The 57,671-nt window shown below is 39.5% G+C and carries 59 protein-coding genes, 5 pseudogenes and 1 riboswitch; of the genes and pseudogenes, 44 read left to right on the top strand and 20 right to left on the bottom strand.

What is annotated here, in order from left to right:
* Positions 1-352: 352 nt before the first annotated feature.
* From CU635_RS18650 to CU635_RS18640, 3 genes are read left to right on the top strand one after another with little or no spacing between them, the layout of a single operon-like run.
* The gene (locus CU635_RS18650; protein ID WP_101578885.1) at positions 353-1,138 is read left to right on the top strand and encodes an ABC transporter ATP-binding protein; all 786 of its coding nucleotides are present in this window, start codon (positions 353-355) and stop codon (positions 1,136-1,138) included.
* Positions 1,139-1,170: 32 nt separating this feature from the next.
* The gene (locus CU635_RS18645) at positions 1,171-2,145 is read left to right on the top strand and encodes an ABC transporter substrate-binding protein (RefSeq protein ID WP_101578884.1); all 975 of its coding nucleotides are present in this window, start codon (positions 1,171-1,173) and stop codon (positions 2,143-2,145) included.
* A 4-nt stretch (positions 2,146-2,149) separates the two neighbouring features.
* The gene (locus tag CU635_RS18640; protein ID WP_101578912.1) at positions 2,150-2,914 is read left to right on the top strand and encodes an ABC transporter permease; all 765 of its coding nucleotides are present in this window, start codon (positions 2,150-2,152) and stop codon (positions 2,912-2,914) included.
* A 41-nt stretch (positions 2,915-2,955) separates the two neighbouring features.
* Here CU635_RS18640 and CU635_RS18635 read toward each other — a convergent pair whose 3' ends face one another.
* Positions 2,956-3,408, bottom strand: coding sequence for a winged helix-turn-helix transcriptional regulator (locus CU635_RS18635; RefSeq protein WP_101578883.1), 453 nt, complete (start codon positions 3,406-3,408; stop codon positions 2,956-2,958).
* 151 nt (positions 3,409-3,559) lie between these two features.
* On the opposite strand from CU635_RS18635, the gene CU635_RS18630 reads away from it, so the two are divergent.
* Positions 3,560-4,093, top strand: coding sequence for a DUF4242 domain-containing protein (locus CU635_RS18630; protein WP_101578882.1), 534 nt, complete (start codon positions 3,560-3,562; stop codon positions 4,091-4,093).
* A 73-nt stretch (positions 4,094-4,166) separates the two neighbouring features.
* Positions 4,167-5,222, top strand: coding sequence for an acyl-CoA dehydrogenase family protein (locus CU635_RS18625; RefSeq protein ID WP_101578881.1), 1,056 nt, complete (start codon positions 4,167-4,169; stop codon positions 5,220-5,222).
* 184 nt (positions 5,223-5,406) lie between these two features.
* Here the strand turns inward: CU635_RS18625 and CU635_RS18620 are convergent, their stop codons facing one another.
* Complete coding sequence (locus CU635_RS18620; RefSeq protein ID WP_101578880.1) at positions 5,407-6,348, bottom strand: DUF6454 family protein; 942 nt, start codon at positions 6,346-6,348, stop codon at positions 5,407-5,409.
* Positions 6,349-6,842: 494 nt separating this feature from the next.
* Here CU635_RS18620 and CU635_RS18615 point away from each other — a divergent pair, with 494 nt between their 5' ends.
* The 9 genes and pseudogenes from CU635_RS18615 (at position 6,843) to CU635_RS18585 (ending at position 15,488) form a co-directional block, all read left to right on the top strand.
* Positions 6,843-7,382, top strand: a complete 540-nt coding sequence (locus CU635_RS18615; protein ID WP_101578879.1) for a sigma-70 family RNA polymerase sigma factor — start codon at positions 6,843-6,845, stop codon at positions 7,380-7,382.
* An 11-nt stretch (positions 7,383-7,393) separates the two neighbouring features.
* On the top strand, positions 7,394-8,383 hold the full coding sequence (locus CU635_RS18610; RefSeq protein ID WP_180956556.1) for a DUF4179 domain-containing protein: 990 nt from the start codon (positions 7,394-7,396) through the stop codon (positions 8,381-8,383).
* Positions 8,384-8,638: 255 nt separating this feature from the next.
* A riboswitch (SAM riboswitch) is annotated at positions 8,639-8,751 on the top strand.
* Between the two features lie 146 nt (positions 8,752-8,897).
* Positions 8,898-9,420: pseudogene (locus CU635_RS24430) on the top strand (methionine ABC transporter ATP-binding protein); the annotation flags it as partial.
* A 77-nt stretch (positions 9,421-9,497) separates the two neighbouring features.
* Positions 9,498-9,920, top strand: a complete 423-nt coding sequence (locus tag CU635_RS24425; protein WP_376739730.1) for an NIL domain-containing protein — start codon at positions 9,498-9,500, stop codon at positions 9,918-9,920.
* A 13-nt stretch (positions 9,921-9,933) separates the two neighbouring features.
* Entirely contained in the window at positions 9,934-10,584 is a 651-nt protein-coding gene (locus CU635_RS18600) for a methionine ABC transporter permease (RefSeq protein WP_101578911.1), read from the top strand.
* A 20-nt stretch (positions 10,585-10,604) separates the two neighbouring features.
* The gene (locus CU635_RS18595; protein ID WP_101578876.1) at positions 10,605-11,489 is read left to right on the top strand and encodes a MetQ/NlpA family ABC transporter substrate-binding protein; all 885 of its coding nucleotides are present in this window, start codon (positions 10,605-10,607) and stop codon (positions 11,487-11,489) included.
* Between the two features lie 194 nt (positions 11,490-11,683).
* Positions 11,684-12,703, top strand: a pseudogene (locus CU635_RS24420) (HAMP domain-containing protein); the annotation flags it as partial.
* Positions 12,698-13,645 (top strand): methyl-accepting chemotaxis protein, encoded by a 948-nt coding sequence (locus CU635_RS24415; RefSeq protein WP_373270888.1) that lies wholly within the window; start codon positions 12,698-12,700, stop codon positions 13,643-13,645. The pseudogene CU635_RS24420 and the gene CU635_RS24415, both read left to right, overlap by 6 nt.
* Before the next feature lie 418 nt (positions 13,646-14,063).
* Positions 14,064-15,488 carry a S8 family peptidase gene (locus CU635_RS18585; protein WP_101578874.1) on the top strand — a complete coding sequence of 475 codons (1,425 nt, stop codon included), beginning with the start codon at positions 14,064-14,066 and terminating at the stop codon, positions 15,486-15,488.
* A 212-nt stretch (positions 15,489-15,700) separates the two neighbouring features.
* Here CU635_RS18585 and CU635_RS18580 read toward each other — a convergent pair whose 3' ends face one another.
* Positions 15,701-16,171 carry a hypothetical protein gene (locus tag CU635_RS18580; RefSeq protein WP_101578873.1) on the bottom strand — a complete coding sequence of 157 codons (471 nt, stop codon included), beginning with the start codon at positions 16,169-16,171 and terminating at the stop codon, positions 15,701-15,703.
* A 103-nt stretch (positions 16,172-16,274) separates the two neighbouring features.
* On the opposite strand from CU635_RS18580, the gene CU635_RS18575 reads away from it, so the two are divergent.
* Positions 16,275-16,478, top strand: coding sequence for a YwbE family protein (locus tag CU635_RS18575; protein WP_101578872.1), 204 nt, complete (start codon positions 16,275-16,277; stop codon positions 16,476-16,478).
* A gap of 209 nt (positions 16,479-16,687) precedes the next feature.
* Here CU635_RS18575 and CU635_RS18570 read toward each other — a convergent pair whose 3' ends face one another.
* Positions 16,688-17,650, bottom strand: coding sequence for a glycosyltransferase family 4 protein (locus tag CU635_RS18570; RefSeq protein WP_101578871.1), 963 nt, complete (start codon positions 17,648-17,650; stop codon positions 16,688-16,690).
* 207 nt (positions 17,651-17,857) lie between these two features.
* On the opposite strand from CU635_RS18570, the gene CU635_RS18565 reads away from it, so the two are divergent.
* From CU635_RS18565 to CU635_RS18540, 6 genes and pseudogenes are all read left to right on the top strand, one after another.
* Positions 17,858-18,559, top strand: a complete 702-nt coding sequence (locus tag CU635_RS18565) for a glycosyltransferase (RefSeq protein WP_101578870.1) — start codon at positions 17,858-17,860, stop codon at positions 18,557-18,559.
* Between the two features lie 124 nt (positions 18,560-18,683).
* Positions 18,684-19,139: a hypothetical protein gene (locus tag CU635_RS18560; protein WP_142382826.1), complete on the top strand. Its 456-nt coding sequence runs from the start codon at positions 18,684-18,686 to the stop codon at positions 19,137-19,139.
* A gap of 359 nt (positions 19,140-19,498) precedes the next feature.
* Positions 19,499-19,927 (top strand): DUF1801 domain-containing protein, encoded by a 429-nt coding sequence (locus CU635_RS18555; protein WP_101578868.1) that lies wholly within the window; start codon positions 19,499-19,501, stop codon positions 19,925-19,927.
* Between the two features lie 472 nt (positions 19,928-20,399).
* Positions 20,400-20,615, top strand: coding sequence for a metallophosphoesterase family protein (locus CU635_RS18550; RefSeq protein WP_180956557.1), 216 nt, complete (start codon positions 20,400-20,402; stop codon positions 20,613-20,615).
* Positions 20,616-21,269: 654 nt separating this feature from the next.
* Positions 21,270-21,815 (top strand): annotated as a pseudogene (locus tag CU635_RS18545) (uroporphyrinogen decarboxylase/cobalamine-independent methonine synthase family protein); the annotation flags it as partial.
* 330 nt (positions 21,816-22,145) lie between these two features.
* Entirely contained in the window at positions 22,146-22,658 is a 513-nt protein-coding gene (locus CU635_RS18540; protein WP_101578866.1) for a DUF1572 family protein, read from the top strand.
* Positions 22,659-23,303: 645 nt separating this feature from the next.
* Here CU635_RS18540 and CU635_RS18535 read toward each other — a convergent pair.
* The gene (locus CU635_RS18535) at positions 23,304-25,625 is read right to left on the bottom strand and encodes a transporter substrate-binding protein (RefSeq protein WP_101578865.1); all 2,322 of its coding nucleotides are present in this window, start codon (positions 25,623-25,625) and stop codon (positions 23,304-23,306) included.
* Positions 25,626-25,882: 257 nt separating this feature from the next.
* On the opposite strand from CU635_RS18535, the gene CU635_RS18530 reads away from it, so the two are divergent.
* The 4 genes from CU635_RS18530 to CU635_RS18515 all read left to right on the top strand — a co-directional run bounded on the left by CU635_RS18530 (position 25,883) and on the right by CU635_RS18515 (position 30,411).
* Entirely contained in the window at positions 25,883-26,932 is a 1,050-nt protein-coding gene (locus tag CU635_RS18530; RefSeq protein ID WP_101578864.1) for an aliphatic amidase, read from the top strand.
* A gap of 80 nt (positions 26,933-27,012) precedes the next feature.
* Positions 27,013-28,101 (top strand): AAA family ATPase, encoded by a 1,089-nt coding sequence (locus CU635_RS18525; RefSeq protein WP_101578863.1) that lies wholly within the window; start codon positions 27,013-27,015, stop codon positions 28,099-28,101.
* 175 nt (positions 28,102-28,276) lie between these two features.
* On the top strand, positions 28,277-28,900 hold the full coding sequence (locus CU635_RS18520) for an AmiS/UreI family transporter (RefSeq protein WP_101578862.1): 624 nt from the start codon (positions 28,277-28,279) through the stop codon (positions 28,898-28,900).
* Positions 28,901-29,292: 392 nt separating this feature from the next.
* Entirely contained in the window at positions 29,293-30,411 is a 1,119-nt protein-coding gene (locus tag CU635_RS18515; RefSeq protein WP_101578861.1) for a mandelate racemase/muconate lactonizing enzyme family protein, read from the top strand.
* Positions 30,412-30,552: 141 nt separating this feature from the next.
* On the opposite strand, the gene CU635_RS18510 is transcribed toward CU635_RS18515, so the two are convergent.
* Positions 30,553-30,762, bottom strand: a complete 210-nt coding sequence (locus tag CU635_RS18510; protein ID WP_101578860.1) for a hypothetical protein — start codon at positions 30,760-30,762, stop codon at positions 30,553-30,555.
* 428 nt (positions 30,763-31,190) lie between these two features.
* Here CU635_RS18510 and nikA point away from each other — a divergent pair, with 428 nt between their 5' ends.
* From nikA to CU635_RS18465, 9 genes are all read left to right on the top strand, one after another.
* Positions 31,191-32,729 carry a nickel ABC transporter substrate-binding protein gene (nikA, locus tag CU635_RS18505; RefSeq protein WP_101578859.1) on the top strand — a complete coding sequence of 513 codons (1,539 nt, stop codon included), beginning with the start codon at positions 31,191-31,193 and terminating at the stop codon, positions 32,727-32,729.
* The gene (gene nikB / locus CU635_RS18500; protein ID WP_101578858.1) at positions 32,726-33,667 is read left to right on the top strand and encodes a nickel ABC transporter permease; all 942 of its coding nucleotides are present in this window, start codon (positions 32,726-32,728) and stop codon (positions 33,665-33,667) included. The genes nikA and nikB overlap by 4 nt, the downstream gene beginning before the upstream one ends.
* Complete coding sequence (nikC, locus tag CU635_RS18495; protein WP_373270886.1) at positions 33,664-34,500, top strand: nickel transporter permease; 837 nt, start codon at positions 33,664-33,666, stop codon at positions 34,498-34,500. Before nikB ends, nikC begins: the two co-directional genes overlap by 4 nt.
* Positions 34,497-35,318 carry an ABC transporter ATP-binding protein gene (locus CU635_RS18490; RefSeq protein ID WP_101578857.1) on the top strand — a complete coding sequence of 274 codons (822 nt, stop codon included), beginning with the start codon at positions 34,497-34,499 and terminating at the stop codon, positions 35,316-35,318. The genes nikC and CU635_RS18490 overlap by 4 nt, the downstream gene beginning before the upstream one ends.
* Positions 35,318-36,118 (top strand): ABC transporter ATP-binding protein, encoded by an 801-nt coding sequence (locus CU635_RS18485; RefSeq protein ID WP_101578856.1) that lies wholly within the window; start codon positions 35,318-35,320, stop codon positions 36,116-36,118. The genes CU635_RS18490 and CU635_RS18485 overlap by 1 nt, the downstream gene beginning before the upstream one ends.
* Positions 36,119-36,130: 12 nt before the next feature.
* A complete protein-coding gene (locus CU635_RS18480) occupies positions 36,131-37,444 on the top strand; it encodes an MATE family efflux transporter (RefSeq protein ID WP_101578855.1) in 1,314 nt (437 codons plus the stop codon).
* A gap of 1 nt (position 37,445) precedes the next feature.
* Positions 37,446-38,267 (top strand): nicotianamine synthase family protein, encoded by an 822-nt coding sequence (locus tag CU635_RS18475; RefSeq protein ID WP_101578854.1) that lies wholly within the window; start codon positions 37,446-37,448, stop codon positions 38,265-38,267.
* A 607-nt stretch (positions 38,268-38,874) separates the two neighbouring features.
* On the top strand, positions 38,875-39,594 hold the full coding sequence (locus CU635_RS18470) for a YebC/PmpR family DNA-binding transcriptional regulator (protein WP_101578853.1): 720 nt from the start codon (positions 38,875-38,877) through the stop codon (positions 39,592-39,594).
* A 321-nt stretch (positions 39,595-39,915) separates the two neighbouring features.
* Complete coding sequence (locus tag CU635_RS18465) at positions 39,916-40,488, top strand: DUF6944 family repetitive protein (protein WP_101578852.1); 573 nt, start codon at positions 39,916-39,918, stop codon at positions 40,486-40,488.
* Positions 40,489-40,538: 50 nt separating this feature from the next.
* On the opposite strand, the gene CU635_RS18460 is transcribed toward CU635_RS18465, so the two are convergent.
* Positions 40,539-41,762, bottom strand: coding sequence for a right-handed parallel beta-helix repeat-containing protein (locus tag CU635_RS18460; protein ID WP_101578851.1), 1,224 nt, complete (start codon positions 41,760-41,762; stop codon positions 40,539-40,541).
* A gap of 283 nt (positions 41,763-42,045) precedes the next feature.
* Here CU635_RS18460 and CU635_RS23945 point away from each other — a divergent pair.
* The 5 genes and pseudogenes from CU635_RS23945 to CU635_RS23500 form a co-directional block, all read left to right on the top strand.
* Positions 42,046-42,202, top strand: a pseudogene (locus CU635_RS23945) (hypothetical protein); the annotation flags it as partial.
* Between the two features lie 134 nt (positions 42,203-42,336).
* Complete coding sequence (locus tag CU635_RS18455) at positions 42,337-42,714, top strand: VOC family protein (protein ID WP_101578850.1); 378 nt, start codon at positions 42,337-42,339, stop codon at positions 42,712-42,714.
* Between the two features lie 319 nt (positions 42,715-43,033).
* Positions 43,034-43,189, top strand: coding sequence for a hypothetical protein (locus CU635_RS23505; protein WP_180955592.1), 156 nt, complete (start codon positions 43,034-43,036; stop codon positions 43,187-43,189).
* A gap of 110 nt (positions 43,190-43,299) precedes the next feature.
* Positions 43,300-44,226 carry a manganese-dependent inorganic pyrophosphatase gene (locus CU635_RS18450; protein ID WP_101578849.1) on the top strand — a complete coding sequence of 309 codons (927 nt, stop codon included), beginning with the start codon at positions 43,300-43,302 and terminating at the stop codon, positions 44,224-44,226.
* A 1,086-nt stretch (positions 44,227-45,312) separates the two neighbouring features.
* Positions 45,313-45,480: a hypothetical protein gene (locus CU635_RS23500; RefSeq protein ID WP_180956558.1), complete on the top strand. Its 168-nt coding sequence runs from the start codon at positions 45,313-45,315 to the stop codon at positions 45,478-45,480.
* Positions 45,481-45,568: 88 nt separating this feature from the next.
* Here the strand turns inward: CU635_RS23500 and CU635_RS18445 are convergent, their stop codons facing one another.
* Together CU635_RS18445 and CU635_RS18440 are read right to left on the bottom strand one after the other, a co-directional pair.
* A complete protein-coding gene (locus CU635_RS18445) occupies positions 45,569-45,859 on the bottom strand; it encodes a hypothetical protein (protein ID WP_101578848.1) in 291 nt (96 codons plus the stop codon).
* A gap of 144 nt (positions 45,860-46,003) precedes the next feature.
* A complete protein-coding gene (locus CU635_RS18440) occupies positions 46,004-47,341 on the bottom strand; it encodes a S8 family serine peptidase (protein WP_101578847.1) in 1,338 nt (445 codons plus the stop codon).
* A 201-nt stretch (positions 47,342-47,542) separates the two neighbouring features.
* Here CU635_RS18440 and CU635_RS18435 point away from each other — a divergent pair, with 201 nt between their 5' ends.
* On the top strand, positions 47,543-48,004 hold the full coding sequence (locus CU635_RS18435; protein ID WP_101578846.1) for a hypothetical protein: 462 nt from the start codon (positions 47,543-47,545) through the stop codon (positions 48,002-48,004).
* 353 nt (positions 48,005-48,357) lie between these two features.
* Here CU635_RS18435 and CU635_RS18430 read toward each other — a convergent pair whose 3' ends face one another.
* The 4 genes from CU635_RS18430 to CU635_RS18415 form a co-directional block, all read right to left on the bottom strand.
* The gene (locus tag CU635_RS18430) at positions 48,358-48,930 is read right to left on the bottom strand and encodes a permease (protein WP_101578845.1); all 573 of its coding nucleotides are present in this window, start codon (positions 48,928-48,930) and stop codon (positions 48,358-48,360) included.
* A 117-nt stretch (positions 48,931-49,047) separates the two neighbouring features.
* Entirely contained in the window at positions 49,048-49,632 is a 585-nt protein-coding gene (locus CU635_RS18425; RefSeq protein WP_101578844.1) for a TetR/AcrR family transcriptional regulator, read from the bottom strand.
* 1 nt (position 49,633) lies between these two features.
* The gene (locus tag CU635_RS18420) at positions 49,634-50,365 is read right to left on the bottom strand and encodes an MBL fold metallo-hydrolase (protein WP_101578909.1); all 732 of its coding nucleotides are present in this window, start codon (positions 50,363-50,365) and stop codon (positions 49,634-49,636) included.
* 220 nt (positions 50,366-50,585) lie between these two features.
* Positions 50,586-51,506: a phosphatidylinositol-specific phospholipase C/glycerophosphodiester phosphodiesterase family protein gene (locus CU635_RS18415; protein WP_219620138.1), complete on the bottom strand. Its 921-nt coding sequence runs from the start codon at positions 51,504-51,506 to the stop codon at positions 50,586-50,588.
* Positions 51,507-51,971: 465 nt separating this feature from the next.
* Here CU635_RS18415 and CU635_RS18410 point away from each other — a divergent pair, with 465 nt between their 5' ends.
* Positions 51,972-53,174 (top strand): MFS transporter, encoded by a 1,203-nt coding sequence (locus CU635_RS18410; protein WP_101578907.1) that lies wholly within the window; start codon positions 51,972-51,974, stop codon positions 53,172-53,174.
* 59 nt (positions 53,175-53,233) lie between these two features.
* Here the strand turns inward: CU635_RS18410 and CU635_RS18405 are convergent, their stop codons facing one another.
* The 4 genes from CU635_RS18405 to CU635_RS18390 form a co-directional block, all read right to left on the bottom strand.
* Positions 53,234-53,539 carry a spore coat protein gene (locus tag CU635_RS18405; protein ID WP_101578843.1) on the bottom strand — a complete coding sequence of 102 codons (306 nt, stop codon included), beginning with the start codon at positions 53,537-53,539 and terminating at the stop codon, positions 53,234-53,236.
* Complete coding sequence (locus CU635_RS23940; RefSeq protein ID WP_101578906.1) at positions 53,536-53,730, bottom strand: hypothetical protein; 195 nt, start codon at positions 53,728-53,730, stop codon at positions 53,536-53,538. The genes CU635_RS18405 and CU635_RS23940 overlap by 4 nt, the downstream gene beginning before the upstream one ends.
* An 81-nt stretch (positions 53,731-53,811) precedes the next feature.
* The gene (locus tag CU635_RS18395) at positions 53,812-54,093 is read right to left on the bottom strand and encodes a spore coat protein (protein ID WP_101578842.1); all 282 of its coding nucleotides are present in this window, start codon (positions 54,091-54,093) and stop codon (positions 53,812-53,814) included.
* A gap of 17 nt (positions 54,094-54,110) precedes the next feature.
* On the bottom strand, positions 54,111-54,299 hold the full coding sequence (locus CU635_RS18390; protein ID WP_101578841.1) for a hypothetical protein: 189 nt from the start codon (positions 54,297-54,299) through the stop codon (positions 54,111-54,113).
* Positions 54,300-54,551: 252 nt separating this feature from the next.
* On the opposite strand from CU635_RS18390, the gene CU635_RS18385 reads away from it, so the two are divergent.
* A complete protein-coding gene (locus CU635_RS18385) occupies positions 54,552-54,731 on the top strand; it encodes a hypothetical protein (RefSeq protein ID WP_101578840.1) in 180 nt (59 codons plus the stop codon).
* Between the two features lie 105 nt (positions 54,732-54,836).
* On the opposite strand, the gene CU635_RS24140 is transcribed toward CU635_RS18385, so the two are convergent.
* From CU635_RS24140 to CU635_RS18375, 3 genes and pseudogenes are all read right to left on the bottom strand, one after another.
* A complete protein-coding gene (locus CU635_RS24140) occupies positions 54,837-54,971 on the bottom strand; it encodes a hypothetical protein (protein WP_257985658.1) in 135 nt (44 codons plus the stop codon).
* Positions 54,972-55,108: 137 nt separating this feature from the next.
* Positions 55,109-55,791, bottom strand: a pseudogene (locus CU635_RS18380) (DUF421 domain-containing protein).
* A gap of 88 nt (positions 55,792-55,879) precedes the next feature.
* A complete protein-coding gene (locus CU635_RS18375; protein ID WP_101578839.1) occupies positions 55,880-56,458 on the bottom strand; it encodes a DUF2238 domain-containing protein in 579 nt (192 codons plus the stop codon).
* Between the two features lie 487 nt (positions 56,459-56,945).
* Here CU635_RS18375 and CU635_RS18370 point away from each other — a divergent pair, with 487 nt between their 5' ends.
* Both CU635_RS18370 and CU635_RS18365 read left to right on the top strand, forming a co-directional pair.
* Positions 56,946-57,272 carry a rhodanese-like domain-containing protein gene (locus CU635_RS18370; RefSeq protein ID WP_245917527.1) on the top strand — a complete coding sequence of 109 codons (327 nt, stop codon included), beginning with the start codon at positions 56,946-56,948 and terminating at the stop codon, positions 57,270-57,272.
* Between the two features lie 44 nt (positions 57,273-57,316).
* Positions 57,317-57,577: a metal-sensitive transcriptional regulator gene (locus CU635_RS18365; RefSeq protein ID WP_101578837.1), complete on the top strand. Its 261-nt coding sequence runs from the start codon at positions 57,317-57,319 to the stop codon at positions 57,575-57,577.
* The last annotated feature ends 94 nt before the right edge of the window (positions 57,578-57,671 follow it).

The raw sequence follows: 57,671 nt of genomic DNA, 5'->3' as shown, positions 1-57,671 counted from the left end.
ACGGCCGTTTGCCCTTGAACTGACCGAAAACACTCTCTATGTCTGTTTTCCGTTTCGCACAGAGTTGTTTCCATCGTCTGTCCAAAGGCGTCATGGGCTTCTTTTTTCAGTTATGGTAAGTCGCGTGCCATTGCGTCGTCCGGCCATATTTAAATTTCGTACACTCCGTTCGGAATGGACATCCCTCAAAAATATCTGAAATAAGTCTTTTGTTAGGTTGATTTATTGTACATAGTATAATAAAATAACTTACATATTAATCGTAGTATTTTTATAGGAATTAAGAGGATTATAATCCATACATATAAAATACAGTAGGAAACCGAGCGAAAGAAAGGCAGGTTATAAAAATTTGGATAATTCTGCGTTTATAAAAGTTGATCGCGTATGTAAAAGTTTTATGAACAGAGAACAAGTTGTAAAAGTGCTGGAGGAAATATCCTTTGATGTGAAAAAGGGAGAGATTATTTCCATTCTCGGTGAAAGCGGCTGCGGAAAAAGCACGCTCTTAAATGTGATCGGTGGCTTTGAGAAAGCAGGCAACGGAAAGGTTGTACTTGATGGAAGTGTCGTGGAACGGCCCAGCCGGCGAGGTGTCATGTTATTTCAAAATTACGGGTTGCTGCCTTGGCGGTCAGTACTGAAAAATGTAGAGTTAGGACTTGAAGAAGCGTCCATTTCAACAACAGAGAGAAGAGAACGCGCGCTGGAATACTTAAAGCTCGTCGGCCTGGATGACAAGATGAACCTGTTCCCCCATGAGCTTTCGGGAGGGATGCAGCAAAGAGTGGCAATTGCCAGAGCTCTTGTTATTCAGCCCGAACTCATTTTAATGGATGAACCATTTGCTGCGCTCGATACATTTAATCGCTATTATCTGCAAGATGAACTGTTGAGGTTGCATAAAAAAGAAAAAACGACGATTATTCTTGTCACACATGATATCGATGAAGCTATATACTTATCGGACCGAATTTTGATGATGAGTTCAAAGCCGGGCCAAATAAAAAAAGAACTGAGAATTGAGTCATCCAGACCACGCGACAGAAGCCATAGCGAATTTCAACATTTCCGAAAAATTATTTTCGACGAGTTTCATTTCAATCGGGAAAATCAGTCGATTGAGTATAACATTTAATCTATTAAACTAGTTTAAGGAGGAACTATTTTATGAAGAAAAAGTCCGGAAAACTGGTAATGCTAATCTGGCTTCTATCCATTATGTTAATTTTGTCAGCGTGCGGAAATACAGGGCAGGAAGCCAGCGGTGGCTCGAACGGTGAGAAAAGAACGATCAAAATCGGTTATTTGCCGATTACCCATGCAATTCCTTTATACATTGAAAATGAGCAAAAAGAGAATTTTAAGAATTTCGACCTTGAGTTAGTCAAGTTTGGCTCTTGGCCGGAGCTGATGGACGCTCTAAATACCGGCAGAATCGACGGAGCATCAGTCCTGATTACACTGGCGATGAGAGCAAAAGAGCAAGGGATAGATCTTAAGGCAGTTGCATTGGGGCATCGCGACGGCAATGTATTAGTGTCGGCAAATGATGTCAATAGTGTTGAAGATTTGAAGGGGAAGAATTTTGCCATCCCCCACAAGTTCTCAACTCATAATGTCCTGCTTTACCAAATGCTGAAACAAAATGGGATGGAATATAAAGATGTGAATGCGATTGAACTTCCTCCTGCGGAAATGCCAGCTGCCCTCTCTGAAGGAAGAATTGACGGATATGTTGTTGCAGAGCCTTTCGGTGCTCTGTCCGTAGCGATCGGAAAAGGAAAGGTGCTTTTTCAGTCGGAAGAGTTATGGAAGGATTCCGTGGACTGTGCACTTGTGCTCAGAAATGATTTTATTGAGCAAGAGAAACAGGCGGCCCAAGAGTTTATGAAAGAATATGTGAAAGCCGGTGAAATGGCTGAACTAAAAGATGAACAAACTCATGAAATTTCCTCTAAATATATGAATGTAGAAAAAGAAGTGATGGATCTATCATTGGAGTGGATTACATATGAAGATCTGCGCCTTAATGAAAGAGCCTATGAAGAATTGCAGCAGAACCTGATAGAGATGGGGTTATTTGAAAATCCGCCGAGCTATGAGGCTTTTGTAGATAACTCATTAATTGATAAAGCGAAGTGATCTTGTGAGCAGCCTGAAAAAATTATCGAATGTGTTAATAGGATTTGTCCTGCTGGTTGCCGTATGGCAGGCGTTAATAGTCATTGGTGGGCATAACGAAGCCTTGTTCCCTTCGCCATTAACCGTGTGGGAAGCAGTCCAGTCACTTATTCTGGACGGAACGCTCTTTGTACATCTTCGAGTGAGCTTAACACGCTTCTTGATCGGATACCTGCTGGCTGTGGTATCCGCCGTGATTTTGGGACTAATCCTTGGCAGGATGAGGCGGCTTTGGGCGATCCTTGATCCTATAGTCCAGGTGTTAAGACCAGTGTCACCGATTGCCTGGTCACCGTTTATCGTATTGTGGTTTGGGATTGGTGATATTCCCGCAATTGTGATTATCTTTATCGCTGCATTCTTCCCAGTTTTGCTGCCGACCGTTTCCGCAGTCATAAAGGTTGATAAAACGTATTTGAAAGTAGCCCAGAACTTTGAAATCAAACAACCTCAATTAATGAGGAAAATTATCCTTCCGGCCGCATTTCCGTTCATTGCGAATGGACTTCATATTGCGGTTGGAACAGCCTGGGTTTTCCTTGTTGCCGGTGAAATGGTAGGTGCACAATCAGGGCTGGGGTATTTAATTGTTGATGCCAGGAATTCAATGAATCTTGACTTTGTCATGGCAGGCATCATTTTTATTGGCGTGTCGGGATTGTTGCTTGATAAAGTTGTAGGTCTATTTGAGAATTGGGTAAACCGGCAGTGGGGACGGGTGAATCCGTAAAAGTAAAAAGGCAAAGATTTTCTTCTCTGCCTTCACTTTATCTACGACGATAATGGCTTTACATCATCGGCATCCACTTCCACAACAATCACATCATCGACATTTTTTTCACAGTGCGAGCAATAATAAGCGATTTCAACCTCATGGCGGCAAGCTTCATGGATCAATTTTTTATAGCACTTTTTTAAATGATTCCGGCCCCAAAGAATCATGGAATTAAATACATGCTCAAGGTCTTTCCCGCTCTCGGTCAGCGTGTAGCTGTAGCGGGGAGGATGGTCGGAATACAGGCTCGATTCAATCAAACCAGTCTGTTCCAGGTGCTTAAGCCTGTCCGATAAAAGATTGGAAGAAATACCTGTTAATGATTTTTTTATTTCATTGAATGTCGTATTGCCTATTAAGATCTCATGGACAATCAACAAGGTCCAGCGATCACCGATAATGTTAAGGGTCTGGGCAATATTACAGGGTAAGTTATATCTGTCTTTCATACATAAACCTCCAATGTCTGTTGCTTTTATGATAACATGAAAATATTTCTTTTGTAGGTTGTTTTTTTGAACTTAGTATAATAAAATTATTAACAAGTAATAAATATGATTAAACCTATCGGAATTAAATATTATTACAGGAGGAATTATAATGGGACTGTACTTGGTAGAATCAATTTTAAATGGAGCAATCGAGGATAAAGACGCTTTTGAAAAGAAGGTTGCGGAAATTCAAGCAGATTTAAGCGGAAAGAGTGCCAGTCTAATTGAGATCCAGGTTTCAAGCGATCTTTCCCGGGCTTTTTTCATATTTGAAAGTGAAGAGCGCAACACCGTCAATAATAGCTTAAGAGAATTAGGGGTTCCGATCACTCTTATCAAGCCTGTGCGACTTGTCGGCAAGGATCTTGAAGACGTCAAAAAACAAGCAGATGTTGTGAATTACCTTGTTGAGTGGAATCTTCCGGAGAACCTCACAATGGATGCATATCTGGACAGAAAATCGAAAAACTCTGTTCATTATGCAGAAGTGCCAGAGGTTGCTTTCTCAAGGACGTATGTATGTGAAGACATGACAAAATGTTTGTGTTTCTATGATGCTCCGGACGAATCAACGGTCAAGAAAGCCCGTGAAGCGGTTTCCGCTCCAATTGATACAATCACACAAATTTTACCTAGATCATAGTTGCTTTAGGAGAAGCCTCCATTTATTTGGAGGCTTTTTCTCACATTGGACATACAGAAAGGAGGACTTGGAGATGACGGAAGTTCTGGATGATCTACTGCAGAATGAGTTAAAACCGCTTGTCAGAAAAATTGATGCAGATGCTTTCTATCCCCGTGATTTTTTATTAAAATTGGGCACAAAAGGTTTCTTGTCCTCAAACGGTTTATCTGAGCAAGAAGTCCTGGCCCGCGAAGTCAATCTGGTCGAACAGATTGCCAAAGTATGCATGACAACCGCTTTCAATTTATGGTGCCATCTTGCCGCCTTAACTTACATCAGAAAAAGTGATAATTCTTATTTGAAACAGGAACTGCTTCCATTACTGGAAAACGGTAAGCTTCTTGGTGGAACGGGTCTTTCCAATCCGATGAAATACTATGCCGGGCTTGAACCCCTGCACTTAAGTGCGGAACGGGCTGAAGGGGGGTATATTATTTCCGGGCAATTGCCTTCTGTGTCGAATTTGGGTGAGTCCCACTGGTTCGGTGTGATTGCCTCGGTTGGGAAGAAGCAGCGGATTATGGCTTTTGTTCCGTGCAATACCGAAGGGTTAAAGCTAAAGGAAAAGCAGGAATATTTGGGCTTGAACGGCAGCGCCACTTTTGCCTGCGGCTTTAATGATGTGTTCATTCCGGATCATTTCGTTATTACGGACAATGCAGACGAATACGTGGAAAAGATCCGTCCTGCGTTTGTCTTCTATCAAATTCCATTGGGAATCGGTGTTACGGCTGCATCGATTGTGTCGATTGAAAAAGTTTGCAACAAACAGGGTGGCTGCAATCAATTTCTTGGCATTCAAAATGAAGAGCTGATTGAGGAACTCGCACCTCTCAGGGAGCAATTGTACCAGTTGGTGCATGCCGAGGACTTGACCAGGCATTGGAAGGAATTATTGCAGTTGCGCCTTAATGCCGTCCATCTAACTTCGAAAGCAGTCCATGCCTGTATGCTTCACCAAGGCAGTGCCGGTTATTTACATAAAAGCGATCCATCCCGAAGACTTCGCGAATCGTATTTCTTTGTAAATCTGACCCCTACTGTTAAGCATTTAGCAAAAATGCTGCAAGGCGGAAACCAGATTTAGTCGATGGAGTGATAATCTGCGTCACGCCAAGTATAAAGCTTTTGATGAATCCCTTGTTCTTCATATTTTTAAACCTAAACTACCCTGGTTCAACAAGAAAAGGCTGCCTGGTTTGGCAGCCGAATCTTAAAATTTTCATAAGTGAAGACACGGTGATGCATTATAGCGAAATGTCCCATAAAATTTATTTTTTACTAACGCTTGTTTCATACACGAGCATAGAGGATTTATCATCATCCGGTACTGCATACATTTTTATTCCTTGTACTGTATTTTCAAGAAATACTGGATTGCGTGTAACAACATGTCCCTGAGGGGAAAACAAAGTTATTGGGAGTTCGTGAACAATATTCATTGTTTTCATATTAAGTAAGGCAACCCCGCCCAATTCATACTTTGCAGTGGCAGAACCTGGCTGTGGCAATTCAGCAATACCACTACATATCATATTATCTTTTCCTGCATTCTCACAGTCCTGATAATCGATAAAGTGGCTAGGATTATTTGATTTGCGTAGCACTTCTCCTTTTTCATTGAACTCATAGAACGTTCTTGACCCCCAGCTTACAGCCTTTAAAGTTCCTTGTTTTCTATCCCTCACTATTCCTCCAATGTGGTCATTTGGACGAAATACTTCCTGGACCTTCATCGTTTCTGGATTTACTTTATATATGATTGACTTGCTGTTTGGGCGATACTCAGCAACCGGTACCCAAATTGATTTACCATCATAATCAATTCCTCCAGGATGGTATATAGTACCTTCACCGAGCTTTAAATCCTTCAGCAGTTTTCCATCTTTGTTAAATACAAACAGGTGCCCCACTCCCTTACCGGCCGTGCGATCGTAACCATTCTGGGGCTGAGCGTATTTTACCGTTTTCTCAATAATTTCAACAGAAGACATATAATACAGATCTCCAACTTTTGTCATTCCTTGTGGATGAAATGTATTAAATTGCAGATCAACTTTTTCTTTCTGTTCCCAAATATTATTGCGGGTAAGATTTTGGAATTTCTCCACTAATTGTTTTCCTTCATTGACGGATTCATGTGGTGCAGGGTTGGCAAAAGCTGTAGTTCCAATAGTTAGAGTGGCAGCCAGTGTAAAAATCACCTTTTTCATTATCCATCCTCCTCGTCTTATTTGATTAAGGATAAAAGCGTTATGCAACTCAGACAATAACAAAAAGTTTTGGGATGACCCAATATTTCCACTAAGTCAAAGGTTTTGTATCCTGCAGCGGTGTGCCCATACACAAAAAACCAGATAAAATAAACCAATTGTGAAAGTTGTTTTAGTTGTCCCACTTGTTAATTCGTCTTATTCACTTTACTAAAGAAATATTAATTGATAGTTATTGAAGCATTGATATTTTGTGAAATTTCAATGACAGAAAGATAGTAAAAAATGACTTAGCCGTTACGGAGGACCAAAAGAAGAAAACAGTGCCTTGCGGCTAGACATTTAAACTTAGTACATGTTTTCAAACTATATAAAGGCATTTTCTAAAAAGATTAACATTCTCGTTAATCTTTTTTTCTTTGGTGATAGATTTTTCGTTTTCATTTCGTATTACATAGTAGGTACCAATATTAATTGTTAGGAGGGGTGGACAATTGAAAATCACAGAGAACAATGTTGTACAACAGATACAGAATAAAAATGAAAAAGCAATTCCTTTCATTATTAATCAGTATGGCGGTTTACTTACGGCGATCATTAAACATCATTTAAACTACCATCAGCAAGATTATGAAGAATGTCTTGATGATGTTTTGTTATCCATATGGAATAATATTCATTCATTCGATCCTGAGAAAAATTCATTTAAACAATGGATTGCAGCGATCGCTAAATATAAAGCGATTGATTATCAAAGAAGACAAATCATCATACAAAACCAGCAATTCTCAGTGGCAGACATAAATGAATCCATGTTAAAAACAAAGCAATCAATAGAAACAAAAAGTGTGGAGGAACTACTTGAGCAGTTGTCAGCCAGTGAACGGAAAATCTTCGAAAAATACTATTTAGACGGAACTCCGTCAAGTGAAATAGCGAAAGGATTTAATGCGAAAGAGTCTTGGGTTTATAACAAGCTTTCCAGAGGACGTAAAAAGCTTAAAAAATTTTTAATCCAAAAAAATGAAGTATGAGGAGTGAGAAAATGTTGATGTATAAAGATTTAAACGAAATAAACATCGATTTGGAACAGTATGAAGAACAATACCTTACGAACTACGAGAAAAAGAAATGGGAAAAGCGTATATTAAAAAAAATGAGAAAGCAAAAGCCAACCCATAAGAAGAAGTATTTAGGTGTTACAGCAGCCGTTATATTAGCAACAGTGATTTCAATTAGTACCGGTATGGTGTCTGTTGCAAATATGCCATTTGTTGGTGGTATGATTGAAGAATATATTGGAAGTAATGAGCAAGTGGATTATGCCACATATAAAACTGCAATTGGTACTACTGCTGAAAATGAATACGGTAAATTGACATTGAATGAAGTGTTGATTGATGGTGGCCGATTATTAATCAGCTCCACTTTTGAACCAGCAGAGGGGATTGATTTTGATTATAAAATGAATCCAATGCCAAAAGTACTGATAAATGGAGAGAATCTCACTTCACTTACAGGCGGGCAATCTGTGGAAATAAATGATTCGATGTATACGATTTACAATGATGTTGAAATCACAGACATTCCTATTGGTGAAACTATTCGCTTCCATATTGAGTACGATCGCTTAGACTTAGAGATGCCGATCGATAATCCTTGGATTTTTGATATCGATGTTCCAACTGAACAGTTAGCCGCATCAAGTGAAACGATTGCATTCAATCAAGAAATACAACTTGGAAATGGACAATCCATTCGTCTAGAGAAAATGATTGTGACACCAATTTCAACGATACTTTATTATGACTGGCCAGAACAAGCAAACCACATCGCATTTAAAATTGTAAGTGAATCTGGGGCTGAAATACTACCAAACAGTATGGCTATTGATCCTGAAGAATCTTATAACCGATATACATCAATCGACTTACAAGCAGAGAAATACTATTTAGTGCCGTTTGAGACGTCAGCTAACCCTCATGCTACTAAACCAGGTAAGGTGATGGAACAATCTATACTGATCAATCCATAATATTTTTTAGTCAATTAGAATTAATTAAGTATGTCACTATGCACAGATTCGTAAATATTTAAAATTACGTTTGTAGGAGACAGACAAACAACAGCTAAACCATGAAATGATACATTTAAGATGAAGATGAACAGGACAACGTCTATTATACGGTAAAGCCCTTGCAAATAAGTGATTATTTCGACTTTTAGCACTTGAGTTGACATTGGTAAAATTAAAATATATAGTGAAGAACATAATTAAATAATACGTTATTTCTTATCTAGAGATGTGGAGGGACTTGGCCCTATGATACCTCGGCAGCGGGTTTTTACATTTGTAAAAATACTGTGCTAATTCCAACAAACGTAAGTTTTGAAAGATAAGAAGAAGCTTCTGCGATTAACTAAACTTAAGAGTTTACACTTTTATTTTTAATAATGCATGCCTCTTCTGTCTAATGACGGAAGAGGCATTTTTGATTTACAGGGCTGTTGGTTCGCAGGCTTTTACATAAAGCGGGGAGGAGATAGTTATGATTGAATTTCAGACAGTGAAAAAGGTTTATGAATCGAAGAAGCAAACTGTTGAAGCTTTGAAGGGAATTAGCTTAACCGTTGACAAAGGCGACATTTTCGGAGTTGTTGGATACAGCGGAGCGGGAAAAAGTACATTGATCCGTCTGGTCAATCTGCTTGAGCGCCCGACCGGGGGACAGGTTTTGGTTGGGGGGAAGGCGTTAACCGATTTAAAACCAAAGGAATTGCGGGCCGAAAAGAAAAAGATTGGCATGATCTTTCAGCATTTTAATCTGCTCAATTCAAAAAACGTGTTCGATAATGTTGCGATGCCTCTGGTTTTGTCGGGATTTCCTAAAAAGGAAATTAAACAGAGAGTAGAAGAGCTGTTGGAGTTCGTTGGTTTAGCGGGCAAAGCGAAAAATTATCCTGACCAATTATCTGGCGGGCAAAAACAGCGTATTGGGATTGCGAGAGCGCTGGCTACAAACCCATCCATTCTCTTGTGTGACGAAGCAACATCTGCATTGGATCCGCAGACCACTAGTGATGTGCTGCAGCTTTTAAAAAAGATTAATAAAGAATATAACATTACGATTCTATTGATTACCCATGAAATGGCTGTCATTAGGGAGATATGCAACAAGGTCGCGGTAATGGAAAACGGGTTGGTCGTAGAGCAAGGATCTGTCCTGGATGTCTTTTCTAATCCGCAAACAGAAACCGCACGGAAATTTGTGCGCACAGTTATCCATGATGAGGTTCCGCAAAGTTTTCTGAACACTCTCAAGGATGAACAGCCAATTATTTGGAAGATCAATTTTGTTGGCGCTACCTCGGGCAAACCATTGTTATCAACAATTGCAAAAAAATTTGATGTTGATTTAAACGTCCTTTCGGCGAATATTTCTGAAGTTCAGGAAACTCCTTTCGGAAACTTGATCATAGAAGTAACCGGCGACAAACAAGAGATTGAGAAAGCGTTCCAATATATTGAGGCACAAGAGATTATGATTCAGGAGGTGAAAGTAAATGGTTAATACATTTTGGGGCATGGAGATCACCGCTGAACAGTTGATAACGGGTTTCAGTGATACCCTTTATATGGTGGCACTTTCGCTGTTATTTTCCGGATTAATTGGGCTTCCACTCGGAATCCTGCTTGTTATTACTAGGAAGGGCCATATTTTGGAAAATAAATGGATTTTTAATATCCTCAATCCGATCATCAATATTTTAAGATCCGTGCCATTCATTATTTTGCTGGTCGCCATCATCCCGCTTACCAGATTGATCGTGGGAACAGCGATTGGAACAAATGCAGCAATTGTTCCGCTCGTCTTTTATGCGGGCCCATATATAGCCAGACTGGTTGAAAACTCGCTGCTCGAGGTTGACAAAGGAATTATTGAAGCAGCTCAGGCAATGGGGGCAACAACCTGGCAAATTATATATCGCTTTTTGATTCCTGAAGGGCTAAGCTCATTAGTTCTCACTTTTACAACTGCGACGATCGGACTCGTTGGAGCTACAGCTATGGCCGGTGCTGTCGGGGCAGGCGGAGTAGGGGATCTGGCCTTAACATACGGGTATCAGCGGTTTGATACGATGACAATGGTAGTCACAGTAGCGGCTCTCGTCGTCATTGTTCAACTATTGCAATCTAGCGGGAATGTTCTTTCACGAAAAATAAGAAGAAGATAATCAACCAGGAGGAAAACAGAATGAAGAAATTATTACTTACTATACTTGTTTTAGCGCTTGCGGTATTTGCAGCAGCGTGTGGAAATGGCAATGAAAGCAAGGAGTCAAAAGAAAGCGGATCAGAAGAAACAAAAACAGTTAAGGTCGGCGTCAGCAGCGGAGATACAAAAACATGGGATTTCATTGTTGAGATTGCCAAAGAAGAGGGTTTAAACATCGAGCTTGTGAAGTTCAACGACTATATTATGCCGAATATGTCCCTTGCTGAGGGAGAGATTGATGCTAACGCATTCCAAACGATCTCTTACTTTGACGAATTTATTGCCGATCGAAATTTAGATTTAGAAGCGATCGGATCGACTGTAATTGCGCCTATGGGCATTTACTCAAATAAGCATGACAAGCTTGAAGATTTGGGCGAAGGTGCTTCAATTGCAATGCCGAATGAAGGCACGAATTTTGGCCGGGCCCTATTGCTTCTGCAAGAAGCTGGCTTAATCACCTTAAAAGAAAACTTTGACGGAATCGGTTCTTTGGATAAAGTTGCAACGAATCCAAATAATTTGAAATTTGAGCTTGTTGCGGCCGGTAACACCCCGCGTTTCCTTGAAGACGTAGATGCATCGATCATTAACAACAACTTTGCTGTTGAAGCAGGACTTACATTGGAAGATGCATTGTTCCATGAGAGTGCAACTGCCAAACCATACATTAACATTATTGCCGTTAAAAAAGGGAATGCTGACCGTCCAGAGCTTCAAAAATTGGTTGAAATCTACCATTCAAAAGAAGTGGAAGACTTCATTATCAAAGAATATAAAGGAAGCTCAATTCCAACATTTGTTTCTCTTGAAGAACTTTTAAATTACAAGGACGCATGGACAAAACCTGCAGCGGAAAAGTAAGCATATATTAAGCCTGGCGGTCTTATGACTTCCAGGCTTTTCTAAAAAATAGCATAAGGCATTTTAGTTCGAAATACCTAGTAAACAGGGAATTTTACTATATACATAGGAAAAACGCAGTGCTATATTAAACACAAGGAAAAAAGGTAGTTTATGATTAATCTATAAAATAATACCAGAATAGGGTGGTCATCATGTTATCAAACATCACGATCAGGTCAAAATTAATTATCTCATTTATTGCTGTTTTACTCCTTCCAAGTGTAATAATCGGATGGACATCATTCAGTAACTCAAAAAACAAAGTTGAAGAGCAAATTTCGATTTCTGCAAAAGAATCTGTATCATTATTAACTGCTACAATTGACCAATTTATCGAGCCTGAAATGAAAAATATTGACTATTTGTCAGAAGGCATAACAGCTGATACATACCAAAACGCAGACAATTTCCGTACTAATACATTAACAGCTTTTATTGAGACTCATCCAGAGATATCAACTATCTATGTTGGTACTGCGGATGGAACCTTTATCAATGCACCAGCCCAGGAGATGCCTGCTGGGTATGACCCGCGTGAGCGGCCATGGTATAAAAGTGCTATGAGCGAAAAAGGAAAGGTTATCATTACAAGTCCATTTGTTTCTGCAACTACTGGAGATTTCGTAGTGGGGATAGCAAAGATAGTAAAAGACGGAACAGCAGTTTTAGCTTGTGAGCTTAAATTGGAGACAATTGAGAAAATTACCAACGAAGTAAGTATTGGAAACAAGGGTTATACATTTATTTTAGATCAAGATAAAAAAATAGTTGCTCACCCTAGCTTGAAGTCAAATGAGGAACAAACTGCGGATTGGGCAGGCAATATGTTCAAAAGTGATACCGGCAGTTTTAATTATACTTTTGATAAAGAAGATAAAAAAATGTTTTATGCGACAAATCAATTTACCGGTTGGAAAATTGGCGGTTCGCTTAATCAACAGGAAATAGATGATGAAGCACAACCTATTTTAATTGGCACAGTTGAAGTGCTTGCCGTTGCCATAGTATTGGGAGCAATTATCGTATTTCTAATTATCAGGTCTATAATAAAACCGCTTGGACGACTAGTGAATATATCCGAGAAGATTGGTGCAGGTGATCTAACGGAAAAGGTCGAACTGAAGACAAAAGATGAACTGGGCAAATTAGGAGAAAGCTTTGACAAAATGGTGGATTCCTTACGGTCGATACTTTCCAGCTTAAGTACATCCATTGAACAGGTTGCTTCTTCTTCTGAACAATTAAAGGCAAGTGCAGATCAAACCACTTCGGCAACAGAGCATGTGGCATCTGCTATTCAAGAAATCGCAGGCGGTTCTGAAACGTCCAGTGAATTACTCGAAAAAAATTCCACTTCCATTGATGAAGTTCTTCAAGGAGTGTTGCGAATTGCTGAGAGTTCGACAAACGTATCAGATTTATCCAGAGAAACATCTGCGGAAGCTGAAGATGGCGGCAAGTCAGTAGACAGTAACTTGGTCCAAATGGAATCAATCCATGCATCTGTAGGTGAATCAAATAAAGTGATTCAATCCTTGGCGGTGCGTTCACAGGAAATCGGTAAAATTGTTGAGGTTATTAATGGTATTGCCGAACAAACCAACCTTCTTGCTTTAAATGCTGCAATTGAAGCGGCAAGAGCCGGTGAACACGGTAAGGGATTTGCGGTTGTCGCAGATGAAGTGCGCAAATTGGCTGAGCAATCACAAAGCTCGACTAAATTGATTTCTGAACTAATTAGTACAATTCAGAGAGATACCGAGCAATCGGTTAAGATCATGGAAGAAGTTACAGTCAATGCCGAACAGGGTGTTAAAGTCTCTGTAGAAACCTCGCAAAAATTTGCGAAAATCATTCAGAGTACAAAAGCTATTACACCACAGATTGAAGAAATTTCAGCAACTGTTCAGCAAATTTCAGCAAGTGTGGAAGAACTGTCAATGTCAGCCACGAATATTACTCAGCTGGCAAAAGTAAATTCTTCTAACTCTGAAGAAGTAGCAGCCTCAACTCAAGAGCAGCTAGCTTCGATGGAGGAAATCAACTCTTCTGCACAATCACTTGCCTATATGGCGGAAGAATTAAAAGATCTGGTAAACAGGTTCAAAATATAAACAAAAAGGAACCTTGATTTCGTTCCTTCACAAACTGACGGTAAACCCCATCTCAATTTGTCGATTGAAATGGGGTTTTCTCGTTTCTATGTGTTACTCGGTTGGATATTTACTGGCTAACCAGCTAGATAGCCCAAATGACATTGATAATCCAACTACTGCTTATAAGTATATATCTTTCTATCTGTAGCAACATCAAATCATCAGCCTTGTCAATTATATAACAACGAAAAAGCTTAACTGTTCTTTTAAGCTTTCTACATGTTCCATCGCTGAAGAATTAACCACTCTGTCTCAAATCTTCTCCCCCCTCCACAAAAAAACTTTATATATAAGACATTCCAGTGATTTCCTCAGTTTATTTTTTGCCCTCTTTTTACAAGATAATAGAAAGAGGATACTAAACAGGGGTGTGAATATGAGAAGAACAAAATGGTTACTTGCAGCAGGTTCGGTTGTTTTCCTGCTCATTTTTACAGCTGTTCAGCTTTTGCAGGAGGATGAAACCGAGCAGCAGAGCCGGACAACGCCTCGAATCAACACAAGCGGCCAACTGAGGGTGCTGCAGAATAAACGCAGCAACCCGCTTAATGCCATAAATATCAACAACGTCCAAAATGGAGAAGATATTACAGCGAGGCTGAATCATGATCCGGAAATAAAGGTTATCTATCACAACAACCAGGACACAAGCCATTATTATGACCATCAGGCAGCTGTGGACTTCATCTCAGAGCCTTCAGAAGAAGAGATCAGCCGGATTGCCAGCGATATCGAAGGAAGCATGGTCAGACACTTTAATTCTACATATGTGTTCCGCTCAGATAGCCGAGATACAGCCCAGCTGCTTGACTACTTTAACACACGGGAAAACATCGAATTTGCGGAGCCGCATTATATCCTCTTGCAAAATGGGCTGAATATACCGAATGACCTGATTTACAGGGAGCGGTACCAATGGAACCTTCCTGTCATTGAGACAGAGCAAGGATGGAACATTTCCCGCGGTAATAAACGGATTAAAATCGCGATCGTTGACACAGGGGTGGATCTGGATCATCCCGACTTAAAAAACCGGCTCAGCGAAGGTTATAATGTACTCGCGAATAACAATAACCCGGATGATGACAATGGTCATGGGACACATGTGGCCGGGATCATCGCTTCTGAAACCAATAACCGGGAAGGGACCGCCGGTGTCACCTGGTTCAATAAAGTCATGCCAATCAAAGCACTGGGCGCTGAAGGTTATGGCACTACCCTTGATATTGCGAAGGGTATTTTTTGGGCAGTCGATCATGGAGCGGATGTCATTAACCTCAGTCTTGGTAATTACCAGCGATCCGGCGTGATGGAGGAAGCTGTAGAGTATGCCTATAACCATAATGTTGTAATTGTTGCGGCTGCGGGAAATGACAATTCCGAACAGCCTTCATTCCCTGCCGCCTATCCGCAAGTTCTGAGTGTTTCGGCTGTGGATTATAATGGGAATCGGGCAGAATTTTCAAATTATGGCGACTTTGTTGATATTGCCGCACCGGGTGTCTATATTCCAAGCACGTATGTTCATAACCAGTATGCAGCCCTCTCGGGTACCTCCATGGCCGCCCCGCATGTGACTGGACTGGCAGGTTTGATTCTGTCTGCCAATCCGGAGCTTTCCAATCTTGAGGTCATGCAAATTATCAAAACATCGGCGATCGATTTGGGGTATAAAGGAAAAGACGAAAACTTTGGCAACGGGCTAATCGATGTAAACAATGCCCTTCAATCAGCACAAAACAGGCAAACCCGCCCTGAAAAACCGTTAGAAAAACTCCGCAATATTTTTAATCTGCGCTAAAGGGCCGTTCCGCTTTCATAGATAAGTGTCCCTTTTTCATGCAGGTGGGCATCAGGGCATTTAATAAGCGTCAGCAAATATGCTTTCACCGGCTGTGTTACAAATGAACCACTTTATGAGATTTGGCAAATTGGTTTAATTGGCCGCGATCATACGATAGACGAAAAAAGAAGGCTGAGATCCACCAGGCGCTGGATCTAGCCTTCTTTTGTTTAGCGGCGCTTAAAGCCTTCTTCTTCTAAGTACTGTACAGCTTCATTATAGGACGGAAAAGTTCCATCTAAGTTAAGCCCTGCATATGTATTCCACAAATCGTCTTCTTCTATCAGGATAAGGGTTTGGTTTTCAGAATTAATCCAGAGTTCTTGCGGAGCATCACCAATAATAGCGGCTTCCTCGTTGGAACGCGGTGCGAGCGATTTAATGGCATCTGCAATAATGGTCCGGAGTTCACTCTCATCAAAATCGCGGATGTTGACAAGACCTTTATCATCGGTTTGATAGCCTTCTGCCAGCTCGGCATACACAAAACCGTTACCGTTAGGATGAAGGTGGTAAACGACATTTTTTTTGTCAAATGCACTTTCTTCATATTGAAAGTTCACGCGGCCAAGCGATACATTTTTTCGCTCGAGTTCAGGAAAAGACTCGATAATCGCCAATTTCTGTTCAAAAGTTAACATGCTGCCTCCAGTTAAGTGGATTTTCAATTCGGTTCATTATATCATTAGAAGTGCATATCACAAAGCCAGTACAGCTGCAGAAAAAGAAAGGACACGATGATATATGACAACTGAAGGAAATTACCGAAAAAATATTGAACCTGGCCTGGAGGTTGAGATCGTTTTGAAAAAGGATCAGCGGACCGGGATGTTGACACGGGGAATTGTCAAAGACCTGCTTACGAATTCGAGCGTCCATCCGCATGGAATCAAAGTCCGCCTGGCTGACGGACAGGTCGGAAGAGTGAAATCAATTATTAGAAAATAATGATCTCCAAAGTAAAAGACACACGCTAATAAGCTTGTGCCGACGTCTTCTGACTGCCAGTTCTCAGGCAGTAAACGTTAGAATCGTCTGAAAGGGAGCTCCATTTTTTCAGTAGAAACAACCTATTCTGCACCGGCAATGAAATTTTGATCTTACTTGAGCTAATGGGCTAAGTCTTGACCCATAACCCGCTGCCATAATGATTTCTTTCAACTTTTATCCCATTTCTCATATGTCTGGATCGTTCTTTTATATAATTTCAGATATTTTCTAGTAATCATATTAATAGAAAAATGTTTTTCGACATACTGTCTCATTTTTTGGGGATCCGGACTCTTGTTCTTTCTAATGATTTTGATCATTTCTTTCTTTGTATCACAGAGTAGTTCGGGAAAACCTTGCATCGTTTCCACTACGCCACCTTTTCGAAAACAAATGGCTGGTGTTCCGCATGCCATTGCCTCAATTGGGACTAATCCAAAAGGTTCAAACCATGTTATAGGAAAAAGCACGAATTTTGCCTTTTTTATTAGGTTAAGTTTCTGTTCTCCACCAACTGGGCCGACATATCTAATTAGTTTGTTATCAATAAATGGCTGAACTTTTTCCTTGAAGTATTCCACTCCGTCCTGTTGAACAGGACCTGCAATAATGAGGGGTATTCCGGTCTCTTTTGACACTTCAATCGCGAAGTGAGTACCCTTATTTTCATTAATCCTTCCTAAGAACAACAAGTAGTTATCCTTTTTTCTGCAAAAAGGGTAATCATCTAGATTAAGGCCGTTATGAACAAATTCCCCCTTGCCTTTAGCTTTCTCCAGTAAAACGGCTTTACTTACGTATACAGGTGAAGGGATTTTCCTCGCTTTTGTTGTATGGCTAGTACAGATAGTTGGTATATTTAACTGTGCTTCCGCGACAAACCCCTTATGATCATGGATGATATCTACCCCCTCAGGCAACGTTTCTAATACAAATGATAGTAACGATTCACAGTCTTCAGGGTACTCAATTACTTTCCCTTTGCATGCAGAGCCTTTCTTCCCATAGAGGATCACTTCATGACCCATTTCAACTAATTGATTTGTAAGATAATAAACCTCTCTCTGGATTCCACCATAGTCAATAGGCGGTGTTACGAATGTTGGACTAGATATTTGCACGATTTTCATTAAATCACCATTCCAATTCAATCAACCTCAGTAATGTATGATATGTAAATTATTTATAATTGTATTTGGTTTATATCCTATTTTGGACAATTTGGTTGTCTGTCCAACATGATTATGATGAAGGTATATTTAGTCCGTCACAATCACTTTTTGTTCGTGATCTTCATAAATATAATAAAGATTTTATATATTTAACGGGGTGAACAGATGGTTTCAATAATTGCTTGTACGATGCGAGATCAGATGATGGACAATGTATTTGCCAACTATGCCAGACAAAAATGGGAAACCAAAGAACTTATAATCATTTTGAATAATGATCGAATGGATCTAAATAATTGGAGCAACAGAGCCAAGAAATATTCTAACATCTCAATCTATCAGCTGCCAGAGGAAAAAACATTGGGCGATTGTTTAAACTTTGGTATTTCAAAAGCTCGATATGACATTATCGCAAAGTTTGATGATGATGATTATTATTCCCCTTATTACTTAACTGAAGCAATGACAGCTTTTAAAAAGACTGGAGCAGAAGTAATTGGAAAAGGGACAAGTTTTCTTTATTTTGAACAAAATGATCTGCTAACGTTATATAGACAAGGCCTTGAAAATAAAGACGGTTCGAAATTTCTAAAAGGGGGGACTTTGATGTTTAAAAAGAGTTTATTTCCAAAAATAAAGTTCCCGTCACAGAAAGCCGGTTCAGATAGTCATTTTAGAAACCAATGTAAAGAGAATAACGTTAAGATGTATTCTACAAGCCGGTATAACTATGTGTGTCTAAGAAGGGCAGATTTAACAAGCCATACTTATCAACTTCCTCCAGAGGAATATATGAAAAACTGCGAAGTAGTTGAAACGACTAAAAATTTTGAATCGGCCGTTACAAAACGATTTGGTAAGAAATGAAAATTTCTTACTCATGTAATGTGGACTAGTTATTTCGTAGTATCTGGGAAGGAGAGATATTTAGGTGGACAGTTCCTTCTTAACTGAGAGTGAAATAGAGTCTATCAATCTGTGGATATCCAAAATGGAACAAAAGAAAATTGTCGATAGTGATACAAAAATGAAAACCATCAGTGAAGCGGAAAATACTCTAGCACTTAATTATAAACGGATCGGATTTGGAAACAATCGCATTGTTTATGACCTTAACAATGGATTTGTGTTGAAAGTAGCAATCTCTGAGTCGGGGATACAATCCAATGAAACCGAATTTAATACCTACCAAAACTGTCCCTTAATCTTGCGAGTACATCTTTGCCCAGTAGAAGAGTTGGGCAATGGGTGGATTATTATGGAGAAGGCCCTTAACATCGTGCCAGATAACGAAGAGTATCAGCACAAGGTATCTGGATTGCAAAATAAATTTTTAAAATCAGGGATAAAGGCTAATGATATGAGGATTCGAAACTTAAGATTATCGAATGATGGTAAAATCATTGTCATCGATTATGGCGCATTTAAATATACGAAGAGAAAATAGGTTGAATGATATTTTTATGTATGATAAATTGCGACTTTTGACTATATAGATAATCATTACAAACCAACAATACACACCCTTCGTTTGGTTTTATTACTCTTGAATGAATTCCTGCATTTCTTTAAATTGCACTTTGTCAAAAAATAACAGGGCAACCGAAAGCGTCAAAATTTTGTGAGAGAATCTTATTACCGTCATAAAGTAGGGCATTCTTTAGGCTTAGATCATGAAAACGAAGTACCTGCATAACAGGAGAAAAGGATTTAAAGGCTTTACTTAAGCAGAAAAATAGGATCATAATTATTAAGCTTGGCTATTCAACTCCCATGACAAATAAAAAGGAGGAGCAATCCTAATTTATGTACCAATTAAAAACAAAAGAAACCGAAAACAGTGTCATTGAGTTTATTGAGAGTGTCGAAAACCCGAAAAAACGTGAAGATGCATACAAACTACTGGATATTTTTACTGAAACGACGGGTTACAAAGCGAAGATGTGGGGACCGAGTATTATTGGATTTGGTTCGTATCATTATAAATATGAATCCGGTCACGAAGGCGATGCGCCGCTAGTTGGCTTTTCGCCGCGAAAAGCCAAAATCAGTTTGTATTTTGCTACGGATGACACAACACGAGCGGACTTGCTGAAGGACTTTGGAAAACATACGACAGGCAAAGCGTGTGTGTATATCAACAAAATATCAGATATCGATGTGGATGTATTGAAGGCGTTAATCAACCAATCTGTAGCGTTTTTGAATGATATGTATCCGAACCCGCGCAATTAAGACGTTGTAGAGAAGAGTTGACTTAAGACTTTGATATTTCGTACTCAAACTGCTGATATGATTGCCATGCTAAAGAATCACCTCCAAGGATAACGCTTCCTGATGAGGTGATTTTTTCTAAGCGGTTGTTAGGTGATTCTTTGGGTTTGATCAATCATTTGTTCAAAAATGCTGGACTACCTTTACATTAAAATAACACGTTCAGAAAGTCATATTAATCCAATAGACGGGAGTAAGAAATACGTATAACTTGTTTAACTCGTTTCCAAAACCTGATTGGAAACCAGCAAACGAACGTCATGAATTGATTCTTAGAGCATTTAACTATGACATAAATAATCTTTCAAAAGAAGAGATTAACTGGTTGTCTAACTTGCCATTATTAAATTCCATATAAATTGATAACACAAATGCAGAAATTTTTCATGCCACGCCTGAATCGCTGGGAGAGGTGGTTTATCCGTGGGCTAGCTTGGAGGAGCTAGATAAACTACATACGAATGAAAAGACAAATTTAGTTTTGTTTGGCCATGTTCATCATGCTTTTACCAGACAAGCGAATGGAAGAACAATAGTAAATGCGGGGAGTGCAGGCTTTTCATTTGATGGTGATAATCGTGCCAGTTATGCAATTATTGATATCGATCAAACAAATTTAGCTGTTCAATTTAAGAAGGGTGTCTTATGACATTGAGAAGGTCATAAAGATAGCAAAAAAGAGAAGCATGCCAGATATCGACGCGTTGGAGTATGGATTAAGACATGCCATTTATCCATACAGTGGTATGCCTGTGAAGTAGGTCTTACATTTTTTGTTCATTCAATGGGGGGTGTTTGAGTTAACTCCAAAGTTATGCTTAAGGAATGGACACATTCGAACTTACGTACGAACTAAAAACAATAAGAAACCGAAAATGAGATTTATTCGTTAACCCCGTTGGTGTTAATCAAACGTTTGTTTAAAAATCGGATTATATTAACCTGGTCAGAAAAACTATGTAAACGCAATAGAGGATATATGAATTACGCCATAACAATATATTAAGAATTAGGGGACACTATGGAAGATATTCGAGTGCTTATAGTCGATGATGGGGAGGGTATTAGGGGTTTTTCGGAAAAATATCTGGAACGGAGGGTACTCAAATGTTGTTATTATTCCGATACAATTGGTAGGTAAGAGATGAATGGTTCGAATGGTGTGAGCAACTGTCTTAAAAGGAGTACAACGTCCAAGAGTCGGTGGAAAAGAGGTATTTTGCAAACGCTTTTTCATATAGTGGACGTGGAACAAGCGTGGATTAGAGGATTACAAGGAAAGCCTGAATTTCATTTTAGTTAGTTGGATGACACTTCGTGGGCGTATCTTTGTTCTGAAGAACAAAAAGAGCATATTCGGGCAAGAGGTTTGGATCCCGACTATCTTGCTGGTATGTATTTAAAAACGATTAATGATGCGGTATCAGCCAGGCCTGCAGATATGAAAATTACAATGCATATTTGCCGGGGCAATTTTCGTTCGACTTGGATTTCTTCTGGTGGATATGAGCCTGTAGCTGAACTACTATTTGACAGGCTTAATATTGACGGCTTCTTTTTGGAATATGACACTGACCGCGCAGGTGGCTTTGAACCATTACGTTTTGTGAAAAGACCTGATTTGAAGATCGTATTGGGATTGATAACATCTAAGTTCGGAGAATTGGAGAATGCGGAAGAAGTTAAACGCCGTATTGAAGAAGCCTCCCGTTTTGTCAATTTAAATCAGCTGTGCCTGAGTCCGCAATGCGGTTTTGCCTCTACAGAAGAGGGTAATTTACTGACAGAAGAACAGCAATGGGCGAAACTTCGCCATGTTGTGGAGATTGCTCAAGATGTTTGGAAGTAACCTACCTAAACACAAGGTGTCACAGAGATTAGCAAAACATTTAATCTCAAAAATTTCGACAGAGGCTTTAGGAAATGATGAAATGGAATACAGAAAACGCAACGGAACAGATTAATTATTGGACTTCCCCTGATAGAAAAATAACGGAATAAAGCAATTTTCCCTTGATTGGTTACAATCCTTTCAAGGGTTCTTGTTACTCGCCAGTAGATGCTCATTTTTGTGTGAATTGTGGTTTTGTCTTATTTCTTAGAGTAAGAAACCCGGAAAAATTTATTTAATCATGTTGAACTGCCAGGCCGGAATAGGCAGGAAAAAGGGGGAAGGTTTGTGAATAATTTCGAACAAGAATATCTCTCGATAACAATAAACCAATTTAGACATAATAAGGAGCGAGCGGAAAAGGCATTTAGTCAGCTATCAGAAGTACAATTACACTGGAAACCAAGTGAAGAATCAAATAACATCGCAATCATCATAAAACATCTGAGTGGCAATATGCGATCGAGATGGGTTGATTTTTTAACAACAGACGGAGAAAAGTCATATAGAGACAGAGATGACGAATTTTGTGATAATGGTGAGTCTAAGAAAGATCTTTTATACAAGTGGGAAGAGGGTTGGGATTTACTCTTCAATACAATGGAAAGTTTGGAGGTAGATGATTTATATAAGACTGTTGCGCTTAAACAACAAATAAATGTTCTTCAAGCAATTCAGACAGAGGTAGTTCATATTAGCTACCATTTGGGACAAATACTATTTATCGGAAAGCAGATAAAAAATAAAGAATGGATTATCTTGAGCATACCCAAAAATGTTCTAAAGAGTTTAATAGTTTGATTTCTCAACAAAACTCAAAATCATAATTGCAGCTAATGCGGTACGTATAGTTCAAGAACAACTGGAGTTGCTTCGGCAGCTCTATTTTTATTACACTAACGTCTTTGTCATGGTAGCAACAACTTAAAACAAGTAAAGAACCGGACTAGTATTTAAACTTTTTTACACATTTGATGCTGACGAAGCACGACATGAGCGTCTTCCATGAAAATTCACCTTGCTAAAAATCTTAAAAAGACAAAACACAAGTTCACCGAGCTAAATTGTTTTTTTAGCTAAGCCTCTGATTGAATCATAGCTATTGCTAGAATCTACTTATCTCTCAGTTAAGACAGAAATTACGCCGGTGAAATCATACACCTTATCTCCAATAGCGGTGAGATGGATTGAAATTAAAATTGTATAAACTGCAATAACCCCTAGAAAAAACAGAAGAGCAGCCTTACTTTTTAGTTGTTAAAATGATAAATGTTTTTTAGGTGCACTCTTACACTTAGAAAACTGAAGATCAATAATTTTACAACAGTTTCATTTGAATCCATTAATAGCAGGGGGAAAAAGTTGGAACGAACTTAGCGTTACTTTGGTTTTGAAATCAGCTTTAAGATATCGCTCTGCTTTTATCAATGCTGATTTGCAAGTTAATCATGAAGATTTAATTTTAATATCAAACTCTTTCAGTTTTCGGTAGAGTGTGCTTCTTGAAATTCCGAGAATTTTGGAGGCTTCTGTTAAGGTAGCTGTCTGGTTAACAGCTGTGATAATCGACTGTTTCGTCGACTCATTAAGTGATAACTCTGTTAAGGAGGTATGAGAATTATTTTTCACGAACAGATCGTCTGGGAGATGGTACGGTTGAATCATATCTTCAGGAATAGCTAATAAAAAGCTACGCTCCAAAATGTTACGAATCTCCCGGACATTTCCCGGCCACGGATAGGACAAAAGGATTTCCAAGGCTTTATTGCTGATCCGATTTGGCCCGTCCTGATATTCCTTCTGAAATTGAGCAAGAAATTTTTGCACTAATTCCAAAATGTCCTCCCTTCTGTCACGGAGTGCTGGTATATGAATGGATAGTACATTCAGCCGAAAATATAAGTCAGAACGGAACGATCCGTTAAAAGCAATTTCTTCTTTCAAGCTTTTGTTGGTAGCAGCGATGATCCGGACATCAATTGCGCGCTCTTTCGTATCCCCGATTCTGGTAATCTTACGCTGTTCAATCGTCCGCAGCAAAGCAGCCTGTTGTTCAATTGGCATATCACCAATCTCATCCAGGAATAACGTGCCCCCTTGTGCCATTTCAAACTTTCCAATTTTCCCCCCTTTTCTTGCCCCTGTAAAAGCTCCATCTACATAGCCAAACAATTCGCTTGCAATCAGATTTTCCGGTAACGCCGCTGTGTTTACAGCAATAAACGGTTTTTGGGCACGCAAACTTTGCTCGTGTATCGCACAGGCCAGGACTTCCTTTCCGACACCTGTTTCACCAAGAATAAGCACATTTGCATTAGAACGTGTGGCCACCTCTGCTATCTTTAATTGTTTTTGAAACGCTGCATTTTTCGTCACAATGGGCGAGAATATCACTTTTGCACCTTGAACGTGACGCTCATTGTATATTTTTTTTCGAAGTACAATCAATTCAAAAAACAACTCAATAAATTCCCTAATGATTGTGAAAGTATGCCTCAGTTCGTTTAATCTATTATTACTTATCACTTGTCCAGCTGTGATCTCAAGAATGTCACAAGCTTTTTGGTTAGCATAGACTATTTGTCCAATATTTGATATAAGCAGAACCGGCTCGTCTGAAATTTTCCCCCACTCCAGAATCATTGCTTGCCAATCGACTTTTGTTGGTTGTTTGTGGAATCCGTTTGTTTCCTCTAAAAAAAATGGACTGGCTTTGATCGTGTCTTTCGAGTCCCACACAATTGTAAACTGTCCATTTAGACAAACCCGGCCAATTCGGATTTTTCTGCTTAAATGATGATGGTTATCTATAGAGATGGTACCCTCCGGTGTTTCATAAGTTTTTCCTGATAAATAATCAAGAAGTGTTTGATAATATGTGCTTTGCGTTTCGGTGATCGATTCTAGCAAAAGCCTTACGCCGATGTACGTGTTGAGCATAACAGAGGAAATGACAGTGTCGCACCCAATAAATTTGTTGAACTCTTTAACAAATCGAATGTTATCCTCTGAATCGATGGATTGAAAGTAACCGCCACAAGCATAATGGCCTGCCATATAGGTAGCTCCAATTGCTTCGATTTCTGATTCTTTTGTAATAGGACTGAAAACCGGTATTTTTTCAGCTGAAAAGCCTGCCTCATATAATGCTCGATAAAAAGGAATCTGACTTTCACCGACTACCGTGGATAACACTACATCGGGTGCGGTTATCTTCAGTTCATCGATAATGGATGAAAAATTTGTATGACCCAATGGAAGGTGATGCTCTCCGACGACGGAACCATTCTTATTGCCTAGAAGATAATGAACCTGCTGATTTGTATAGTGAGGATAAATATAATCGCTTCCAATTAAAAAAATATTTTTTCCAAAGTGACGGGTAATATAGTCCAGCATCGTTTCGATTTGCTGATTCGGAACTTCGCCGGTATAAAGTACATTTTTATCGATTTCCTTTCCTTCATAAAGTGCAGGGTACATTAACAAACAATCATGTTGTTTTAACAAGGGCAGAATCGCTTTCCGGCAGGCAGATGAATAACATCCTGCAAATATACGGATACCAGTGGCAATCAACTTCTTAATTTGATAGACAGCAACATTTGGATCGGACTTGATGTCTTTCGTTATAAACTTAAATTCAACCTGGCTGTCACACTCCTTTTCAAATCCTTCTAAAGCAAATTTTGCTATCTGGTATTGGCCTTTTTCCGTTATGGAAGTGGTGCCAGTTAAAGAAAATAATAATCCAATTTGTACAATCACCGATTTACCTCCCCCGTTTTGTTTTAAAATGACTCACTGTTTTAAATTGAAACAAGTAAACTCAAACGACGTTTAGCCTCGTTATGGGTTGTATAAATCACCGAATTTTCTGAATACATTGTAACAAATTCAAACAAGTCTTTCAAATCTGTCTGAAAAAAGCCGATTTTAAGGGGATATGAAGTTGGCATGGAACTTGCAATAAACATTATTGTGTAGTGAATATACACAAAAAAATGATGAAGAGGGGATCTTTTATGAGACACGGTGATATTACAAGTACGAATGATACTGCAGGTGTGGCTGTTGTGAACTACAAAATGCCTCGGCTGCACACGAAGGCGGAGGTTTTGGAAAACTGCCACAACATTGCCGATATGATTGCCGGAATGAAAAAGGGGCTTCCGGGTATGGATCTAGTGGTTTTTCCTGAGTACAGTACCATGGGCATCATGTATGATCAGGAAGAAATGTATGCAACAGCAACTACTATCCCCGGAGAAGAAACAGAGATTTTTGCTCAAGCGTGTCGAAAGTCTAACGTATGGGGCGTTTTTTCCTTAACAGGTGAACAACATGAAGACCATCCAAATAAAACTCCATATAACACATTAATTCTTATGAATAACAAAGGTGAAATCGTTCAAAAGTACCGTAAAATTCTACCTTGGAATCCAATCGAACCATGGTACCCCGGTAATTCAACACATGTTGTAGAAGGTCCTAAAGGATTAAAAATCAGTTTAATTATTTGTGATGACGGCAATTACCCTGAAATTTGGCGAGACTGTGCGATGAAGGGTGCCGAATTGATTGTTCGTTGTCAAGGCTATATGTATCCATCGAAGGAACAACAAGTGATGGTAGCGAAAACGATGGCTTGGATGAATACATCTTATGTAGCTGTTGCAAATGCTACCGGTTTTGATGGTGTGTACTCCTACTTTGGCCACTCTTCGATTATTGGGTTTGACGGTGGCACTCTGGGAGCCTGTGGAACTGAAGAAAATGGGATTCAATATGCGGAACTGTCCGTCTCACAAATTCGTGATGCAAGAGCCAACTGGCAATCACAAAACCATCTGTTTAAGTTGCTCCACAGAGGATATACCGGAATCCTGCAATCAGGTGAAGGCGACAAAGGTATTGCTGATTGCCCATTTGACTTCTACCGTACATGGGTTTTGGATGCAAAGAAAGCACAGGAAAACGTCGAACAAATGACAAGGAAAACAATTGGAACAGCCCAATGCCCAATCGAGGGAATCCCGCATGAAGGAAAGGAAAAGGAAGCAGGCATTCGTTAAAGGGCATCCACTTTACTACCGAGTCAGATGGGACTTTTCCTATCTGGCTCTACTGAAAGTGATCTTAGGAGGTGCAACGAATGCCTTACATTACTGATCGATTGCAATCTTTAAACGGTGCCGAGGGCAGTAAGAAAGAAGATTCCCTTCATAATCTGTCCGTATCACCCGAACGAAAACTTCAAACCAGATTTCGTTTTGATGTAGATGAGATTGTAAGTGCCTTGCGGGAAAGAATATTCGGGCAAGATGAGGCCCTAGCTCTTGTGGAAAATATATTGCGTATTACTTGGTCCGACATTTCTGAACAAAACCGCCCTCGTTTTATTTCGTTGTTGGTTGGCCCTACAGGTGTTGGTAAAACAGCAATTGTTGAACTATTGGCTGAAGTTATGCACGGCGACAAAGACCAATACAACAGGATTGATATGAATACTTTGGCGCAAGAACATTACGCCGCTGCATTTTCAGGCGCTCCACCTGGCTATGCCGGCAGTAAAGAGGGATCCACAATCTTTAATAAAGGTAAGGTTGAGGGGACTTTTGGAAAGCCCGGGATAGTTTTATTTGATGAAGTGGAAAAAGCTGACCAGGCAGTTGTTCAAGCCTTGTTAAACGTTTTTGACAACGGGATTTTACGTTTAACATCGGGTGAGGCCGAAATTAATTTTCGCAATTCGATCATTTTCATGACTAGCAATATTGGTTCAAGGACTGTTTTTGAATTTGGGGAACCTAATTTTAAAGCTAAGGTCACGCGATTATTTTATTCGATGAAGTACGGGACCAATTCATTAAAGGAAGTTGTCAATCGTCAATTGGAAAAACATTTTGCCCCGGAATTCTTGAACAGAATTGATGAAACTGTTGTTTACCAATGGTTAGATGAGGACGCATTGGATAAAATGATTGATCTGCTAATAAGTGATTTAAATAAGCGGCTTCAAAAACACCGATGTCGGGTTGGATTAGAGGAAGGAGCTAAGGATTGGTTAATCAAAAAAGGATTTAGCCGCCAATATGGAGCTAGAGAATTAAAACGTGTCTTTAGAAAACAAGTAGAAATTCAATTAGCGAGGGAGTTGCATTCACTAACGTTAGGAGAAAATGACGTTGAATTTATTGTTAGAAAATCAGCAGATCAGCTCACAATAGAAAAACATGGCTGATTAAGGGTTTAACTAGCTAAAGATACAACTGAGGTAAAATAGCGGTGGAGCGATGCAAATGAAAAAAATTTATGTAACAGGCAGTGCATATTATCTCTACAAAATGCAGACGCACGATTAATTTTATGTCGCTCCGCTCTTTTTTTCTTTCATATATAAAAAAGAGGTGTGAAGTATGTCCAATGTTGGCTTGCTGTATGTCGGCGCGGTACTTTTTGTTAATGGCTTGATGTTGCTTGGGAAAGTCGAAGGAAAAAGTGCAGGTGTGTTCAACTTATTTGTGGGCTCGTTGCAGGTGATTACTCCGATCTATGTCATTATTTCCAATCCTCACGATTCATGGACAATCTTGCAAGCGTCTGGAACTTTTTTATTTGGCTTCACATATCTATACGTCGGTATTAACAATTTATGCGATTTAGATGCAACGGGTTTCGGGTGGTACTCGCTATGGGTTTCAATCATGGCTGTCGGATATTCAATAGTAACCTTCATCCATTTTAATGACTACAAGTTTGGAATCATCTGGCTAATGTGGTCATTCCTTTGGTTTTTATTTTTCCGATTGCTTGCTTTGAATAAAGACATTGGTCGGTTTACAGGATGGGTGACTATGATTCAATCATGGTTAACTGCCACTATTCCGGCATTTTTGTCTTTAATCGGAGTATGGACCCAAGTGAGCGCCCTTGTAATTTCTGCTGTAACAGCGGCGGTCGTTGTTAGTTTTATTATATTGTACTTTTCAACAAAGACTATTAAGAAAAAGCATTCTTCCCTTGATGTTTCTGCGACTTAAGAGATTGAGTGAAAACTGACTGGTATTTATCAGCCGGTTCTTATTTAAATGCGGGACTAACTCCACCATTTTTAGAGCTTGTTTTTTAATTAATTGGTCGACAATTATATCAAAAGAGGGTATCCCAAAACCTGGCTGTTGGAGCACCCTCTTTTTCTTTAAAGTTGTTTGTATACTAAGGTATGGACTGATTATAATTAGTAAAACCATGTATGTCCTGAATGATATAACTTTGGGATTTTGTTTTTTTGAAAGAATGAAACCGGTATGGGTGACAAATATTAAGAAAGTTAGTACGAAATTAAGGAAACATCTGAAACCGTGAATATGCCAACAAGGCATAATGTTATCATCTAAAAAGATGTAATAAAATCAAAGCAGGTGGATCATCAATGCAAATTAAAAAAATCGAAACTTTTCCGTTGCTTTACAAAATTTCGCAACCTTATGGTGATGCAAACGGATATAAGAATTACAGAACCTGCTATTTGATCCATATCATTACAGACTCCGGTGTAGATGGGTGGGGAGAATGCATTGATTGGCTGCCTGCATTGCATCTCGGATTTAAAGAGCGGATCACTCCTTATTTAATCGGAAAGTCTGTTTATCATCGTTTGCAGCTAGTCAATACGATAAAGAAGTGGCATCAACGGGCAGCAACAGCAGTGAGTATGGCTTTAACGGAAATAGCAGCTAAAAGCGCAAACCTATCTGTGTGTGAGCTGTGGGGAGGCAGCTATCGAAACAGTGTTCCGGTTTACGCCTCGTTCCAATCGTATACCGACAGGAAGGATTGGATTAATCACTCACTGCAATATATCGAACAAACAATTACACAAGGTTTTAATAAAATAAAAGTAAAAATAGGCGGAAGGACGCTGCAAGAAGACGAATCTCATATTCATTCACTGCAGGACATGATCGAGGGTAAACTGCCGATCATCATTGATGCCAACCAAAGCTATGATCTGGCAACTGCCCGTAAGTGGGAGCGTCATTTTTCTAAATGGTCAAATGTGCTTTGGTTTGAGGAACCACTGCCATTGGATAACATGGCGGAGCTTAAACTGTTGCGTACACTGCTCTCAGTGCCAATTGGCGCGGGAGAAAATATAAAGGGTGCGAAGCAATTTGTGCCGTTTTTATGTGAAAATGCTTTAGACATTATTCAACCGGATCTAATGCATGCAAATGGAATCGATGATTTCCGGGATACTTTACAGCTCGCGCGTCATTTTGGAACAAGGGTGTCGCCCCATGCGTACGATGGGGCCTTATCAAGGTTGTACACGATATTCAGTCAATCATGCTTGTCTCCGTCGAGTAAAATGGATGAGACAGACATTGAACCAATAGAGTGGGATGTCATGGAAAATGCATTTTCCGAACTGATCAATATACACCCCAGCAATGGGATCGTTCAAATCCCGAGCGGAATTGGCATAGGTGTCAACATCAATCAAGAGTTAATCTCCCGCTATCTATGGGATGGCTCCTCTTATTGGTAAGTTCTTATGAATAAAAAAACACCTGTCCATAACTGGATCAGGTGAGTTGCGCGTTTCCCGATATAATGTTGGCCATCCAAACCTTTCGATCCAGTAATAATTCAAATTGATTCAATACGATGTCAAGTATATGCTTATTGATCAATCTCGCTGATGTTTTCCTTTAAGTGAAGCTGTTGCACCCCTATGTCCTTCTTCTTTTCTGAAACCTTTATCCAGCCTCCCGGCATTTTCAATATCACCCGAAGCTTCGTAGCCGGCAATTTCTGTATTGGAAGTAGTTCCGTACAAGCCCATGTTACCCAATTCAACATTTATTTTTTCCTGGACGTCATCTTTTTCTTGATCCACTTTTTTCACCTCCTAAGGGTAATGTAACCAATAAGTAAATGATTTAAAAAAATAGCGGCAAAAATTTTTTGATTTCGTCTACCTATAATGATGTTGTTCGTAAAAATAAATTATATGACACCTTCAAATTAAAATTCTCCTTAATTACATTATCAAAACAAATGATAAAAATGAAAGAGGAGTAGTGAACCGATCAAAAATGATATTTTTTTCCCATTTAAATTTAAATTATAATGATTTACCATTGGTTAAGTGATAGTTATAAATCGTAATTATAACGATTTATAAAAAGTAATGGAAGGAGTTGAACTAGAAGGGACTGCCTTAAAACAATTTTTTATTATATCCAATTGTCAAACACATGTTTATTATCATTCTCGTGTTATACATTTTAAATCGTAATAATTTCGATTACGGAGGAGAGCACTATGTCAAAAAAGAAAATACGAATGACATTATTGGTCACTATTTTTCTCCTAGTTCTATCTGCATGTTCATCTGCAAGTGTGATGGAAGGAAGGAAAGTTAACAAAAACAAGCAAGAGTTAACGTTTCTCTCCAACTTCCCGAGTGAAACATTGGATCCGCATTTAAATTACACTCCAGTGAGGGCAGGGGTAGCAGAAACCCTTGTTAAGATAAACGAGGAATTAGAATTGGAACCTTGGCTTGCAGAAGAATGGAAAACTGAGGATAACGGACAGTCATGGGTGTTTAGAATTAGAGACAATGTGACATTTCAAAATGGAAAAAAGGTTAATGCAAAAGCTGTTAAATCCTCGTTAGAGAGAAATATAAAAGTTAGCGAAGCTATTAAGAATTCTCTGAAAATCCAATCGTTAACTGCCGAGGGACAAATCTTAACTATAAAAACCGAACAGCCTTTGCCACATTTGCCTTCTGAACTGGTCCATCCCAATACAGCTATCATTGACGTAAGTAAATCTAATTTTGATCAAAGACCGATTGGAACTGGGCCGTTTCAGGTTGTTTCATTTGATGCAAATAGCAAATTGGAATTAGAGAGATATGACGCATATTGGGATGGGCGAGCAAGGCTTGATCGTGCAATTTTAACTTTTAACGAAGATGCAAATGCCCGCACATTGGCTCTGCAATCAGGGGATGCAGATATTGTTTATCGTCCAGCCATTGAAAGCATTGAATCTTTAAAAAGCGATAAAACAATCGTTACGAATGTGGTTCCTAGCTTACGAACTCATCTCCTAATGTACAACACTTCCAAAGAATCATTAGCTGATCAGAATGTAAGAAAAGCTTTCGACGCTTTGATTGATCGAAAAGAAGTGGTGGAAAGCATAATGGCAGGTCAAGCGACAATCGCATCAGGACCATTCTTGTCAGATTTTCCTTTTGCCCCTGCCTCTGAAGAAGAGCCATTTGGCTTACATATCGCAAAAAAGCATCTAGAAGCGGCAGGATACGAAATTGAAAATGGAAAGGCAAACAAGGATGGTAAACCTCTTTCGCTTAACTTACTAACTTACTCATACCGACCAGAACTTCCTTTAATAGCGCAACTCCTGCAATCTAATGCAAAGAAACTTGGTATCACCATCAATATTCAACAAGTAGATAACATTGATGAATATTTAGCGAAAAACGAACATTGGGATCTGGCTACCTACAGTATGATTACTTCTCCTAGAGGGGATGCAAGTTTCTTCCTTAATTCGACGTATATGCCCGGTGGTGCCATTAATCCCGGTCAAATTCAGAATGATAAGCTTATCAACGTTATAAGTGAATTAAATCTTGCAGTGGAAGAAGAGAAAAGAAACGAAATAGCCAAGCAAGCGATTATCACTATTGATAAGGAAACACTCCATTCATTTCTCGTTCATCCTAACAATTTTGTAGCATACAAAGATTATGTGGACGGCTGGATAACAAGTAAAAGTGAATATTATACCTTGACTAACGAACTAGGCGTGAGGGAAAAGTGAAACATTTAGCCAAACGGCTGTTTGAACTCGTCTTGTTCCTATTGGTGCTTTCTTTCATAAGCTTCGTTTTTATGAAAATGGCCCCGGGTGATCCTGTCAGGTACGTACTTAACATAGATGATATTGCAATATCGGAAGAACAAATAGAGGAACTGCGAAATGAATTCGGATTTAATGACCCAATATATATACAATATTGGAGGTGGCTGCAGAATTTCTTTGCATTCGATCTAGGTTATTCCTATATGACCAATCAGCCTGTATTAGTTGAACTGGCGGAAAGATTTCCAGCAACTCTAATTCTCACCTTCACTTCTCTTATAGTAATGGTACTAATCGCTGGTCCGATAGGGATTTTAGCAGCACTACACAAAAATAAATGGATAGATCATTTCAGCAGATTACTGGCTTTATTAGGTGCTTCCCTACCCAGCTTTTGGTTAGGACTGCTCTTTATCCAACTATTTTCTGTTAAGTTCGGGATTTTCCCATCAATGGGGAAAGGGACATTTAGTCACTTGATTCTTCCTTCCCTAACATTAGGACTTGGGATGTCTGCGGTGTATGTTAGATTATTACGCTCAAGTTTATTGGAGACTCTAGGACAAGACTTCATACGATCAGCGAAAGCTCGGGGGCTTAGCAGAAAAAGGATACTTTTTTTTCATGCACTTCGTCACAGTCTTACTCCAGTAATCACGATTTTTGGTGTAAGTCTGGGAAGTTTGCTGGGAGGAACAGTAATTATTGAAGTTATGTTCGCTTACCCGGGAATTGGAGAGTTAGTAGTGGAGGCCATTGTTCGAAGAGATTATCCCATTATACAGGGCTACATTCTGTTTATGGGTATGTTTGTTGTCATAATTAACATAATAGTAGATCTTTCTTATCGATATCTTAATCCGGAAATTAGATTTAAGGAGGCAGACCACAGTTGAAACAAATAACAACCTTTATCCTTCCTAAATTTAAATTTGGAATTATATTATTGACTCTGTTTATAACGTTCTTACTTCTGGCACCGTTTTTTGCCCCCTACGACCCGACAAATGTCGATATGGGCGAGAGATTGAAGCCAATTAGTTCAGAACATATATTAGGGACGGACCATCTGGGGAGAGATGTCTTTTCTCGCATTTTAGTAGGGGTACATACAACTGTGGGAACAAGTTTGTTTGTTTGTTCAATCTCATTATCTATTGGAGTACCGATTGGGATTCTGTCTGGTTATGTTGGTGGGAAAATTGACCGGTTCTTTATGAAAATGGTGGATGCTTTTATGGCCTTTCCGGACTATATTGCAGCTATAGTATTAAGTGGGTTGTTAGGACCGGGAACGTTAAATCTAGTATTCGCAATTATAGTTGTAAAATGGGTTGGTTATGCTAGATTAGCTAGAAGTACAGTCCTGTCCCTAAAACATAGAGATTATATTACGATGGGAAAAATTAATGGACTCGGCTCTATTGACATTTTTCGAAGACACATGATTCCACACATAATAGGAAATGTGATGGTTTTGGCCACCCTGGACATTGGTAAAATCATTCTTATGATTGCATCGCTTTCTTATATTGGTCTAGGCGCACAACCACCGACTCCTGAATGGGGGGCTATGCTGAACGAAGGGAAAGCATTTTTTTATAATGCGCCTCATCTAATGATCATCCCGGGACTGTTCATTATGTTTGTAGTCCTAATTGCAAATTTGATCGGAGATTATATAAGAGACCATTTTGATGTTCAATATCAAAAAGGAGAGGTTTCATGAATATCTTGACGATAAAAGACCTAACGGTAAAACATCGGGATAGCACGATTTTAGACCAAGTTAATCTTACGGTTCAAGAGGGAGAGTGGCTGGCCTTAGTGGGAGAGAGCGGAAGCGGGAAAAGTGTAATGGCGTCCGCCATTGGCGGCCTTTTACCATCTGAATTAATGGTTTTATCGGGGAAGATTTTTTTGGATGATCAAGAGATAACCAGATTTTCAGAGAAAGAATTTCAAAAGATACGGGGGAAGGAGATTGCGTACATCTTTCAGGATTATCAAGGGGCTTTTACACCTTTTATGACAATTGGCAAACAATTTGACGAAATGCTGAAGACACACACCGGTATGTCAAAGAATGAAAGAAAAGAATTTGCCTTATTATCACTTAAGAACGTACATCTTTCCGAAGAACGGGTATACAAAAGCTATCCTTTTCAACTAAGTGGGGGACAGCTCCAACGAGCAGCCATTGCGATGGCAACTATATTAAAACCAAAATTATTGATTGCAGATGAACCAACCACTGCTCTGGATAGTTTGACTGCAGCAAAGGTACTTGAACTCATTGCTGAATTAACAAAACAAACAAAAAGTGCTGTTTTGTTTATAACACATGATCTACGGCATGTACGTAAATATGCCAGTAATCTGGCGATTATCCTCCGAGGAGAAATTGTTGAATTTGGAGATAAAAAGACAATTATAAAACAACCGCAACATTTGTATACAAAACAGCTTTTTTCCGCTGTACCTAAATTAAGGGAAACGCCAGTCCGTCTTTTACCTAATACTGTGAAACAGGAGGCAACTTATTAATGGGCGGTGGTGTTATAGGTTTAGCTGGGAAAACGGTTTTGAAAGCTCGAAACATTACTAAACAATTTGCAAGTGGTATTACTGCAGTGAATAAGGTGTCTTTACAGATAAACAGAGGGGAATGCATCGGGTTAGTGGGGGAAAGCGGAAGCGGCAAAAGTACATTAGCTAGGTGCCTGCTAATTCTGGAAAATATAGATCAAGGTGAGATTTGGTTTAATGATAAACCATTACATCTATTAAAAAAAGAACATATGAGAATAGTTAGAAAAGACATGCAGGCAGTTTTTCAAAATCCTACCGCCTCTTTAAATCCCAAATTAAAGATCATCGACTCATTGATGGAACCTTTGGATTTTCAAAGAGAAGTTCAACCTTCTTTTTTAACAGGAATACGTAATAACAGAAGGAAAGTTGCGGAGTACCTCTTGAACATGGTTAATATTCCATCCAATTACTTATCTTACTACCCACATGAGTTAAGCGGAGGCCAAAAACAGAGGGTTATTATCGCAAGGGCTATAAGTATAGAACCTTCCCTTATTATTTTAGATGAGCCAACAGCTAGTTTAGATGTATCAATACAAGCACACATTTTAAATTTATTAAAAGATTTACAAGAAAAACTAGGTCTTTCTTATTTGTTCATTTCCCACGATCTTGCTGCTGTTAATTTTATGAGCCAACATATTATGGTAATGAAACAAGGAAACATTATCGATCAATGCCGGAGGGAGGAATTGTTTTTAAATGAAAGACATTTCTATACGAAAGAATTACTTAACATCTTTGATTCATAAGGAGGAAGTTTAGTGAATCACCGTTCTTATCTAGCATTAGCCATTCCGCTAGTCATTTCGACTATTACGACACCGATATTGGGTTTGGTTGACATGGCTGTTGTTGGACAATTACCAGATCCTGCTTATATAGGTGGAGTCGCTGTAGGGACAATCATATTTAATACAATGTATTGGTTATTTGGTTTTTTACGCGTAAGCACTTCAGCACTCGCTGCTCAAGCATTTGGGGCGAATAATGTAAGAGAAGGTGTACTCGTTTTAACAAGGCCAGTTGTAGTCGCTTTAATTGTTGGAATAATGTTTGTGTTATTACAGCAGCCAATTGAGTTATTGGCATTATCATTTATTAATCCTTCAGCAGATGTAAGAAGCTTTGCATCCGATTACTTTTCGATCAGAATCTGGGGTGCCCCTTTTACTTTAATGAATTTTGTTATTTTAGGATGGTTAATGGGCTTGTCCCGAATAAAAGTGTCTTTGTACCTTCAAATTTTTTTAAATCTGGTAAATATAGTGCTTGATGTGGTTTTTGTAAAAGTTTTTCATTGGGGGGTATCTGGAGTAGCCGTAGCCACATTGATTGCTGAAATATCAACTTTTAGTCTGGGTATATTGCTTGTTTTAAGAGCATCACCTTATAAGATATCCTTTCCATCCCTAAAAGATATCATTGACCCTGTGCCTTTAAGGAAAATGCTGTTGATGAATAGAGATTTGCTCATACGAACCGTATGCCTGCTTATTGTCTTTAATGTATTTACAGCTAAGAGTGCTTCATTTGGAACAGAGGTGCTAGCAGCAAATGCAATTCTTATTCAAGTGCATTATATTTTGGCTTATGTCTTTGATGGCTTTGCAAATGCGTCAAGTATCTTTGTAGGACAAGCAGTAGGTTCAAAAAATGAGTCTTTGTATAAGAAAGCATTTTCACTTTCTTGCCAGTGGGCCGCGATCTCTTCAATATTAATTTCGGGGACGTATTGGTTATTGAAGGGTTACATTTTTCCCTTATTTACTCAAATTGATAGCGTCCTTGAGGTAACTAAATCCTATGAATTATGGGTTATGTTATTTCCACTTACCGCGGGTCTTGGTTTAATTCTTTATGGTGTCTTTACTGGGGCAGCAAATGCAGCACCAATTCGAAATTCAATGATTTACTCACTAATTGTTTTTTTGTTGAGTTTATATGTTCTGGTACCCAGTCTTTTAAATCATGGTTTATGGTTCGCCTTTATATTATTCAGTCTAGCCCGTTCATTATGTTTAGCAATGTATATTCCAAAGCTAAATCAAACAATTTTTTCAAAAAGGAGTGCATAGGTTGAAAACATTAGAATTAGCTAAGCTACAGGAAAAGATAATTAGTCAGTATAAAGAGGCATTTAGTATTTTAATAACGGAACAAGATTTATCACCCTATAATAAAACAATTAACCGGACCTTATCTGAATTAGTCGCTACTGTTTCTCAACCTTTACAACAATCTGTAGCAGAAGAAATCCTTAATCATGATGATATTAAATCCATTAGAAATCAAATGCTGGAAAAATTGATGATTGCTGAAACCTTAATGGAAAATTATTATGCTAATAGATTTAGTGGAAAGGTAGAATCTGTCCTTGATTTTAGTTCATTCATTTATTGGAGTAACTATGTAGAACTCATTAAAACTGAAATAAGACAGTTAAAAAAGATCAAAACCGAGTTTAACTCGTTCGCATTCGTAGGAACTGGTCCTCTACCTTTAAGTCCGATACTATTAGAAAAAGAGTTGGACGCAGAAATGACTTGTATAGATATTGACAGACAAGCATATAAATTAGGAAAGGGGATCGTACAAAATTTATATCCTGGTAGGGAGTCAAGCTATATTTTAAGGGATGGAGCCTCATATGATTATGATCACCATGATCTTGTTTGGATTGCTAGTCTCGTTCCAAATAAAGAGAAGGTTCTAAAAAGAGTATATGATACAAATCCAGATGCCCTAGTGGCGATTCGTTCAGTAGATGGTATACATCAATTATTGTATGAATCAGTTGATGCAACAAAATTTCAAACTGTAAACTGTCAAGAGGTTGGTAGAACTATTGCAAACTCTACCGTCATAAACTCTACAATATTCTATATACATAAAAAATAAAACGTAATGATATCTATTATCAAAGCCTTCTTTGCCCAATACGTTAATTCTTTGGAGTGATTTTGCTATATTTCCTAGTCAAATTAGTGTTATTCCACTTGAAATGGCGACTGGTTATTAATACTGATTTTACTAAGCTAAGGGGACCTATAGTTGATAAGTGGTTGGGCTAAAGCATATTAATCATTGACATTGTTTAACTACAGATGCGTTATTAAGCTGCTTGACTGGTGACTGATACAGGGAAGTTCAATAAGGACTGGATAGAGGAAGAAACTGGGGATGATTTGGATTGTCGATTAGCTAGCAACATTTTGTTGATTATTATAGCTCCCATTAAGCAGGATTGCTTTTGTTGTACTGACGAAACCAGTGAAAATGTTGTAAAGTGAAACAGCTTTATTCCTTGCTACTCAACATGAAGCCTGATTGTGTTATTGTATTTTATGCTCGAAAAAAAACATGTAGTTAAGGTATAATATAGTTGCAATGCAGTGGTATACAGTTTTTATTTTTCAGTGACATATCATCTTATAGTTATTCGAAGAGTTGCATGGAAGAAGCTTATATTATTGTGAAGATTCAAAGTTGAAAGCGAGTGTTCGGTATGGGCCGTAAGTGGAACAATATTAAGGAAAAAAAAGCGTCAAAAGATGCAAATACGAGTCGTGTATATGCAAAGTTTGGGCGCGAAATATATGTAGCAGCAAAGCAAGGTGAGCCTGATCCGGAATCAAATCAGGCATTAAAAATTGTACTTGAGCGTGCAAAAACGTACAGTGTGCCAAAAACGATAATTGACCGCGCGATTGAAAAAGCGAAAGGCGGCTCAGAAGAAAGCTATGACGAACTTCGTTATGAAGGCTTCGGGCCAAATGGATCCATGGTCATTGTTGATGCTTTGACAAATAACGTGAACCGTACCGCATCAGATGTGCGTGCTGCATTTGGCAAGAACGGTGGTAACATGGGAGTCAGTGGGTCTGTGGCTTATATGTTTGATGCAACGGCTGTCATCGGCGTCGAAGATAAAACAGCCGATGAAGTGCTTGAGTTATTAATGGAAGCAGATGTAGATGTGCGTGACATTTTGGAGGAAGACGAAGCGGTTATCGTTTATGCTGATCCGGACCAGTTCCATGCAGTGCAAGAAGCATTCAAGAATGTTGGTATAACTGACTTTACAGTGGCGGAATTGACAATGCTTGCACAAAATGATTTAACACTTCCAGAAGATGCACAGGAAAAGTTTGAAAAAATGATTGATGCATTAGAAGATTTAGAAGATGTTCAACAAGTGTACCACAATGTCGATTTTGGTGAATAATGCATGAAAGCAGACCTTTGTTATATCAAAAGGTCATCATATTTAGATTGTTTATTCATGAGTGACAGCGTTGTTTAAGTGACTTTATTGTCTTATGCAATAAAGTCTTTTTTACTTGGCTAAACTGAATTGCCATTAAGCCGAATTTTAATTTCTCTGTTGCAAAATTTCTACTTTCCCTCCACATTAGGTGTTATAGAACCGGGTCTTTCCTTGCGAACAATGCTTTCACATGTTCGTTTGATCGAAGCCATATGTCAATGACGTTAGAACACCAACATGAATATAATTTCATAAGCACTTATTGGTGGGTAGAATAATATGGATAATCAAACGAAAGAAATTTTTGGTTCAGTGATAGCAGCCGTGGGAACAATTATTTCCGCGATAGCAAGTACACCATCGAACTTTATAAAAAGTGATTTGCAAAACGATTTAGATTTAATCGGCAATGTCTTGCAGGCAGTGGGAAATGCCTTACAAGCTGACGGGCAAGAAGAAATATCCCTTGAAAAGGTAGGAAATGAAATTCAGGCAATTGGGAATGTTATCGTTATTGCTGGTATGGCTATTGATTTTGAAAAAGTGACAGAACAAAAATTAATCATTACAGGGAACTGGATACAAGCGCTGGGAGGAGCAGTCGCGCTTTCAGACGAGCTCGAAGATAATATCGCTCCAGGTCAATCATATAACATTATCGGTAACTTGCTGCAATCTATAGGAAACTCAATGCAGGCTTTAGGAGGCATAAAAGACCTGGAACAGAAAAATAAGATGTATAAACATCTTAAAGAACATGAGAACGGTCAATTATTAAAAGTCAGTGGTAGTTGGATACAAGCAACTGGCGCTGTACTATCATCAATTGGGCAATTTAAAGAGGAAAAGTAATATTGGATATATTCGCAGCTACATATAGAAATGCAATTTGCATTAGTGCTTTAGTGCTGGCAGCTCTTACAGCTATTTTTTTTGCGCTTAGGACAGTCAGGTTTGTTCCTGAATTGGCCCATGCAAACGGCCAGTTGTTGTCTGACAAGCGCGAGTGTCTGCTGTAAAGAAATAAATGCCTGCTGTAAAGCAGCAAACGCTTGTTGAGTAGCAGTCAAAGCCTGCTGTGTCGCCGCAAGTTGCTGCAGGCAAGCTAAATCTGCAGAGCATGGGTTGGGTGGCGCTTGTAAGAAAGGTGTAATTTCAGCTACATTGTCCGGATCATTTACCTCATCTCCTGTTCCTCCAGGATTGGCGGGACTTGTAGGCCCGGTCGGACTACCCCACCAGTTATTCGTTGCATCCAGCCTTCTGCCCGATACATCGTCGTACGCGCCCGGTTGAATATTCAGACCTGCGCCCGCATTATTCTGTATATTATTATTTTTTGCGCGAATATTCATGTTGGTACCAAATCCTACATCGAAAACGTTTATCCCGCTCGAGCCGCTATTCTGGACGATATTGTTGTAAACATCGGTCAGGTTCGTTCCACCCCCAAAGAAAATCCCGGATTCAGTAGAGTTGGTGATTGTATTACACGCTACTTCCACATTCGTCGTTCCAAATAAACTTAATGAGTTATCAGTAAGCAGTTCATTTCGCGTTATTACTAAATCTGAGGCGTTTATAAAAGTGATAGAAGAAGTTTGATGGGGACCGGCAAAGCGATTGCTTTCTATCAAAACATTTGAGGCTCCAGTATCAGAATAGATACCGGTCCCCGTGGAAGCTCCTGGGCGATTATTATTAAAGATTACATTTTGCCTTATTTGTGTTTCTGTTGCTCCATTGGAACCAATAAACATGCCAATAACATTATCCTGACTGATATTATTCAGTACCCAATAACCTGATGCAGCACTGGATGTAGCCACACCGGCTGTCAGGGTATTGCCCTGTACTGTAAAACCATCAAAAACAGCATTGTCAGCAGTCAACTGAACCGTTCCGCCCGAAGCGGTTGAACCAGTGATAATTGACTCTGTTCCCGGTGCACCCGTGCGTGTTCTGGCATCAACACCAGCTTGGGCACCCAATAATTGAATCGTTTTATTAATATTAATAGTTTCGGTGTACGTACCTGGCAATACACGAATGGTGTCAAAGGGGTTCGCCGCATTGATGGCTGCTTGTATCGACTGGCCAGGCGCGACAATAATTTGTTGTGCCATAAGATTTCCACCTCCTTTTTATAATACATTGTATTCAGCTTATCCAAAAACGTAACGGTTGGTGCCTGTACATGAGTATCATTTTTACATTGCATTATATATAAATGTAGCTATGGGAAAAAACGATGTTCAATTGGAGGTGTTAATACTTTAGAATAGGGGAAACAACATATACTTCAAAGCCAAACAAATAAAGACGCCTAGTCAGACTTAGGGCGTCAAAATAATTTACTATAAAATTCGAGTTATCCTCCATACAGTCGGCTGTAGAAGAAAGTAATTACAAAGATGGGGTACACGTTCTGGAGGAAGAAAGTTGATTGATGAGAGAAATGCCTCTATTAAAAAATTCGTTTAAAAATGGCCGGTCGATTGATCAATTAGCCGAGGAATATTTCCTTTCAATAGAAACGATCAAAAAAATTGTTTATTCAAAATAATTGAAAAGCTAACAATTGAACACTCCGCATTGGGCTAAAAAAATCATTAAGACAAATCTATAATCATAAAATAATTGAGAAGGGATATCGGAAATTAAATCGAATTTATCCACATAAAAAGGGAGGTGATTATAATGAACATTCTCTTTAGAGTGGAGTTATATGTAAAAGATATTGAAAAATCATTGGATTTCTATCAAAACTTAATCGGGTTAGAGCTTTACGGCAGAAGTGAAAGAAGTGGGCGTTTTAATTACGATTGTTTCTCTTTATTGCTTACCACTGATGCTGTGTTAGGAGAAAATCACTATTTTAATAACAGGGCGAAAAGTGTTGTAAAAGGGAATGGTTTTGAGTTAATTATTGTCGTAGATAGTTTGGAAGAAGTATATAGACGTTGTCGCGAACAAAATTATCAGATTGAGGAGGAAATCGAAAAATACCCTTGGGACATGAGAGGATTTAAAATAGCAGATCCTGATGGTTATTTCCTAAGAATTACTTCTGAGTAAATAAATTTCTTCACGCAACTGTAAGCTATGACTGTACTGCATGACCGAGACCATAATGTACGTATTACCCATCTTTGTGCCAAACCCGGCTGCGTTTTCTTCAAAGAAATAAGTGCTTATTAATAACGAGTGACGATACTTCATAGGGAGTATCGTTTTTGCAATCATGTGGGTAGTTTCATTTTTACAGAACATTTGGTGAGGTTAATCTTTTTCTTTTGCAACGCGATCATTGTGGTTCATATGTTATAAGTTGTGTGATTCATTTAGACCAAGAATGGATTATAATACAATTATTGACGATTAGGTGGTGGGTATTATGAACGAATATAAAGTGGTTGTAAAGGATAGAAATGCGACTGTCCTTGAAGTAATCATAACAGCTGAGGATGAGAGAGATGTGTTGGGAAACCTCTTGCTTAGAAGTGAGTTATTTAACCAGTCATTCACGGATATACGAATATTGGAACGCTAAACTCAAATAATGCAATATTTAATATCCGTTCTTTGGTTTTCACTATGATTTTCAATCAGGATAATTTACAATTCTATTTAGGAAATCGAAAAGTAAAGGAGAATTTTATCATGGAAAAGATTCTAATCTTTGGTCATAAAAATCCGGATACAGACACAATTTGTTCTGCGATTGCATATGCCCATTTAAAAAATAAGCTTGGTGTAAATGCTGAAGCAGTTCGCTTAGGTGATATTAGTGGCGAAACCAACTTTGCTCTTGAAAAATTTAACGCTGAATCACCACGCCTGGTTGATAACGTGTCCAGTGAAGCAAAAGAAGTTATTTTAGTCGACCACAACGAGCGCCAACAAAGTGCAGACGATATTGATCAAGTGCGCGTATTAGAAGTAATTGATCATCACCGCATTGCAAATTTTGAAACAGCAGATCCTTTGTACTATCGCGCTGAGCCAGTCGGCTGCACAACCACTATTTTAAATAAGCTTTACAAAGAAAACGGAGTAGAAGTAGAAGCGAACATTGCCGGCCTTATGTTGTCCGCTATTATCTCTGATTCATTGCTATTCAAATCTCCAACATGCACCGATCAGGACGTTGCTGCAGCTCGTGAACTAGCAGAGATTGCTGGTGTTAACATTGAAGAGTATGGTTTGGCAATGTTGAAGGCTGGAGCAGATTTAAGTGATAAAACAGCGAGCCAACTCATCTCTCTTGATGCCAAAGTATTTAATATGGGTGAAAGCAAAGTTGAAATTGCGCAGGTAAACGCAATTGATGTGAATGATGTTCTTGCCCGGAAAACTGAAATTGAAGAACTAATGTCTAAAACCATTGAAGAAAAAGGCTTGGATTTATTCTTATTAGTGGTTACAGACATTTTAAATAGTGATTCAACAGCAATCGCATTGGGTTCTGCAGCTGCAAAAGTGGAAGAAGCTTTTGACGTAAAATTAGAAAGTAATACGGCTCTTTTAAAAGGAGTTGTCTCACGCAAGAAACAAGTTGTTCCTGTGCTAACAAATCTGTTTGCATAAAGGTGAAAAAAAGCAGTCTCGATGCTGAAGAGACTGCCTTTTTGTTGTTATGTTGCTAGTCTGAATAGTCTTTTTCTCAGTGTTCTTCCATAACTCTCCAAGCGGATATAGACTAAAAATAACGTACTTCCTATATTAGAACCGAAATAAGTAGTCCTTAACACGACGGGTGATATAACTAATAATATAACCTCCAATAAAATGCAAGAGTTCTTTTCGCTTTTATCATCGTATTATTTTCCCCAAGTTGACTGAATACGAAGAAATCCCCTATTGCTCTAGCTGGAATAGGGGATTGTCTATTGGAAAAACTTTTTCATTGCTTATGTTGGATTAATAACTGTTCCTGTTAAACTTATCTCGGGATTTCTCTCAACCTTGTCACCCGGACTATTGATGGTTGCATCATTCTCTTGATTCCATTGGTTACGTTTCTTTTTCAAGAAAACCATCTCCTTTGGTTTAGAATGAGCGTACATTTATTCTATACCCGTGATTATGGGGGTATAAACATAAAGTGGGCAAAAAATAAATGAGCTCATTCATCAAAAGATAGCTAAAAACCCTCTTAAATACGCAAGATCCACGAAAATTTTGTATTTTTGTTCAAAAACCTCACTTTTTTGATCAATTTGGAAGCGAAATATGATCAGTTATGGCGCATAGCTGTTATAAAACTCTGAAAATTTACATTTTAATCCATATATATACATAATTATACTGATCAGCAGGTCTATGCAGAGTATTTAAGCGAAAACTCAGAGGAATTAAGCGAAAAGTGGCATGATTAAAGCGAAAAAATTAATAATTGCGCGAAAATCAGTTTCATTTAAGTGATACCATTATATGGAGTATATCCTATTAAAAAAAACCTCCTCAAAGCCAGCGCGGCGATACTCACATCGATAACCTAACTGACAAGACGGAATCCTTTATACGGAGGCTTTCATCGAGTTAGTGGAAAACCGCCGGTCCGGTTTTAGAATCTTTCAACATGAGAGGGAGGACCACTCCATTTCCTATTCACCAAAATCCAGACAAATAAGATGCGATTAACCGGACACAATAGGAGTGGAGGTGAACACGATGAGCAACGGCAATGATGAGCTCTTAAAAAACGCGAGGAACATGGATAGAGATGTCGAATACAGTAAAACTCCTAATGCGAGACGGGATCGGGACGCAACTAATACCGGTGATACAAAAGCAATGGACCCCGCAGGTCTCGGCGGTGCAGATACTCGAGGAAGATAAAACAGGGAATCCGATTGGGATTCCCTGTTATTATAAATCATTTCACAGTTTTAGCTAAAAGAGGCCAGACGACTGATGTTTTTTGTGGTTACACCGGGTCGTTGTCCGGGTTCGTGTAGGACTCAATGGCCTGGTCCAGCGCCACAAATGCTTCTCCGAAAGCTGCAGTTGAAGAGATGTCTCCGGCGTGTTCCAGCTGTTCCCTGGCGTTCCTTGCATGGGTGACTGAGCGGATCACATCTTCAATCATCGTGCCTCTGTCGCCATATTGCTGTCTAGCTTCTTCGAGCTGCCTGATAGAATCGTCTAAGCTTGCTGAGCCAGGATGGGCAAATGTGTTCTCCAGATCGTCTCTAACTTGTTGTAAAACTTCCTTCATTGGTTCTCCTCGCTTCCTAAGATTTATTCAACAAGTATTTTGACCGAGTAAGTGAGTTTCTATTCGGCGAAATAGTGTCTCAATATAGAACAACCCCCCGGATTCACAAAGGTTTCCGAGGGGTTTCGCTTGTGGCATGGACGATTATCGTGCAGCTGCAGCCTTTTCAACCGCCTTATAGGCATTTACATAACCGGCACCAACCTCATGCAGCTGATAGCCTGCCATTGCATCAGCCGTTTGAGTCAACAGGTCGAGGGCCATGTCAGGAGTCAATGATGGCTGCGCTTCCTCCATCAATGCGATCACTCCTGAAATATGAGGAGTCGCCATACTTGTTCCGCTTGATGTCGTGTAATATGGCAAATGCTGCTGATCTATATAATTGATATCTGTCACGGTGCCTAACGCATTCATGACAATGCCTGTCTTTGTCCGGGTGGCGACAATGTCGACTCCAGGAGCAGTGATATCTGGATGAATTACTTGATCACCGGCTATTCCTCTTGAAGAAAAGTCAGCCAATTGTTTGTCTTTTGTGCCGGCGGCGACACTGATAACCCATGGTGCTGCTGAATATGGATTAAGGGTGTTGTCATCCGGGCCTTCATTACCAGCGGCGAAAACAACAGTCATCCCGGCGTCATGCGCTTTTTTTGTCGCGACGTTAATTGGATCATTTGCACTGTATTCACCGGTAGTTCCCCAACTGTTGCTGATGACGTCGATGCCGTACTTTTCTTGGTTTTCAATGGCGTAATCAAATGCTTCCAACGACCAGAGGATATTGAGGCCGTCACCGACTCCGAGGCCGACCAGCTTCGCGTCAGGTGCGACTCCTTTGTAAAGACCGTCGCTGGCAGTTCCGCTTCCGGCAATGGTGCCAGCTACGTGAGTTCCATGCCCGGAAGAAGTATCTGTATTGCTGAGATTCTCAATATAAACCGGTTTATTTCCAAACAGGTCACCAACGGCGAATTTTACATTCTGGATAACTTTGTCGCCGAACTTTAGGTCTTGGTGGGTAGCGTCGATTCCACTATCAATGACAGCTACGGTTACCCCTTTTCCAGTGTAACCCAAGTCATTCCACACAGCCTCCGCACCGATCAGTGCCCGGCTGTCGCGTAATAAGTATTGCAATGTTTTATTTGCATAGATTGATAGTATACTGTTTTCCGCTGTGTTAATTAGCTTGTTGACTAGACTTGCATTCCCTTTCACAGCGACCATAGGTAAATTGTCAAAAACCTTTGTTTGAAAGCCCAGTGTTTGTAAAAGCTGGAGGTCAGTTAAGGCTGGCATTTTTTTATAAGTGATGATAGCTTCAATGGGTGCAGAGCTTTTAGGATTCTCAAGAAGTTCCTGAAGAGTGGGGTCAATTTCAGTCAATGAGAGTGATGCCTTTGGCTGTGAAAATAAAGACGAGAAGATTAATCCGGTTAGAAGAACACAAATAGCAAGGAAACGAATCTGTTTCATACATTACCTCCATTATAAAAATATTCAGACATATATAAATATCCACTACGAGCAACTTAGAAACCTGATAACTGCAAAAAAACCTTATTTTTCTAAAAAATGATAAAATATTCCTAATACACCTGCTCAGGCAAGAACGAAAATGTTTTAGCAACTTAAATAAATTTAGAACGTCTTATTTATAAAAAGGAGGTGCTTTAAATGAATAAATGGATAGTGTCATTCTTTTTTACTTTAATTACTTTGGCAGGTTGTTCAAACGATGGAATGGTCGGGGACAAACCGCCAAAAGCGATGATTGAAATTGGGACGGAAACTTATGAGACGGCGTTGGGGAGTTATTGCTGGAACGGAAAAGGTAAAAGCATATGCGTTGATACAGCAGGGCCAATTGAACTGTTGAAAGGAAAACAACCTATAAATGTAACTGCTGGTGAAGAAGTGAAATTTGTAATGAATTATAAACCGCAGCCAACGCAAGTCCATGTCACACAGATACATGAGAACGAGGAGACCGAAGTCATTGTTAAAAATAGTCGGTTCCCTGCGCCTGCAGAAAAAGGAATCTATTATTATGCTTATAGTGTTTGGTGGATGGATGAGAAAGAAGCGCACTTATCTCATGGTGATGCCTTTTATGCCTTTGTTTTGCAGGTCAATTAGCGTATAGATAAATAATTCAAACCTTTGATTGAGCTTGGGTTTCTGTATTATTTAAAGTTCTTCAACAGCATGTATTAAGTTTCCCTCGGTCTGTATCCTTTTGCCCACGTAAAATATAAAAGTACCCATATCCTCAAATACATTTGAAGAGGATCCGTCATTTTGAGGAAAGATTCAGTTCTATCACAGATTAATAACCTGCTTATAAGCCCTGAGAGACTCATTGAGGCCAGATGCGATTAGTGTTCACTTTTCTTAAGGTTTGCAGCCTTTCTGTAAAGGCTTGTTTTTGCCGATCTCGTTCTGGAAGGTTGGATTGTTGATAATTCCTTTTCGCTATTTTTTTCTTATGTTCATGCCGCACCAAGCACATCTGTGAAAAGCGACAGGACCAGCAATACACTTAATATCGCTCCAGCCGAAATGGCCCAAACCCTATTTTTTCCTTTCGTACCCGATACGATGGATCGAAAATAGAAAATAATTCCCAATGAGATCAGGATCGATTCGGCAATGATACTGAAGATAGGGAAATTCCATAATCCAAAACCTAACAATGGGAGATTTCCAACATTCCCGGGAAAAATCGGCAAGTCCGGGCGATGTACCAATAAATCAAGGAGCCAATGGCTAAACACGACAGATCCAATCACAAGGCCCCCGCGCCTTCCCAAAAAACGAGCGGCCAAAAGGCCTGAAAATAAGGATATCACCAATGATCCTATTAATGAATGGGAGTATTCAGCATGAATCATACTTCCGCCGTATCCATTTCCAGCTACGGGGACAATTGTTTCTTCCCCGAACAGGAAAAGGGGCACAAAAATCACATCAAGTAATTGAGTACTGAGCATAAGTGCCCAAAGCGGCACCTCCGGCGACTTCGCTTTAACAGCAACGGCAACTCCAAAATGACCTGCAAACATTTAATTGATCCCCTTTCTTTTAGCAGAACGAATCCTTGCATCCAACCAGCCACAGCCTGCGGTAAAAAGAATTAAAAACACCAAAAAATTCATGTTGGTCCTCTCCCACTCTAATGATTAATGAAGTTTCCCATTCTGTTTCATTGAATCAATACCAGAAATAAAGGTATCAATTAATAAACTGAGGCTAACATCCAGGTCAAGCGGAATTCCAAATCCGCCTCTTTGCTCAAGGGAAGCGAATCCGTGTAAAATACTCCTCAGTCCGCGGACGGCATGAATTGCCGCTTCATCTTCCAGACCGTACGCATTCATTAAACGAACAGCTAGATCAACAATTTTGCTTCCTGCCTGCTGAACCTCCGGATCCCGCGGGTCAGGGGCAAGAAGAGTTGCTTCATACAATCCGGGATGACTGCGGGCAAAAGCTACATATTCTTTGCCAAGCACCCGCACCGCGTCATCTCCTGACCTCCCGATTGCCTCCTGCACCAGCCGGTTGTAAAGCTGCTCCAAACCGTAGATGGCAAGTTTTTTCCTCAATCCGTGCAATCCATCCACATGGTTGTACAATGAGGGTGGGCGAATCTTTAGTTTTTTTGCCAGGGAAGCCAGTGTTACTGCTTCGATTCCCTCTGTATCAGCTATCTGTGTTGCCGCTTGTAAAATGATTTGTAAATCGAGTCCGATTCTTGGGGACATGTCATTTGCTCCTTTTCTGTTGATGGTAATCAAGACTCTGTTCGGTTGCAGCAATTGCACGGTCGATTTCGGCTCCCGGTTGCAACACCATTTGTCCGTGTCCTACGGCTAATAAGGACGGCCGGTAGCCCTGCAGCTTGCGCGCACTTTCCAGCGCTGCGTGCTTATTCCATGTTGCCATTGCAGGGAATGGAAACAATGGCCGCAGCTGCCCCGATACCGCAATACCGCCCCTTGTTTGAAAGGCATCTCCTGCAATTAAGGCATGATTTCGAGTGTCGAGGAACGCCATTGAACCCGGGGTATGTCCCGGCACGGCTACGGCAAGCAACGAACCGACCTGTTCACCATCATGGAGCAATATATCCGCCCGGGTCCTTAGTTTTTTTGGGACTCCGCCACGGATTGGGGCATTCGGTTCGTTCGGGTCAATCGTCCGGTCTCCGGCCATCAAGCGGGCATCCCGGCTGGAAATATGCACGGGCACATCGGGAAGCTCTATTTTGAGAGCATCAAGTGCACCAACATGGTCTTCATGTGCATGTGTAATCAAAATTCGAATAATCGGTTTTCCAATTTTATCGGCTGCCTTCAGAATTCCCTTCCCACTGTATGGCAGTGCAGCATCAATTAAAGTCAAACCTTCATCTTCCTCTACCAAAAAACAATTAACGGGAAAAAAAACCGGCAGAAACGTCAATTGGAAAACAGTTTTTTCGCGAGTCATCCGCATCATATACTCTCTCCTGTGGATATTTTCAACAAAAACTAACATCATTAGTTTTATAATAACTAACGTTATTAGTTTTTGCAAGCATCATTTTTCATTTTCCGTGATTACACCTCTATTCTCATCTAAGGTTAGATAATTCTTTCGTAGTGAATAGGTGAAATACACAAAGGCTTCCAGTTAGAATACCGGAAGCCTTGTTTTTAATAGAGACCCTATGGCGTTAATCGTCTCCATGCTCTTCTTTATCACTGTTGTTTTCAAAGGTGATGTGAGGTTCAGACGGTTGTGGATCATGTTTCTTAAGGAACTCCTCAAGACCCGCCAAATCATCAGTATTAAGGAAATCGACCTGAGATTTTAATAGCTCCTTCCAAACAGCCTCACGTGCAGGTGTTGAGAGATCTGGCGTAGCCCAAAAGCGAACTTTCTGCCCGTTCGCATGTGCTGTTGAAACGATCGAATATAATTTTTCGCGTTCATCATTTGGCATCTCCCCAACACCCTGCCAAGTAAAATGCTTTGTCCAGTTATCGCTGATCACTGGAATAAATTCACTTGAAGTATCTGAACCAAGGTCGCTCATTCGACCATCATATGCAGCATAGCGGACTTTCTGGTTTTCCATCAAAGCTCGTGGACGATTTCCAGAAATATAAACAGTGATGGCGTCTGGTTTTACTTCTGAAGGGACAAATTTCGTAAGCATACTTTTATAGGCGCGGAGCTGCTCGTCGATAGCACGATAAGTTGCTTCACCCTCTGATTTAATATCGATCCATAGAATAAACTCATGCTCATATTCCTTATAAACCGCTCCATTATTCTGCTTGACTATCGCCTTCAATGGATCAAGATAAAGTGATTTTAATGTGCGACCGGCACGAATTCCTTCCTTATCATGTGCAACAAGAAGTTCCCCGTCAACAAGCCAGACGTCAGCTTCAACGCTGGTAAAACCATGCTGCAGTGCATCAGATAGCGGACGGGTATGCTCGTAATCGTTATGAGCGTGAGCTCTTGCAAGAGGTAAAACACTCTCTGGTTTTTGCGACTGCCTGTTATTCTCCTCAGCAGCGGCAGGAATTACTGAAATAGGGATCATAATAACAGTAAGGATAAAACACACCAGCCATTTTTTCATAGATTGTTACCTCCAATTAAAAATTATTTCAGCTCAATTCTAAAATTATAAAAGACAGCATTCAATGTGCTTTCCTCAATTTTTACATACAGCAACAAACACTTAATAAAGTTTGTAAAAGTTTAATATTTAGGGGGGATTGGTTAAATAATTGACTAGATGATGAGCATATTCTGCATGTGAAATATTAAACGGAGTAACAAAATAAGTTTATTTAGTAGAGGCTATTTGTCCAACAATAATATGACACCAAACTCTTTGTACATATGGCGAGGCTGCTGGCTTATGGGGTGTTGTACGATGTTATTTTTTCGTTGCTCGTGATATTTCTCCGTGCGCAATGAGCAAGCTAATACTCGTCTAATTATAGTTATGCTATGATACTTAGGTTGGAAAAAAGTATGGATCTTAGACATGATGACCACGGGAGAAACTTCGCGGAAGGATTCTTATACTTTGGATAAAATGGGGGAACAGTTTGTGAATCAACGTTTATGGACGAAAAGTTTTATCAGTGTTGCAGCTGCTAATTTTTTCACATTTGCAACATTTTATTATTTACTAGTTACTTTGCCTTTATACGCTTTACAAGACTTACATGGTAAGGAAACGGCAGTTGGTCTTCTTATTGCGATATTTCTGATCGCTGCGATTGTTACTCGCCCGTTTGCTGGAAAATGGATTGGGAAAGCTGGGAAGAGGATTGTCTTTTTAAGTTCACTAATCATTCTATTTGGGTCTTCAGCGTTGTATTTTATTCCGCACTCGATGACAGCATTACTGGTGCTTCGTTTTGTGCATGGCATTGGTTTTGGAATGGCAACAACAGCCGCGGGAGCAATTGTTGCCGACATCATCCCCGATTCCCGAAAGGGGGAAGGCATGGGGTATTATGGTCTAACGCTAAACCTCGCCATGGTGATTGGTCCCTTTCTCGGTTTAACTGTCATGCAATACGCAGGGGCAAATGTGATGTTCACCATTAATTTGCTTGGCTCCCTGTTCGCGCTTATTGCGGGGTTATTCGTAAAACTTCCTGAGAGGTCAGCAACAGATCAACTGATAGAGCGCAACAAGAACAAGGGCTTCAAGAGTTTATTTGAGATTTCGGCGGTGCCAATTGCGCTTGTTTCAGCCTTTTTTGCGCTAGTGTATGCAACCATTATTGCGTTTGTCTCTGTTTATGCGAAGGAAATTGGTTTAGTTGAAGCATCAAGCTATTTCTTCGTTGTCTATGCGGTTGTTCTGCTACTATCAAGACCTTTTACCGGAAAGTGGTTTGATTTATATGGGGGAAATAAGATTATCTATCCGGGGATATTATGCTTTGCGATCGGGACGTATTTATTAAGTATTTCGACGACAGCCTTTATGTTTCTATTGTCAGCGGGGCTCATTGGCCTTGGCTGGGGAACCGTCTTCCCAAGCCTGCAAACCATTGCGATTCAAAATGCACCTGTTAAAAATAGAGGCCTTGCCACGGCGACATTTTTGTCGATATTTGACCTGGGCTTTGGTGTTGGTTCCTTCCTTGTAGGGCTCATCGCTACAAAAATGGAACTAGGCCGTTTATATTTCTATTGCTCAATTCTTGTGAGCTTAGGTATTGGAGTGTATTACGCATTGCATGGACGATTTTCGTCAATAGCTTTAAGCAGAGAGAGCTAGCCAAAGTATTAGTGAATGACCCACGCATATTGCGTGGGCTTTCACATCCAAAAGAACTTTTATTTGTTTGATTGAGCATTGTTGGTAGCTTTTTGAGCAGCTTGTAAATCGATGCTAAGTTGCTTCGACATATCATTAGGATGGTAATAACCTTTTGAAACCATATAGTCTGTAATTCCCTGGTGTTTATCAATGGAGTCATTTAAATATTGCGTTAACGTTTCCCTTACTTCCGGGGTGGCGGACTCCGTAATTGCTCTTGCCATCATTTTGATTTCCGATTTGGTTGCGAACAACAAATCTGTTGCAATGACTTGCTCATTCATCGCTTCCATCCCGGTCATATTTTTCATGAATTCGTTCAAGACTTTTCACTCCTATTTGTTATAAATTCCTGTAAGCGCTGGATCTGCTCTTTTGATTTTGAAACATCCTTCGATAATAGGTTTTTAAGCTTTTCGTCCTGAACTAAACCAGACATCGTTGACGATTTGGTTAAACATATATTTTTAAACATCAATAACTCATGAAGCTCCAAGCTTTCATGAACTCCCATATATGTGGTCAAAGAAATCTACTCCTTTTGCGGAATGCGCCATTATTATTGTTTCCTGGTCGTAATAAAACATCTGGTTGACTACGATTGTGTCATGTTGATCGCTGCTTGTGATGCACTTAGATCGAGTCTTATCTGTTCCTGAACATCATGTGGATGATAGTATCCATGAGATATCATGTAACTGCTGATTTGTTCATGGGTTTGGATTGCTCTCATCAGCTGGTCGCGAAGCGCATTTTTTACCTCAGGCGTAGCAGTTTCTGTGATCGCCTGCGCATATGCTTTAATGCCAGATTTTGCAGTAACCAAAAATTCTGTTGCGACGGCAAGATCTGTCGGTTTGTTCGTTTGTCCACTCATACCTTTTCCCTCCTTCTCTAAGATAGAAAGCCTTGCAACTGCTGAATTTCTGATTTTGATGCAGTTGCATCCGCCGCTAAAATTTGCTTTAGCTCGTTATCTTGAGCCATACCACTAAGTGTTGCTGATTTGGTCAAACATGTATTTTTAAATACTAACAACTCATGTAATTCAAGGGTTTCATGAATCCCGAGGTCCTTAGCCATCCGTCTCCCTCCTTTCTGTGCGTAAGCCCCTGTTTATAGTTTGTAGTCACCGAGTTGTTAATGCATACAGTCAAGAAAAACTTTTCGTAAAGCTGTTTTTGTATAAGGCGGATTATTTATGAGCCATCATTTGAACAGCGTTAGTGGTTCAGCTAACATGTGGTATGCGACGTAACAGTGATGTCATTCCCTAATTCTCCCTGTGATTTTATCTGATTTACTCCGCACATTATAGTTAGGAGGTGAGTAACCATGCCGGGTGAAAATGGTGTACTAAGACCCATTGAGGGCAGATCCTTCGAGAGAGATTTAACATTGAACAACGAGGAATTAGACCGTTTCCAAATGGGAATGGATGCGCATGAGTTTTTAAACCATGTAGGTTTGGCCCATGATCTAGTGGCAGTCAACCGTGAAAACTTCCTGCGTTAATAAGAGCAGCCTTTTGGTTGCTCTTTTATGCTTGTGATAATGAATCAAAAATACTCAGTAACTCACTTGTCTCGCATTAATTGATCAAGTTTGTTTTCAATATCCCTAAAATTTGCGGTCATAATGTTTGTAAGTGAAGTAACCGATAACTGCTTTACCCGCAAAAAACAAAATGGCAGCTGCCACAATCAGAATATAATTATGTGCTAAGTCACTTATGAATTGATTAATTTGATCCATGTTGTTCCCAGCCTTTTTTCTTTATGTTTCCTCAGTATGATGCCGTTATACTTATGATGGGCACAGCAGCCATGATGAGAACGGAACATCACAAACCGCTGGTTATGAACTAGTGCCATCGACCCTGCAGTTTTCGTTTACATCTTTTTATCAATAAAAATACTTCCGTCAGACTGTAATTCCGCAAAGAAAACTTGTTGAACCGATTGTATTCCACTAGCGATTAATTGATTTCGCAGCCATTCCTCCGTCAAATTTAACTCTGTTAGATTTCGCTTAACGATGCGTCCATCGACAATTAATTCTGTGGGCAAATACAGCCGTGGTTTTATCATGATTTTTGAGTCTTGTCGGGTCACCGGTTCGTGTTCTGCTTTTTTCAAAACACTTAGCTGGCCATTTGGTTCCAGGATTGCATAGTCCACTTCGCTTGTCGAAAAAATATTTTTAACCGAAGCAGCATAGTTAAATCATCCATATTTAGTTTATTTGACGCCATCGTCTTTTCTAATATTTTCCCTTTTTTTATGATAATGGACGGTTCACCGTCCAAAATGACTCTCGCTATGGAAGATTTTAAGCTTATGTACTCGACTACAATGGTTAAGAGTGCCCAGACAACGAGTCCGGTTACCCCATCGATGACTTTAATATCCCTGTGGACAACCATATCCCCTGCAATATTGCCAAGGGCTATTCCAGTAATGTATGTAAAAAAAGTCATTTGACTTAATTGTTTCTTTCCAAGAATCCGCGTTAGAAAAAGTAAAACGGCAAAACCTAATAGCGTTCGCATCGAAGTCGTATAAATAGATTCCATTACTGATCTCCTTTTTCGATGGCCACCCGAGGGGACATGACTAAAAGCAGGGTATCGACGAATCCGTGTCCCGGTTTGTTAATACAATCTATTTCCCCTTATTGATTTTTACTTTTGTACGAATACCTGCCAATGCTGCAATAAGAAGTCCTCCAGCGGTATCAGAAACTAAATCCATCATCGTATCTTTATTGCCCCCGCCTTGTAACGTCATTCCGAACAATTGATCGCCGCTAAATTCATAAATTTCCCAGACGACACCTCCGAATACGGAAAAAGACAGGGTGAACAGGAATATAAACCAGGGTGAGATATGCTTACCGGCACTTCTGTGTACCAGCCTTTCATATAATGCAATACCCGTAAAAGCGAGAATAACTCCACTGATAAAATGTAAAAATGTGTCCCACCAGCCCAGTTCGTACCATCCTAAAATCGAACCTAAATATTGAGAGCCAACGAGAAAGAGTAAATAGGAAATGATAATCGGCAGATTGAAATGAAGTTTGGTAAAAAGGCTGAGTAAGAGCGGGATGGCGCCGCAGATAATACCGCCAATCGCGACTATCGATTTATATGACTCACCGGTACTATAATAATAAACAGATAAAGAAGCCATAAACAGGACATAGAGTAAACTAAGCAGCATGACGATTTTTCGATTCATTATTACACCTCGTTAATTAGACTTTTCGTTTAGCCTGCGATGAGCGGAATATTCAAAGGATTATTTTTCATCAACAGAGGCAGAAGCGGCAATGCACTCGCCACAACTCTCCGAGCGCTACCTGCCAGCGGGAGGAATCTCCTTTTATGAGAAAAAAGTGAATAATGAAGCCATAAATATTATGAAAATAACACTAAGGGTAATGATGACTTTTCGGTTCAATGATCACCTCATTTGTTAAGAGTCTTTTTAAAATTATGTCCTAATAGGGCAATTGCTATCATCGTTGTCAATAGAAATCTGTAAGTTGGGAATCGATATGGCTTAAGTCGTTCTGAATGGGACAGTTAAGGGATATATTCTGAATGAACATTGAAAAATTTTTTTGAAAACAATTGTTTTTTTGCAAGCACTAATTTTGACAATATACCTGTTGGGGTATAATATGAAGAATGTGATTCTGTTTGTTCCATAACAAGAGGTGGATATGATGCTTTACGTATTAATAGTGTTACTTTCAATTCTATTTCTGTTTATTTATAGAAGCTATTTTCCGGTATACGGCGTACCTTGCAAAGATATTAAGGTTGAGCACGGTAACAAGGTGGAGGTAATATTAGATTTAAGGGACTACAATGTTGCTGCAAAAGATCCCGTGAATGGTGCTCTCAATATTCCCGTTGCGTATTTAAATAGATTTTTTCAGGAAGTACCCCGTAGGGAAGTCCATGTGCTCGCTTCCGATAAGCTGGAGAAGAACATTGGAGTGCGAATTTTGCGCAAAAAGGGATTCAAGGTAATCGGGTATCGCTAGCAGAATGTGGCTGTAACAATAACACGAAAATAGGAGGTTAAAATATGGAGTTTGATAACCAGACTAAAAATAGGGTAAAGCGGATTGAAGGACAGTTAAGGGGTATTTTAAAAATGATGGAAGAAAATAAAGATTGTAAAGATGTCATAACGCAATTATCTGCTACCAGATCGGCAATTGACCGAACAATAGGTGTAATAGTTAGCTCCAATCTAGTAGAATGTGTACGGGAAGCTAATGAAAACGGAGAAAACACTGAGGCATTAGTGAAGGAAGCAGTAAATTTACTTGTGAGGAGCAGATAGAATAAAAAGGGTTGACACCCTCTTTTATTTTTGCGTGCCCAGCAAGCCGTTAATTGCTAGTTGGTGAAAGTCCAACCCGAGTAAGTGTCAAGAC

Source organism: Bacillus canaveralius, assembly GCF_002860125.1.
In the GTDB taxonomy this organism is placed as follows: Bacteria; Bacillota; Bacilli; order Bacillales; family Cytobacillaceae; genus Bacillus_BJ; species Bacillus_BJ canaveralius.
The sequence above is the reverse complement of the archived record's forward strand: the minus strand, read 5'-3'. Positions and strand labels throughout refer to the sequence as shown.

Bases quoted from the DNA above. Each gene is read 5' to 3' on its own strand.
- CU635_RS18645 (WP_101578884.1), top strand. From the start codon at position 1,171: ATGAAGAAAAAGTCCGGAAAACTGGTAATGCTAATCTGGCTTCTATCC.
- CU635_RS18635 (WP_101578883.1), bottom strand. From the start codon at position 3,408: ATGAAAGACAGATATAACTTACCCTGTAATATTGCCCAGACCCTTAAC.
- CU635_RS18630 (WP_101578882.1), top strand. From the start codon at position 3,560: ATGGGACTGTACTTGGTAGAATCAATTTTAAATGGAGCAATCGAGGAT.
- CU635_RS18625 (WP_101578881.1), top strand. From the start codon at position 4,167: ATGACGGAAGTTCTGGATGATCTACTGCAGAATGAGTTAAAACCGCTT.
- CU635_RS18620 (WP_101578880.1), bottom strand. From the start codon at position 6,348: ATGAAAAAGGTGATTTTTACACTGGCTGCCACTCTAACTATTGGAACT.
- CU635_RS18610 (WP_180956556.1), top strand. From the start codon at position 7,394: ATGTTGATGTATAAAGATTTAAACGAAATAAACATCGATTTGGAACAG.
- CU635_RS24425 (WP_376739730.1), top strand. From the start codon at position 9,498: ATGGCTGTCATTAGGGAGATATGCAACAAGGTCGCGGTAATGGAAAAC.
- CU635_RS18600 (WP_101578911.1), top strand. From the start codon at position 9,934: ATGGAGATCACCGCTGAACAGTTGATAACGGGTTTCAGTGATACCCTT.
- CU635_RS18595 (WP_101578876.1), top strand. From the start codon at position 10,605: ATGAAGAAATTATTACTTACTATACTTGTTTTAGCGCTTGCGGTATTT.
- CU635_RS24415 (WP_373270888.1), top strand. From the start codon at position 12,698: ATGGTGGATTCCTTACGGTCGATACTTTCCAGCTTAAGTACATCCATT.
- CU635_RS18585 (WP_101578874.1), top strand. From the start codon at position 14,064: ATGAGAAGAACAAAATGGTTACTTGCAGCAGGTTCGGTTGTTTTCCTG.
- CU635_RS18580 (WP_101578873.1), bottom strand. From the start codon at position 16,171: ATGTTAACTTTTGAACAGAAATTGGCGATTATCGAGTCTTTTCCTGAA.
- CU635_RS18575 (WP_101578872.1), top strand. From the start codon at position 16,275: ATGACAACTGAAGGAAATTACCGAAAAAATATTGAACCTGGCCTGGAG.
- CU635_RS18570 (WP_101578871.1), bottom strand. From the start codon at position 17,650: ATGAAAATCGTGCAAATATCTAGTCCAACATTCGTAACACCGCCTATT.
- CU635_RS18565 (WP_101578870.1), top strand. From the start codon at position 17,858: ATGGTTTCAATAATTGCTTGTACGATGCGAGATCAGATGATGGACAAT.
- CU635_RS18560 (WP_142382826.1), top strand. From the start codon at position 18,684: ATGGAACAAAAGAAAATTGTCGATAGTGATACAAAAATGAAAACCATC.
- CU635_RS18555 (WP_101578868.1), top strand. From the start codon at position 19,499: ATGTACCAATTAAAAACAAAAGAAACCGAAAACAGTGTCATTGAGTTT.
- CU635_RS18530 (WP_101578864.1), top strand. From the start codon at position 25,883: ATGAGACACGGTGATATTACAAGTACGAATGATACTGCAGGTGTGGCT.
- CU635_RS18525 (WP_101578863.1), top strand. From the start codon at position 27,013: ATGCCTTACATTACTGATCGATTGCAATCTTTAAACGGTGCCGAGGGC.
- CU635_RS18520 (WP_101578862.1), top strand. From the start codon at position 28,277: ATGTCCAATGTTGGCTTGCTGTATGTCGGCGCGGTACTTTTTGTTAAT.
- CU635_RS18515 (WP_101578861.1), top strand. From the start codon at position 29,293: ATGCAAATTAAAAAAATCGAAACTTTTCCGTTGCTTTACAAAATTTCG.
- nikA (WP_101578859.1), top strand. From the start codon at position 31,191: ATGTCAAAAAAGAAAATACGAATGACATTATTGGTCACTATTTTTCTC.
- CU635_RS18490 (WP_101578857.1), top strand. From the start codon at position 34,497: ATGAATATCTTGACGATAAAAGACCTAACGGTAAAACATCGGGATAGC.
- CU635_RS18485 (WP_101578856.1), top strand. From the start codon at position 35,318: ATGGGCGGTGGTGTTATAGGTTTAGCTGGGAAAACGGTTTTGAAAGCT.
- CU635_RS18470 (WP_101578853.1), top strand. From the start codon at position 38,875: ATGGGCCGTAAGTGGAACAATATTAAGGAAAAAAAAGCGTCAAAAGAT.
- CU635_RS18465 (WP_101578852.1), top strand. From the start codon at position 39,916: ATGGATAATCAAACGAAAGAAATTTTTGGTTCAGTGATAGCAGCCGTG.
- CU635_RS18460 (WP_101578851.1), bottom strand. From the start codon at position 41,762: ATGGCACAACAAATTATTGTCGCGCCTGGCCAGTCGATACAAGCAGCC.
- CU635_RS18455 (WP_101578850.1), top strand. From the start codon at position 42,337: ATGAACATTCTCTTTAGAGTGGAGTTATATGTAAAAGATATTGAAAAA.
- CU635_RS23505 (WP_180955592.1), top strand. From the start codon at position 43,034: ATGAACGAATATAAAGTGGTTGTAAAGGATAGAAATGCGACTGTCCTT.
- CU635_RS18450 (WP_101578849.1), top strand. From the start codon at position 43,300: ATGGAAAAGATTCTAATCTTTGGTCATAAAAATCCGGATACAGACACA.
- CU635_RS23500 (WP_180956558.1), top strand. From the start codon at position 45,313: ATGAGCAACGGCAATGATGAGCTCTTAAAAAACGCGAGGAACATGGAT.
- CU635_RS18445 (WP_101578848.1), bottom strand. From the start codon at position 45,859: ATGAAGGAAGTTTTACAACAAGTTAGAGACGATCTGGAGAACACATTT.
- CU635_RS18440 (WP_101578847.1), bottom strand. From the start codon at position 47,341: ATGAAACAGATTCGTTTCCTTGCTATTTGTGTTCTTCTAACCGGATTA.
- CU635_RS18435 (WP_101578846.1), top strand. From the start codon at position 47,543: ATGAATAAATGGATAGTGTCATTCTTTTTTACTTTAATTACTTTGGCA.
- CU635_RS18430 (WP_101578845.1), bottom strand. From the start codon at position 48,930: ATGTTTGCAGGTCATTTTGGAGTTGCCGTTGCTGTTAAAGCGAAGTCG.
- CU635_RS18425 (WP_101578844.1), bottom strand. From the start codon at position 49,632: ATGTCCCCAAGAATCGGACTCGATTTACAAATCATTTTACAAGCGGCA.
- CU635_RS18420 (WP_101578909.1), bottom strand. From the start codon at position 50,365: ATGCGGATGACTCGCGAAAAAACTGTTTTCCAATTGACGTTTCTGCCG.
- CU635_RS18415 (WP_219620138.1), bottom strand. From the start codon at position 51,506: ATGAAAAAATGGCTGGTGTGTTTTATCCTTACTGTTATTATGATCCCT.
- CU635_RS18410 (WP_101578907.1), top strand. From the start codon at position 51,972: ATGGGGGAACAGTTTGTGAATCAACGTTTATGGACGAAAAGTTTTATC.
- CU635_RS23940 (WP_101578906.1), bottom strand. From the start codon at position 53,730: ATGGGAGTTCATGAAAGCTTGGAGCTTCATGAGTTATTGATGTTTAAA.
- CU635_RS18395 (WP_101578842.1), bottom strand. From the start codon at position 54,093: ATGAGTGGACAAACGAACAAACCGACAGATCTTGCCGTCGCAACAGAA.
- CU635_RS18390 (WP_101578841.1), bottom strand. From the start codon at position 54,299: ATGGCTAAGGACCTCGGGATTCATGAAACCCTTGAATTACATGAGTTG.
- CU635_RS18385 (WP_101578840.1), top strand. From the start codon at position 54,552: ATGCCGGGTGAAAATGGTGTACTAAGACCCATTGAGGGCAGATCCTTC.
- CU635_RS24140 (WP_257985658.1), bottom strand. From the start codon at position 54,971: ATGGATCAAATTAATCAATTCATAAGTGACTTAGCACATAATTATATT.
- CU635_RS18375 (WP_101578839.1), bottom strand. From the start codon at position 56,458: ATGAATCGAAAAATCGTCATGCTGCTTAGTTTACTCTATGTCCTGTTT.
- CU635_RS18370 (WP_245917527.1), top strand. From the start codon at position 56,946: ATGATGCTTTACGTATTAATAGTGTTACTTTCAATTCTATTTCTGTTT.
- CU635_RS18365 (WP_101578837.1), top strand. From the start codon at position 57,317: ATGGAGTTTGATAACCAGACTAAAAATAGGGTAAAGCGGATTGAAGGA.